This is a genomic window from Sphaerisporangium sp. B11E5 (assembly GCF_039871875.1).
Taxonomy (GTDB): Bacteria; Actinomycetota; Actinomycetes; order Streptosporangiales; family Streptosporangiaceae; genus Sphaerisporangium.
Genome location: NZ_JBDPMD010000009.1, coordinates 170,686 through 216,733 on the forward strand (window position 1 = coordinate 170,686; position 46,048 = coordinate 216,733).

Below are 46,048 nucleotides of genomic sequence, written 5' to 3' on the forward strand. Positions count from 1 at the left end.
CGCATCGTGGTGGTCTTCCCGGCGCCGTTGGGGCCGAGCACGCCGAAGATCTCTCCGGTCTCGACGCTGAGGTCGATGCCCTTGACGGCCTCGACCGTCTGCGTTCCCTTGCGGTTTCGCGTGGTGAACGTTTTCTTCAGGCCTTCCGCGGCAATGATCACATTTCTTCCTCTCGTGTCAGCGGTCGATTCTTGGCCCTCGGGTAGGTGGAGGGTCAACCGATTTAGCGCTCAGGGGAGCTCGCCCTCGGCGAGCTTCCCGATGGCCTGCTCGACCCATTCGAGCTGCGCGCGGACGTGCAGGCCGGACAGGATCACGGTCTCGCCGACGTGCCGCGGGGCCCCGTGGTCCCGCTTTCCGGCGAGCCCCCGCTCGTACATGAGGAGCTCGGCGCGGAGCCGGTCCCGGCGGGCCGTCAGCGCCGCCGCGAGGTCCTCGCCCGGCATGCGGTCCATGAAGGTGAGGGCGACCAGGAACGGGTCGACGATCGGTTTGTGGTCCCACCAGAAGTCGTTGAGCAGGCGCGCGAACTCCCGGCGGCCGGCGTCGGTGACGGCGTACACGGTCTGGCCGCCCTTGCCGCTCTCCACGACGTCCAGCAGGCCTTCCTTCGCCATCTGGGCGAGGCCGTGGTAGATCGAGCCGAACGCGACGCTGGCCCAGCGGTCGGCGCCCCACAGCTCAAGGGTCTGCCGCACCTTGTAGCCGTGCATGGGGCCGTCCAGCAGGACGCCGAGGAGAAGGGTTCGCGTGGCGGACATGACTCAAGTTTATATACAAATTTGAGTAGTGCGACGCTCCGCCGCCTCGGTCTTCCGGCCTCTAAGGTGAGAAGCATGGCCGGACGACCCATCGCTCTGATCACCGGAGGCTCGCGCGGCGTGGGGGCGGCGATCGCCCGGGCCCTCGCCCCGGAGTACGACCTGCTGCTCGGGGGGCGCGAGAGCACGGCGCTCCAGCAGATCTGCGGCGAGCTCGGCGCCCGGCCCTGGCCGGTGGAGCTGACCGACGAGCGGGCCGTCGCCGAGGCCGCGGCCGAGGTGGAGCGGCTCGACGTGCTGGTGCACAACGCGGGTGTGGCGCGGCTGGGCACGGTCGCCGAGCTGCCGGTGTCCGCCTGGCGTGACACCTTCGAGGTGAACGTCACCGCCGTGGCCGTGCTCACCCGGCGCCTGCTGCCCGCGCTGCGCGCCGCACGCGGGCACGTCGTGATGATCAACTCCGGCATGGGACGGCGCGCCGGGGCCGGCTGGGGCGCGTACGCGGCGAGCAAGTTCGCGCTGCGGGCCCTGGCCGACACGCTGCGGCTCGAGGAGGCCGGCAACGGCCTGCGCGTCACCACCGTGTACCCCGGCCGGATCGACACCGAGATGCAGCGCTCCGTGCGCGAGCAGGAGGGCGGGGAGTACGAGCCCGCCAAGTACCTCGTCCCCGAGTCGGTGGCCCGCGCCGTGGTGGCCGCACTCGGAGCCGGCGAGGACGCCCACGTCACCGAGATCGTCGTCCGCCCCGCGGCCGGCCCTCTCGCCTGATTCCCTGATCCGCCTGATTACGGGTCGCCTATTTTGTAGTGCTTTGCCAGGTTTTTTCGGCGCATACCCAGCCGATTGGCGGACCCGGCTCATCCCTGAGGAGGACACCGGAAACCGTTCTCCGGTCCTATCTCTTTAGGGAATCTTTGCCGTGAACTGTTCGTTGTTGGGGGCAAGCAGGGGGAGAGCGGGGTGCCGCGACGCGGAACCCGCTCCACCCGCTCAATACGGCGGGCGGCGAGACGAGGTGCCATCGCATGGCAAGGCCGACGGGGAATCGGGCGCAGGAGCAGCAGGTCGCGGACAAGGACCTGCTCGGCACGTATCTGGCGGAGATAGGCCGGGTGCCGCTGCTGAGCGCGGAGCAGGAGGTCGAGCTCGCCAAGCGCATCGAGGCGGGCCTGTTCGCCGAGCAGCTCCTGGACGGCGGTGACCCCGAGCCGAAGCTCGCGGACGCCACCGACGAGGAGCTCGAACGGCTCGCGGTGTCGGGGCAGCGGGCCAAGGACGAGTTCATCCAGGCCAACCTGCGGCTGGTCGTGGCGGTGGCCCGGAAGTACTCCGGGCGGGGGATGCCGCTGATCGACCTGGTGCAGGAGGGCAACCTCGGCCTCGTGCGCGCCGTGGAGAAGTTCGACTACCGCCGCGGCTACAAGTTCTCCACCTACGCCACGTGGTGGATCCGCCAGTCCGTCGGCCGCGCCATCCACGAGCAGGCCCGGCCGGTGCGGCTGCCGACCCACGCGGGCGAGCAGATGACCCGGCTCATGCGGGTGCGCCGCGACATGATGGCCGAGTTCGACGCCGAGCCGACCGACGACGATCTCGCGGCCGTGCTCGACCTGCCGATCGAGCGGGTGCGCGAGCTGCGCCGCTGGGCGTCCGACCCGGTCTCCCTCCAGCTCGGCGTGGGCGACGAGGACGAGACCGAGCTCGGCGACATGATCGCCGACGACACCTGGGCCGATCCCGAGCAGCAGGCGATGGACACCCTCGACCGCGAGAGGCTGGAGGTCTGGCTGCTCGGCCTGGAGGGACAGATCCGGGAAATGTTGCGGTGGCGTTACGGTCTGGTCGACGGTCGTGAGCACACCCTCACCGAGGTCGGCGAGCGGTACGGCATCGGCCGTGACCGGGCGCGGCGCATGGAGCGCGACGCGCTGGCCCGCTTGCGTAAGCTGGCGCAGGCCGCCGCGTAGGCAGGTTTCCCCGGCGCGAATTTCGCGGCCTGTCCTCCCTTTTGTGATGGTCCGGTGGCGTGCCGGACCGTGTCACCGCGCAGGTCGGCGGCCCCTCGGGCCGCGTCCCGCGCCGGCCGCCCCACACAGGCGCCCGGATAGGGGTGCGCCGATAGAGGGGTGGCGGCCTATCCGAAACGTGACCGAAACACTGTGCCCGCGAGTTTCACCTACGTGAAACACACCAGGTAAGGACCTGAAACGGCGGAAGAACACGCTTTCGGCCAACGTCAGTGCGCAGCCGGTCAATGAAGCCCTGGAGCGCCCACTGCGGGAGAAATCGGCCACACGCCATTTTGTAAGGAGGGTCGCATCGGATGAAGATCGATAGCGGCACCACAGCCTGGATGCTCGCGGCCACCGCACTGGTGCTGCTCATGACTCCGGGCCTTGCGTTCTTCTATGGAGGCATGACCAGGGCGAAGAGCGTCCTGAACATGATGATGATGTCGTTCGTCAGCATCATCACGGTCACCATCGCCTGGATGCTCTACGGTCACTCCCTCGCCTTCACCACCAACGGCAGCGAGTTCCTGAACAAGTTCGTCGGCGGGCTCGACGCCCTCGGCCTGCAGAGCCTGGTCGACACGGCCACCAAGGACGACGGCACCGGCATGCCGTCCCTGGTGTTCTCCGCGTTCCAGCTCACGTTCGCCATCATCACCGTCGCCCTGATCAGCGGCGCCATCGCCGACCGCGCCAAGTTCGGCGCCTGGGTCGTGTTCTCGGTGGTCTGGGCGACCCTCGTCTACTTCCCCGTCGCGCACTGGGTGTGGGGCGGCGGCTGGCTCACCGAGCTCGGCATCGAGGACTTCGCCGGTGGCACGGTGGTCCACGTCAACGCCGGAGCGGCGGGTCTCGCGCTCGCCTTCGTGCTCGGCAAGCGCACCGGGTGGCGCAAGGACCCGATGCGTCCGCACAACCTGACGCTGGTCCTGCTCGGCGTCGGCCTGCTGTGGTTCGGCTGGTTCGGCTTCAACGCCGGCTCGGAGCTGGCGGTGGACGGCACCGCGGGCCTCGCGTTCATGAACACCCAGATCGCCACGGCCGTCGCCGCCGGCGCCTGGATCCTGGTCGAGAAGATCCGCGACGGCCACTCCACCACGCTCGGTGTCGCGTCCGGTGCGGTCGCCGGTCTGGTCGCCATCACCCCCGCTTGTGGTTTCGTCGACCCCTGGGCCGCCGGTGTCATCGGCGCGCTCGCCGGTGCGGTCTGCGCGTACGCGGTCGGATTGAAGTACAAGTTCGGGTATGACGACTCGCTCGACGTGGTCGGCGTCCACCTGGTGGGCGGCGCGCTCGGCGCCATCTCGCTCGGCTTCTTCGCGGCCTACCCGTTCCTCGACCCGCAGACCACGGGCCTGTTCTACGGTGGCGGCCTCACCCAGCTCGGACGTCAGGTCCTCGGGCCGGTCGTCGTCGGGCTCTACTCCTTCGTCCTCGCGTGGATCATCGGCAAGATCATCGACAAGACGATGGGCTTCCGTATCCCCGAAGAGGAAGAGGTCACCGGCATCGACATCACCACCCACGCCGAGACCGGCTACGACCTCGGCTCCGTTCACGCCTCGGGCGTCTCGTCGTCCGTGAACGGTCCTGTCCCATCAGTGGCGAAGAAGGTAGAAGCATGAGGCTCATCACAGCGGTGATCAAGCCCTTCAAGCTCGACGAAGTGAAGGCGGCGCTGGAGCAGTTCGGCGTCAAGGGCATGACGGTCAGCGAGACCAGCGGCTACGGCCGCCAGCGCGGCCACACCGAGGTCTACCGCGGCGCCGAGTACCAGGTCGACCTGGTGCCCAAGGTGCGCGTGGAGGTCCTCACCGAGGAGGAGGACGCCGAGGACGTCATCGACGTCATCGTCAAGGCCGCCCAGACCGGCAAGATCGGTGACGGGAAGGTCTGGTCGGTGCCGGTCGAGACGGTCGTCCGGGTCCGCACGGGAGAACGCGGACCGGAAGCCCTTTGACCGGATGATGAGAGGCGACGCTCGCTCATACGCCGGAGCCCGCAAGGAGCGGGCCTCGGACATCGATCGCTGGCTGGCCGACCTCTTCCGCACGGCGCATCCGCAGCCGTACGGGCGGGACGGCCGGGCCTGGCCCGGGGGGACGAAGAGCGGGTACGCGGCCGGAGACGAACGAGGTGCCGGCGCCCATTCACCGGGCGCCGGCGCCGCTCCCGTAGGGGCCGGCACGCCCTACGCGGGCAGCGGGGTCGCTCTGGTCGCGGTCGGCAGCCTGGGGCGGGGGGAGCTCGCCCCAGGCAGTGATCTCGACCTGGTCCTCATCCACAACGGCCAGGAGGACGTGGCCCGCATCGCGGACCGCATCTGGTACCCCATCTGGGACTCCGGGCTCGGGCTCGACCACTCGGTGCGCACGGTCGACGAGGTCACCAAGGTGGCCAGGGAGGACCTCAAGGCGGTCCTCGGCCTGATTCAGGCCCGGCACGTGACGGGGGACCCCGAACTGACGAGGGCGGCCCGCGAGGCCGTGCTCGCCGAATGGCGCGCGGACTCGCGCCGCAGGCTCGCCGAGCTGCGGGAGGCGGCGGAAAAACGCGCCGAGTCCGCGGGTGAGCTCGCCTTCCTTCTCGAACCCGACCTGCAGGACTCCCGGGGCGGGCTGCGCGACGTGCAGGCCATGCAGGCGGTCGCCGCGGCCTGGGTCGCCTCGGCGCCCGGGCCCCGCGTCCGTGAGGCGTACGAGTTCCTGCTGGACGTCAGGCACGGCCTCCACCTGGTCACCGCGCGCGGCGCCGACCGCCTGGTGCTGCAGGAGCAGGACGCCGTGGCCGGGGCGCTCGGACTGCTGGACGCCGAAGCGCTGATGCGGCGCCTCGCCGAGGCCGGCCGCACGGTCTCGCACGCCTTCGACGCCACCTGGCGCACCGTGGACCGCCTGCTGTCCGGCCCCGCGCCGCGCGGGCGGCGGCCGCTCGCCGACGGCGTCGTCGAGCACGGCGGCGAGGTGGTGCTCGCGCGCGGGGTGAACCCCAAGGACGACCCCGTGCTGATCCTGCGGGCCGCCGCCGCGGCGGCCGAGGCGGGGCTGCCGCTGGCGCCCGCCACGGTGTCGCTGCTCGCCGCGCAGTCCCCGCCGATGCCGGTCCCGTGGCCCGACGACGCCCGCGACGCGCTCGTGGCGCTGCTCGGCGCCGGGCGGGCCGCCGTCCCGGTGTGGGAGGAGCTGGACCAGGCCGGGGTCATCGTGCGGCTCATCCCCGACTGGGAGCGTGTGCGGCACCGGCCGCAGCGCAACCCCGTGCACCGCTTCACCGTGGACCGCCACCTCATCGAGGCCGCGGCCGGGGCCGCGTCGTTCACCCGCGAGGTGGCCCGCCCCGACCTGCTGCTGATCTCGGCCCTGCTGCACGACGTCGGCAAGGGCTGGCCGGGCGACCACTCCACCACCGGCGAGGTCGTCGCCCGCGACATCGGCGCCCGCATGGGCCTGCCGCCCGCGGACGTCGAGATCCTCGCCACCGTGGTCCGCCACCACCTGCTGCTGCCCGAGACCGCGACGCGCCGCGACCTGGACGACCCCGTCACCATCTCCCGCGTCGCCGACGCCGTGGGCAGCCGCCTGGTCCTGGAACTGCTGGCCGCCCTGGCCGTCGCCGACGGCCACGCCACCGGCCCCGCGGCGTGGAACACCTGGAAGGCGTCCCTGGTCTCGGAGCTGGTCCGCCGGGTCCGCTCGGTCCTGTCCGGCAGCCCTCCCGCCCCCGCCCCGGCCCTGTCCCCCCAGCAGGCGTCGCTGGCCCGCCACGGCGGTGGCGCCGTCCGCATCAACGGCGGCGCCGTGACGGTGGTCGCCCCCGACCGTCCCGGCCTCCTGTGGCGCGCCGCCGGTGTCCTGGCCGCCCACCGCATGGTCGTCCGCTCCGCCTCGGCCGCCTCCGCCTCCTCCACCGCCGTGATCGAGTTCTCCGTGGTCCCCGAGTACGGCACCCCGCCCGACCCCGCGACCCTGGAGGCCGACCTCCGCCTGGTCCTGGCCGGCCGCCTGGACATAGAACAACGCCTGGCCCGCCGCACCAGATCCCTGCGTCCCGCCAGGGTCCCCGTGGCCCCACCCCGGGTGAGCCTGGTGGACGACGCCTCCCAAACCGCCACCGTGGTGGAGGTCCGCGCCCATGACCGCCCCGGCCTCCTCTGGCGAATCGGCCGGGCCTTCGGCGAATGCAACCTCGACGTCCGCGCCGCCCGGGTGGAGACCCTCGGCGCCGAAGCCGTGGACGTCTTCTACGTGGTCGACCGCTCCGGCCGCCCGTTGACCGATCCCGCCCAGCGCACCCAGGTAAGGGAACACGTCCTCTCCGCCCTCCGCTGACCCGCCCGGCGCCCCCCTTCCTCCCCCCGGGCGGGGGTCTATTGGGTTTGTGGTGAGTTGGTAGGTGAAGATCTACCTTGGGGGCTTGTGGGGGGTGGATTGCTGTTGAGGGTGGGGGACGGAGACCTGTGTTCACCTGCGGGTTTGTGGGGTGGATCATAACAATTATGTTCAACTGGGCCGTTCTGGCATCGGTATTGGTGACCTTGTGGTCGAATTGTGCCCGCTTATGTACTTATCGGCCATGCCGTCATCCATGCATGGAAGATCGCGGGGGGTGGCAGGGTGCGGGTGACAAGGAACGAGGGACCGGGGGGGTTCGGCGCGGCCGGCGAAGAGCCTGGTGGGGTGGCGGAGCGGCGGCCGGGGGATGAGCGGCAGCGGCAGCGGGGGCGGCAGGGGCAGCACGGCCGGGCTCGGATGTCGCGGATCTCGTTGCGGAACTGGAGGGTCTCGGCCCGGCTCACGGCGCTCATCCTGGTGCCGACCATTGTCGGGGTGTTGCTGGCGGGGCTGAGGGTCGTGTCCTCCGTCGAGAGTGTGGGGGCTTATCAGCGGCACGCGACCGAGACGGGGATCGCGGGAGATCTGAGGGCGCTCGCGCTGGCGCTGGGGATGGAACGCGACAGGTCGATCTGGTCGCAGGTGTCCCGGCAGCAGCGGACGCCGCTGGCGCGGCAGCGTGAGGTCGTGGACGCCGCGGCGGCGAAGGTCCGGGCCGATCTCGGCAAGATCGACGTGGAGTACGGGGACCGTGCCGTCGAGGACGCACGGCAGGTCGGGACGCGGCTGGACGCGCTGGCCGTGATCCGCAAGGGCGGGCAGCCCGCCGAGTACGGCAGCGTGGTCGCGGCCGTGTTGAGGTTGCACGACGAGCTTCTCCAGCACAGTGAGGACCCGCAGCTCATCGGCGGGTCCCGCGGGCTGGTCGCTCTCGCGCACGCCAAGGAGGAGGCCTCGCAGCAGCGGGGCGCACTCCTCGGCACGCTGGCGCGGGGGCAGCACTTCACGCCGGACACGCTGGAGGCGTTCATCGCCTCGCGGTCGCGGCAGCGGGCCGAGCTGGCCTCCTTCAACGCCGAGGCCGGCGCCGACAACGGCAGGTTGCTCGCGCAGACCGTGCAGGGCGGGCAGTTCATCCGCGCCGAGCTCACCAAGTCGTGGGCCATCGCCCTGGCCAGCCGCAACCTGCCCATCAGGGACGCCGCCGGGCGTGCCACCGCGATCAAGCAGTGGTTCGACGACAGCACCAGGACCATCGACCTGCTCGGCCAGGTGGAGCAGCGGGTCGCCTCCGCCGTGGCGGCCCGTGGCGCCGCCCTGGAGTCCACCGAGCGCCGCAACGCCATCACCGCCGGGGTGCTGATCCTCGCGCTGATCCTGCTGGTGCTGACCACCACCGTGCTGATCGCCCGCTCGATGGTCCGCCCGCTGCGCCGCCTGCGCTCGGAGGCCCTGGAGATCGCCGGCTACCGCCTGCCCGGCGCGGTCCGCCGCATGCGGGAGACCGGGGACGGCACGCAGGCGCCGGACGTGCAGCCCATCCTCGTCGGCACCTCCGACGAGATCGGTGAGGTCGCCACCGCCTTCGACGAGGTGCACCGGCAGGCCCTGCTCCTCGCCGCCGAGGAGTCGCAGCTCCGCGGCAACGTCAACGCGATGTTCGTCAACCTGTCGCGGCGCATCCAGACCCTGGTCGAGCGGCAGATCTCCCTGATCGATGGCCTGGAGCGCGGCGAGCAGGACGGTGGCCGCCTCGCGGACCTGTTCAAACTGGACCATCTCGCCACCCGCATGCGCCGTAACAGTGAGAACCTGCTGGTCCTCGCCGGGCACGAGGCCGCGCGCAAGCGCAGCCAGCCCGCCAAGCTCGTGGACGTGGTGCGCGCCTCCCTGTCGGAGGTCGAGGACTACCAGCGGGTCACGGTGAAGGTGCACCGCGGCTCGGCCATCGCCGGGCACGCCGCCAACGACGTGGTCCACCTCATCGCCGAGCTGGTGGAGAACGCCCTGTCGTTCTCGCCGGGCACCGCCAGGGTCGTGGTGTCCAGCAGCATGATCGAGGGCGGCGGCGCGCTGCTGGCGATCAGCGACGCCGGCATCGGCATGACCCCCGAAGAGATCACCGAGGTCAACCGGCGGCTGGCCGACCCTCCCGTGGTGGACGTGTCGGTGTCCCGCCGCATGGGCCTGTTCGTGGTCGGCCGCCTGGCGCTGCGCCACGGCATCCGCGTGCAACTGCGCCGGGGCGACACGGCCGGCCTGATCGCCATGGTGCTCTTCCCGCCGCAGCTCATCACGGTGGACGCCGGGCGCGGCCCCGCGATGGCGCAGCCGGGCCTGCGCGCCGACCAGGCCGCCGTGCCCGGCCCCGCCACCGGCGGCAACGGCGCCCCGGCGTTCGGCGGCACGGGGTCGTTCGCGCCGTTCGCCACACCCGGCACCGGCCCGAGCTCCGCGTTCGGCGACCCGGTGACCACCCCGCCCCCCGACCCCCGCCGCGCCGACGTCCCGCAGGTCCCCCGCCAGGCCGCGCCCCCGCGGACCGGTCCCGCCACGGGCCCGCCGGTCCCCGCCGCCGGCCCGCCGACCGGCCCTTACGGCCCCCGCACCGGCCCGGCCCCGGCGGACCCGCCCACCGGGCCTTTCAACGCACTGCCGGACCCGCTCGGCTCGCCGTCCGGCCCTCTGAGCTCGCCGTCCGGCCCGCTCGGCTCGCCGTCCGGCCTGGTCCCGGGCGACAGCGGGTCGTACGTGACCCGCGCGCCGGAGCCGTTCGTCACGCGCGCCGACGCGCCGGGGTCCTACGCCGACGGCGGGCCGCCCACCGGGCCGTTCCTGTCGCCGATGGGCAACGGGTTCACCCCGGAGGCCCCGACCGGCCCGTTCGGCCCGCCCGTCGACGCGTCCGTACCGGCCGACGGAGGTCCGCTCGGGCCGCGGACCGGCCCGGGCGACTCATCGCTGGAACGGGGCGACGAGTTCCTGCCGATCTTCGCCGCGGTGGAGTCGGCCTGGTTCCGGCGCCCCGACGCCCCGGCGCGGGGCGAGGCCGGGCAGACCCCGGAGCCTCCCGCGGCGCCGGACCGGCGCGAGGCCGAGGCCGCGGCGGACACCCCCGCCGGTGGCTGGGGCTCCAGCGCCGACCAGGGCTGGCAGGCCGCCGACGCGGTGAAGGACCCCTCGCTCGGCGGCATCACGGCCGCGGGCCTGCCGAAACGCACCCCGAAGGCCAACCTCGTGCCCGGCTCGGCGGCGCCCGCCGCCGCCCCCGCGCCGCCGCCGGTCCGCCCCGAGCTGTCCGCCGACCTGGTGCGCGCCCGGATGTCCCGCTTCCAGCAGGGCATCCGCCGCGGCCGCGCCGACATCTCCGAGGGTGCGTCCCGCGCGATCGACCCCGACGGCCCGCCCGGTGACTGATCCGTGGCCGTGCCGTCCCCATCGGCTCCGGCTGTCGCCGGACCAGCCGCAGCACCGAACGACCTTGATGAGGAGGGGCTCGTGATCGACCTGAGTCACGAGGCACGCAGGTTCGACTGGCTGATCACGGAGTTCGTCAGCGGGACGCCGGGCGTGGCGCACGCCGTCGTCGTCTCCGCCGACGGCCTCCGTCTCGCCAACTCCGAGGGGTTCCCCCCGGACCGGGCCGACCAGCTCGCCGCCGTCGCCGCCGGACTGCTGAGCCTCACCGTGGGGGCGTCCCGCGTCTTCGACGGCGGCGGGGTCACGCAGACGGTGGTCGAGATGCAGCGCGGCATCATGCTGGTGATGGCCGTCAGCGACGGGTCGTGCCTCGCCGTCCTCGCGTCGCCCGAGTGCGACATGGGCCTGGTGGCCTACCAGATGACACTGCTCGTCGAGCGGGTCGGGCAGGTTCTCACGCCCGCGCTGCGCGCCGAGTTGCAGACCTCCAGGATCCGGTGATGCGGGGGGGTGACGGGACCGAGGACGAGCCGCTCTTCCGTCCCTACGCCGTCACCGGGGGCCGTGCCGAGCCGAACTACCATCTCGCGATGGAGACACTTGTCTCGTCGGCCCCGATAATGAGCGATGATTTGTCCTTGCTCACCCCGGAGCAAGAGGCGATCATCATGCTTTGCCACTCCGTCCATTCGGTCGCGGAGATCTCCGCGCTTCTGCGGGTCCCGCTCGGCGTGGCCCGTGTGCTGGTCGCCGACATGGCCGACGAAGGTCTGGTACGCCTGCACCTGCCGCGGCTCGACCAAGGACAGCCAGACCTCAACCTGCTCGAAAGGGTTCTCAGTGGACTTCGCAGGCTCTAGCCGAAGCGCGGCGCTGACGTCGACGAAGATCGTCGTCGCGGGCGGCTTCGGCGTCGGGAAGACCACGTTCGTCGGCGCGGTGTCGGAGATCCTTCCTCTCACCACCGAGGCCGTGATGACCGACGCCAGCGCGGGCATCGACGACCTCGGGCTCACCCCGCACAAGACCACGACCACCGTGGCCATGGACTTCGGCCGGTTATCGCTGGACCAGGACCTGATCCTGTACCTGTTCGGCACGCCGGGCCAGCACCGCTTCTGGTTCATGTGGGACGACCTGGTGCGCGGCGCGATCGGCGCGGTCGTGCTCGTGGACACCCGGCGGCTGGCCGACTGCTTCCCGGCGATCGACTACTTCGAGGAGGCGGGGCTGCCCTTCGTGGTGGCCGTCAACGGCTGGGACGGGCACTTCCCGCACGTCGAGCAGGAGGTGCGCGAGGCGCTGACCCTCGCGCCGCACATCCCGATCGTGCGCACCGACGCCCGGGCCAGGGAGGCCGTGAAGTCCACGCTGATCACACTGGTCGAGTACGTGCTGACCGTCCGCGCCGCCTACGGCCGCATGGCCTGACGGCCGCCGGAGAGATCCGGCGGCCGTCGTCTTTTCACGAGCCGCCGGCCCACCAGTGGGCCGCGACCAGCTCCGGCACCAGGGTCTCGGTGAGCAGCGCCACGTCGGGGTCGTCGTCCCCGCGGTACCGGATCGTGTGCGCGCCCGGCACCTCGGCGCCGACCGCGAGCACGGTGGAGCCGCGCTGCCGCATCCAGTCCATCGCCTGCTCGTCGTAGCGCGATCCGGGGAACAGCACGGCCCGGTAGTCCAGCGTCTTGGTCAGGTACACGTCCACGTGCGCCCAGTCGCCGGTCTCGCAGGCGACGGCGGCACGCCGTGGGCCCTCGCGGACCATCAGCGCGGACTGCTCGGCGGACGAGATCCGCTCGGCGGGCGCGATCGTGTACACCCCGTGCGGGCCGTCCAGCAGGCCGAGCGCCTCAGGGAGCCACTCGCCGCGCCGGTCCAGCAGGTCGCCGGTGGCGTCCGCGGCCCGCCGCAGCAGGCCGGGCACGTCGGCCTTCACCCCGGTGAGCCGGGACGACAGGGCCAGCAGCAGCGCCAGGGTGTGCTGGAAGGTACGGCAGGCCACCCCGCCGCGTTCCTCGCCCGCCGCCATGTCCACCACCAGCCCGGCGTGCCGGGTGACCGGCGAGCCCGGTGTGTTGGTCAGCGCCAGCACCCGGGACGCGCCGGTGTGCCGGGCGAGCGCGTCCAGCGTCTCGCGGCTGCCCCCGGTGGCCGAGATCGCGACCACCAGCGTGTCCCGCCCGGGTGGGTACCCGGTCGCGGCCGACGCGTACTCGGCCACCGCGTCCAGGCCGGCGGCCCGCAGCCGCAGCGCCGCCACCCTGGCCGCGTACCGTGAGCTGCCCATGCCGAGGAACACCACCCGCCGCACGCCCTCCGCGATCCCGTCGAACGGGTCGTCCGCCTCCAGGGAGTCGGCGAGCGCGTCGAGCGCCGCGGGCTTGGCCTCCAGGTCGGCCAGGTACAGGTCGGGCTTCACGAGATTTCCTTAGCGGCGGGTGCCGGGTGCGTCGTCACGACGGGAAGCGGGCGCGCAGCACGCCCATGGGGGCGTAGCGCCAGCGGGGCAGGTGCCGGGAAGCGTAGATCAGTTCACGGCACTCCTGCTCGATCTCGAACGGCCCGAGCAGGGACTCCTCCAGCAGCCACGGTCTGCCGCCCTCGGCCAGCCGCTCCCGGTAGGCCGCGAGCAGCGACTCCCGGGCCGACGCCGCCCACGCGACGGCCGCGGCCGGGTCGGCGCCCCGGCGCTTGATCGCCACCTGGGCGACGTGCTCCAGGCTGGTGCGGAGCTGCGCGACGTCGCGGGCGGCGGGCTGGTACGGGTCCTGCCCGCGCACCGTGGGGTTGCCGTCGAAGTCTATGACCGCGTACCCCTCACGCCAGCGCAGGATCTGCCCGACGTGCAGATCGCCGTGCACCCGGATGCGGGGTGTCTCCGCGGCGTGGCCGAGCGGCTCGACCAGCTCGCGCAGCCGCCCGGCGAGCCCGGCCAGCCACGCGCCGTCCTCCCCGCCGGTGAGCTCCAGCGCCTCCGCGAGCGCCTCCGCCGCGCGGTCCTCCCACAGGCGGCCCGGGTCGCCGTGACGCACCGGCTCGGGGAACGTGGGGGACGGGGTGGCGAGCGCCAGGTGCAGGTCCGCGGCGAGCCGCCCGAGGTCGGCGGCGAAGCCGGTGCGCCCGGCCGCGGCCTCGGTCACGCACCAGTCGAAGCCGTCCGCGGCGTCCGGCAGGTACGCGGTCACCAGCGCGACCAGCGTCCCGTGGCCGCCGGCGCCGGGGGCGGTCAGCGCGGCGTACGGCCGCGCGGTCTCGGTGAAGCCGACGGCGGTCAGGTGGGCGAAGAACTCGGGGGCGGGCTGGGGGAGCGGCGCCGGCGGGATGAGCCACTTCACCACCAGGCGTTCCCCCACGATCACCGACCGGTTCGTCTGGTCGGCGTCGATCGCCCGCTCGGGCGCGCCGGCCTCCATCTCCGGCAGCGGATGGAACCGGAGCACGCTGTGACCGCCCGGTGGCGCGGCCCCGCCGGCCAACGCCGCGACCAGGCCACTGCTGCGTCCGTCCCCCGCGACCGGACCCGCCGGCACGGCGGACGACCCCTCGCCTGCTGTTGAACTCAGATTCAACTCGACTACCAAACTACGAGGCAACAATGTACTGAAAAGTCTTGCTCATGTTGATATGTGCTGCAACACTCCTGCCTTGGTCTGCCGTGCGAAGGTCAGGCACTGCGGTCATAAAGCGAACCACAGCAGCTTAAGAACCTAAGGAGTAGCGGTCGTGTCCCGAATCCGGTACACCCGTCGTCTTCCGGCCGCGGCCGTCGCCGCCGGTCTCACGCTCGCCCTCGCGGCGTGCGGCGGTGGCGAATCCCCGACGAGTGCGGACGGTGCGGCGCCCACCGCGGCCGCCGAACAGCTCAACCCCAACGCGGACCTGTCGAAGCAGGGTCTGACGATCACCATCTGGGACGGCTACAGCCCGAAGGACCTGCCGCAGCAGGTCAAGCAGAAACTCGGCTTCGACGTCAAGGTGGCCATCCACGACACCAACGAGACGGCCATGGCCAAGCTGACCGCCGGCGCGGACAGCGGCATCGACGTCGCGTTCGTCTCCGGCCAGTACGCCCAGGCCCTCAACGAGCAGGGACTCCTTGAGCCCCTGCACCCCGAGCTCATCCCGAACCTGGCGAACCTCTATCCCGAGGCGTCGCAGATGTCGTTCGACAAGGGCAACAAGTTCTCCGTCCCCTACACCTGGGGCACCACCGGCATCTGCTACCGCACCGACCTGGTGAAGACGAAGCCGACGAGCTGGAACGACATCCTCAACCCGCCGGCGGAGCTCAAGGGCAAGGTCACCATGATGACCACCGAGCGCTGGCTCGCGCTGCCCGCCCTGAAGTCCCTCGGGTACTCCATCAACACCACCGACGACAAGCAACTCGGCCAGGCCAGAGACCTGCTGCTGAAGGCCAAGCAGTCGCTGCTCGCCTACGACGACACGACGTTCGGCGCCCGCCTGGAGAAGGGCGAGGCCGCGATGGTGGAGGCGTGGGACGGCTGGTGCCCGACCACCAACCCGAAGATCAAGTTCGAGGTGCCCAAGGAGGGCAGCGACCTCTGGTCCGACACCATGGTGATCATGAAGTCGTCCAAGAACAAGGAGGCGGCGCACGCCTTCATCAACTTCATCCTGGACCCGGCCGTGCACAGCTGGGTGGCGGAGAACATCCTGTACAAGGTGCCGAACAAGGCCGCCATGGACATGCTCGCCGCCAACAACAAGAAGCTGCTCGACGCCAACCAGCCGCTGCAGATGACCCCGGCCGACCTGCTCAAGGGCGAGTCGATCATCGACCTCGGCGAGGCGTCGACCAAGTACACGCGGTTGTCCACCGAAGTGTCCGCCAGTCAGTGACGGATCGGCGTTGACCATCGAACAAGAAGTGGCGCGCCCCGGCGCGGCGGGCGGTCCCACCCCGGGACGCCCGCCGCGCCGGGTCCGCGTGCCAGGGCTCGCCGCCGCGCGCCTGGTCTTCCTCGGGCCCGGTCTCACCTATCTGATCGTGCTGCTGATCGTGCCGCTCGCTCTCCTGCTGAGCTACACGATCTTCCGCAGGGGCCGGTTCGGCGGCGTGGTGTACGAGGCGACCGGGGAGAACTTCACCCGCCTGGTCGATCCGCTCTACTTCGACATCGTCCTGAGCTCCATCAAGATCGCCGCACTCACCACGCTGCTGGCGCTGCTGATCGGGTACCCGACGGCGTACGTCATCGCCCGGCTGCCGCGCAGGTGGAAGACCGTGGCGCTGGTCGCGATCGTGCTGCCGTTCTGGACCAACTTCCTGATCCGGGTGTACGCCTGGGTGATCCTGCTCAGCGGGCCCGGTCTGGTGAACAAGGTGCTCACCGGCTTCGGGATCGTCGACGAGCCGCTGAAGCTGCTGTACAACGAAGGCACGATCGTCGTCGGCCTTCTGTACTCCTATCTCCCGCTCATGATCCTTCCGTTGTACGCCGCGATCGAGCGGCTGGACCCCCGGCTGGGGGAGGCGTCGGCCAACCTCGGCGCCCGCCCGGCCCGCACGTTCTGGTCGGTCACGCTGCCGCTGACCATGCCGGGCGTGCTCACCGGGTGCGTGTTCGTCTTCGTGCCGTGCCTCGGCAACTTCGTCATCCCCGAGATCCTCGGCGGTGGCCGGTCGATCATGGTCGGCAACCTGATCAGGGACCAGTTCCTGAAGGCCCGTGACTGGCCGTTCGGCTCCACCCTGATGCTGGCCGTGATCGCGGCGCTGATCGTGCTGCTGTTCCTGCAGGCGTGGGCGTCGCGGATGTACGGAGGCGACCGTCGTGCGTAGGCCGCGGCTGATCCGCGTCCCCTTCTGGGGGACGTACGTCTTCCTGTACACACCGATCGTCGTGCTCGTCGTCATGTCGTTCAACTCCGGCAAGTCGCCGTACGTCTACGAGGGTTTCAGCCTCAAGTGGTTCGGCGAGCTGGCCGGGGACGCCACCGTGCGCCAGGGCCTGGTCAACACGCTGATCGTGGCCGCGGGCACGACGGTGCTGTCCACGGTGCTCGGCACCCTGCTCGCGGTGGGCCTGGCCCGCTACACCAGGTCACGGTTGCTGGACGCCTTCGGTCTGCTGCCGGCCGTGCTGCCGGACCTGATCCTCGCGATCGGGCTGCTGGTCTTCTACTCGGCGATCCGGATGACGCTCGGGCTGCACTCGATCATCCTCGCGCACGCGGTGTTCGGCATGGCGTTCGTCGCCGCGGTGGTGCGCACCCGCCTCACCCACGCCGACACCTCGCTGGAGGAGGCGTCCCGCGACCTCGGGGCGACGCCGGTGGCGACGTTCGCGCGCGTCACGCTGCCCACCCTGGCGCCGGGCATCGCGGCGGGTGCGCTGCTGGCGTTCACGCTGTCCATCGACGAGTTCGTGATGGCGTTCTTCACCGCGGCCCCGACCGAGCCGACCCTGCCCATCGTCATCTACTCGATGGTGCGCTTCGGCGTCACCCCTGAGATCAACGCGCTGGCGACGCTGCTGCTCGCGGTGAGCTTCACCGTGGTCATCGCCGCCCAGCGCATGACCCGACTGACGGAGTCGCTTCGATGACCGCTGTTTCACCGGCCGCCCAGGCGCCCGCCGCGTCCCAGACGCTGGTGGGCATCGAGGGGGTCTCGCGGAGGTTCGGGGACGTCCTCGCCCTGGACGGCGTCACCCTCGACATCAGGCAGGGGGAGTTCTTCGCGCTGCTCGGCCCGAGCGGATGCGGGAAGACGACGCTGCTGCGCATCCTGGCCGGCTTCGAGAGCCCCGACTCGGGGACGGTCACCCTGGACGGCGCCGACCTGCTGACCCGGCCGGCGCACCGCCGCCCGGTCAACCTGATGTTCCAGTCCTACGCGCTGTTCCCCCACATGACCGTGGCCAAGAACGTCGCCTACGGCCTGGAGCGCGAACGGCTGCCGCGCGCCAAGGTGCGTGCCCGCGTCGCCGAGGTGCTGGACACCGTGGGCCTCGCCGCGCAGGCCGGGCGCCGCCCGCACCAGCTCTCCGGCGGCCAGCGCCAGCGTGTCGCGCTCGCCCGCGCCATCGTCAAGCGGCCCCGGCTGCTGCTGCTGGACGAGCCGCTGTCCGCGCTGGACAAGAAGGTGCGCGCGGAGATGCAACTGGAGCTCAAGCGGCTGCAGCACGAGGTCGGCATCACCTTCGTCGTGGTCACCCACGACCAGGAGGAGGCGATGTCGCTGGCCGACCGCATCGCGGTGATGAACTCCGGCCGGGTGGAGCAGGTGGACGCCCCGGTGCGGCTGTACGAGCGGCCCGCCACGCCGTTCGTCGCCGGCTTCATCGGGGACAACAACCTGTTCGAGGGCACCGCGGCCGGGGACGGCTTGGAGGTGCCCGGCCTCGGCACCCTGCCGGCGCAGGGCGGGTTCGCCGCGGGCGCCCCCGCGCTGCTCGGCGTGCGCCCGGAGTCGGTGCGCCTCACGAGCGGCGGCGTGCTCAAGGGTGTCGTGGCGGACGTCAGCTTCTACGGCGGCGTGTCCCACATCGCCGTGCGGGTGCCCGGCCACGACCGGCCGGTGCTGGTCGCCGCGCAGGGCCCCGCGCGGGTGGAGGCGGGCGCCGCGGTCGGCCTGGACTGGCGGCCCTCCGACGCGGTGTTGATCGCGCGGTGAGCTCAGTCGCCGTTCAGCGAGTTGCCGGTGGCGGTGCGCGCGTAGCTGAGGATGTGGCCGGCCGCCTCCTCCGGGCCGATCACCGGGTGCCTGGCCGTGATGCGGTAGCCGTAGGCGTCCTCGAGGGCGACCAGGTTGCGGGCGATGACCACCGAGTCGTCGCTGAGCCGGAACACCCCGAGCGCCGCCCCGGTGTCCAGGATCGACTGGTACAGCGCGACCTGGCGGTCGTACAGCGTGGTGAGCAGCACGGCGTACACGCGGTTGCGGGCGGCGGCCCCGCCGAGCTCGTTGAGCAGGCGCACGCCCGGGTCGTCCGGCCCGACCGGCAGCCCCGAGCGCACCGTCACCACGAGCTTGCGCGCCGGGTCGCTGACCCCCGCGACGCGCTTGACGCGCAGCTCGTAGAACCGCTCCATGCCGGCGTGGTGGGCCTCCACCAGCAGCTCGCTGAGGTCGGGGTAGTGGTAGAGCACCGCGCCGGACGTCAGCCCCGCCTCCTCGGCGACGTGGTTGAGGTGCACGCCCTGGGTGCCGTGCCGCAGGATGGCACGCCGCGCGGCCTCGATGAGGTCCACCCGCCGATCGGCCCGGCTCTTGCGCGCGCTCATGCCGTCCCTCCCCGTTCACCCCGATGTTGAAGACGGAGTCTAAAGTGCTCTGTCTGCCCCGTGCCAGCGATAGCTGCATATTCGTCTACCCCATCCGCACTATTTGAACCAACCTTCAACTAACGGAGGGCCGATGGCCACCATTCTGTTCATGCCGGAAAGCGCCTACGGGCCGACGAACAACTGCATCGGCGTCGCCGACATCCTGCGCAAGCGTGGTCACCGTGTGGTGTTCGCCGCCGAGGCGTCGTGGAAGGGCAAGCTCACCGCGCTCGGCTTCGAGGAGGACCTGGTCGACCTCGCGCCGCCGGCGGAGGAGGAGCAGGACGCCGGTCAGTTCTGGAAGGACTTCATCCGCGACACGGCCCCCGAGTACCGCAAGTCCACGCTGGAGCAGCTGGAGACCGTCACCAAGCCCATCTGGGACGCCCTGATCGACGGCGCCAAGTACTGCGAGCCGCAGCTCAAGGCCATCATGGAGCGCGTGCGGCCCGACGTCGTCGTCGAGGACAACGTGATCGCGTTCCCGGCGCTGCTCACCGCGGGCAAGCCGTACGTGCGCATCGTGTCCTGCAACCCGCTGGAGGTGAAGGGCGACGGCGTGGCGCCGGTGTTCTCCGGTCTGCCCGCCGAGGACACCTCGCAGTGGGACGCGTTCCGCGCCGAGTACGACCGCACGCACCGGGAGATCTGGGAGGCGTTCAACGCCTGGGTGATGGAGCAGGGCGCGCCCGCGCTGCCCGACCTGGAGTTCATCCACGAGGGCGACCTGAACCTCTACGTGTACCCGGAGATCCTCGACTACACCGACGCCCGGCCGCTCGGCCCGTCCTGGCACCGGCTGGACTCCTCGGTGCGGGAGACCGACGGGGAGTTCGAGCTGCCGGAAACCCTCGCGGGCGGCGAGGGCTCGCTGGTCTACTTCTCGCTCGGCTCGCTCGGCTCGGCCGACGTCGAGCTGATGCAGCGGGTCATCGACCTGCTCGGCACCACGCCGCACCGCTACATCGTCTCCAAGGGCCCGCTGCACGAGGAGATCAAGCTGGCGGACAACATGTGGGGCGCCGAGATCGTGCCGCAGACCAAGATCCTCCCCCTGGTGGACCTGGTCATCACGCACGGCGGGAACAACACCACCACCGAGTCCCTGCACTTCGGCAAACCGATGATCCTGCTCCCGCTGTTCTGGGACCAGTACGACAACGCGCAGCGTGTGCACGAGCTCGGGTACGGGGTGCGCCTGTCGACGTACACCTTCGCCGACGAGGAGCTCACCGGCGCGGTGGAGCGGCTGCTGGCCGACAAGGACCTGCGGGCGCGGCTCGCCGAGGCCGGCGAGGAGATCCGCCGCCGGGACGGCCTGCGCAAGGCCGCCGACCTGATCGAGGGCGCCGTGGCCCCCGCCTGAGGGGTTGTGACACGCCCCAAGTGCCATTTGGGTCATGTTCCGCCACTCCCGTGAATCCCCCGGCGCCGGACCGGAACCGGTGCCGGAACGGGAGTGGTTGGGCCATGATGGGCGATGTCAGTTGATCCGTCGCCGGGTCAGGAACATGTGCGTCCCGGCCCCCTGCAGCTCTCCGCTCCGCATAGTTACGGAAGAGAGAAGGGGGATTTATCCGCTTAGATGGGTGTTTGGTGACATTTGTCAATCAATGTGCTGTTGGCCGATCTGGTACAGGTGTGTTGCAATTACCCTCGCCTGATGGATGTTTCGGACGTCTCATGCGCCCCGCGCGTGACGTACCCCCCTACACGCCAGGCCCGGTGAGAGGTTGCGTAATCCAGTGAGCACACAGGACCCTCGGGGCAATCCGGGTCGTAGTGGCCGCGTGGAGCGGTCCGCGCCCGTCATGCCACGTACGCAGAAGGGCGGAAGCTGGCTCCGGCTGCGCAACTGGCGTGTGCGATCACGACTGATCGCCCTGATCATCATCCCGACCATCGTCGGTGTGATCCTCGGCGCTGTGCAGCTCACCAACGCGGTCGGCACCTCCGCCGAGTACAGCCGCCTCACCGAGGTCGCCGCCCTGGTGGAGAGGATCGACGTCCTCATCCACGAGATGGACAAGGAGCGCGACCTCACCGCGTGGTACATCGCGGAGGGACGCCGCCAGGCCCGCTTCAAGAAGGTGCGCGAGCAGCAGGACGCCGTGGACCAGGCCAGGGAGCCTGTGTTGTCCCTGGTGTCCGACATGGACGCCTCCCACACCGCGCGTGTCCGCGCCGAGGCCGACGAGATCCGCCGCTGGCTTGAGGGCCTTCCCGGTCTGCGCGAACGAATCGCCGAGCCCTCCGTGCCCCCCCGAGCGGCGCTCCGCATGTACTCCGCCGTCATCAGCGTGCTGCAGCGCATGCAGGGCGAGCTCGGCACCTCCGGCTTCGACCAGCGCCTCCTCGGCGACAGCATCGCCCTCAACGCCCTGAGCCAGGCCAAGGAGGAGGCGGCCCGCCAGCGCGGCCTCATGACGGTCGCCCTGACCTCCCGCGCCGCCGGCGGCGCCGGTTTCGACTACGACGACTTCGTCGACTTCCCCGGCTCCTGGAGCCGGCAGGAGAGCCAGACCGCGAGGTTCATCGCGGAAGCCTCGCCGGCCGACGCGAAGTTCTACGACGACACGGTCAGCGGGCAGCAGGTCGACAAGGCGGACTCGATGCGCGCCCTGGCCCTGTCCCAGCTCCGGCAGTACAAGGAGATCCAGGACCTGGACCCGCTGCGCCGCGACGACACCTCGGTGTGGTACGCCGCGTCGTCCGCGGTGGTCGACCGCATGCGCCAGGTCGAGGAGCGGCTGGTCGGCTCGGTCGTCCAGCAGAGCCAGGCGCTGCGCGACGAGGCCCAGCGGCAGGCCCTCATCTCCGGTGGCCTCATCCTCGTGCTGCTGCTCCTGGTCCTCATCATCACCGCGGTGGTGGCGAGCTCGCTGACCCGCCCCCTGCGCCGCCTGCGCGCCGAGGCGCTGGAGATCGCGGGCGTCCGCCTCCCCGAGACCGTCCAGCGCCTGCGCGAGACCAGCGACAGCAATCCCTCGGCCGAGGTCGTGCCCATCGGCGTCAACTCGCGGGACGAGATGGGAGAAGTCGCACGGGCCTTCGACGAGGTCCACCGCGAGGCGATCCGCCTGGCGGGCGACGAGGCCCGCCTGCGGAGCAACGTCAACGCGATGTTCGTCAACCTGTCCCGGCGCAGCCAGACGCTGGTGGAACGCCAGCTCAGCCTCATCGACGGCCTGGAGCAGGGCGAACAGGACGAGAACCGTCTCGCCAACCTGTTCAAGCTCGACCACCTGGCCACCCGCATGCGCCGCAACAGCGAGAACCTGCTGGTCCTCGCCGGGCAGGAGCCCGCGCGCCGCTGGAGCCAGCCGGTCCCGCTGGTCGACATCGTGCGCGCGTCGCTGTCCGAGGTCGAGAGCTACGAGCGGGTGGACGTGCGCGTCCAGTCCGGCACCTCCGTCATCGGCCAGGCCGTGAACGACGTCGTGCACCTGGTCGCCGAGCTGGTGGAGAACGCCATCTCCTTCTCGCCCCGCGAGACCAAGGTCGTGGTGTCGAGCAACCGCATCGACGGCGGCGGCGTCATGATCTCGGTGAGCGACAGCGGCATCGGCATGACGGCCGACGAACTGGCCGAGGCGAACTGGCGGCTCGCCAACCCTCCCGTGGTGGACGTGTCGGTGTCCCGCCGCATGGGCCTGTTCGTGGTCGGCCGCCTCGCGCTGCGCCACAGCATCCGCGTGCAGCTTCGCCAGCAGGACGTCGGCGGGCTGAACGCCATGGTCCTGCTGCCGGACGCCCTGCTGTCGGCGAGCGGCGCGCCCCAGTTCGCGGGCATGCCCGCGGAGGCCATGGGCCCGGCGACCGGCGGGCAGTACGGCGCACCGCAGCAGGCGCCGTCGTTCGGCGGCGCCCCGTTCGGCGGGTCCGGCGGCTTCGAGCCGGCCGGGACGCGCGGCGGCGGGCGTCCCCCGGTGTTCGGCGCGGACGACCCCGCCGCGGCCACCCCGCCCGGCGGCCAGGGGGCGTTCCAGCGCGACCCGTTCGAGCGCGACCCCTTCGAGCGGTTCGAGCGCGACCCGTTCGAGCGCCCCGCCGCGGGCCGGCCGCCCTTCGAGCGCCCCGGCGGCCCCCGCAACATGTTCGAGAGCCCCGCCCCCACGCAGACGCCCGGCGGCAACCCGTTCGAGCGGGGCGACGAGGACCCGTTCGACAAGTACTTCAACCCCAACCCACCGCTGGACACCCCGTGGCCCGCGGACGTGCCGCCCCCCGGGGGTGGACCCGGCCACACCGGCCCCGGCAACGCCTGGCCCGGCCTCGCCGACCAGGACACCGCGTCGTGGCCGGCCGTGCCCGGCGGCGCGCAGGCCCCGTCGTCCCCCGGCGGCCCGCCGACCGGCGGATCCATGTTCGGCCCGCCGACGGGCGGCTCGTCCTACGGCGGCCCGCCGACAGGTGGCTCGTCCTACGGCGGCCCTCCCACCGGCGGCTCGCCGGGCGGCCCGTCCACCGGGCCCATGGTGACCGGCCCGCTCGACCGGCCGAGCCGCTTCGGCGCCACACCCGACCTGGACCACACCGGCCCCCTGCCCGCCGTGCACAGCTCAGCGCTGGACGGCGGCGAGGAGGAGTACCTGCCGATCTTCGCCGCGGTCGAGTCGGACTGGTTCCGCCGCAGCGAGCCCTCCGCGCAGCCGCAGAGCGAGGCGGAGGTCGTGGTCCGCGAGGAGCAGCCCGTACCGCCCGCCGCCGACCGGCTGGGCGAGGAGCGGGTGGGGGCCGAGTCGAGGGCCTGGTCGTCCCCAGGGGACGCCGGCTGGCAGGCGGCGCGGGCGGCCAGCGACCCGTCCCTGGGGGGCATCACCTCCTCGGGCCTGCCGAAGCGCGTCCCCAAGGCCAACTTGGTGCCCGGGTCCGCGGACCCGACGCCCTCGGTGTTCAGCCCGCCGCCGTCGCTGTCGCCCGACCGGGTGCGCAGCCGGCTGTCGAGCTTCCAGCAGGGTGTGCGCAAGGGCCGGGCCGTCGCCCGGGGCGAACATCTCGACGAGGACTCTTCTTCATCCATGAGAAACAGTGAACGGAACAAGGAGGACTCGTGAGGGAGCTGAGCCAGGCTGCTCGCGGAGTCAACTGGTTGATCACCGACTTCGTGAACAACGTGCCGGGGGTGGCCCACACGGTGGTCGTCTCCTCCGACGGGTTGCCGCTGGCGTTCTCCGAGGGCTTTCCGAAGGATCGAGCCGATCAGCTCGCGGCGGTGGCCGCGGGGTTGATCAGTTTGACGCAGGGTGCCTCCCGGGTGTTCGAGGGGGGTGCGGTGACGCAGACCGTGGTGGAGATGCAGCGTGGGTTGTTGCTGATCATGTCGATCAGCGACGGCTCGTGTCTCGCGGTGCTGGCGGCCCCCGACTGCGACATGGGTCTGGTGGCCTACCAGATGACATTGCTCGTGGAGCGTGCCGGTCAGGTCTTGACTCCGGCGGTGCGTGCCGAGCTCCAGGCGTCTCAACCTCGATGAGACGCCGATGAGAGGAGAAGGCTGTGGCACCCCGCGGCTGGACGGATGACGGTGACCCGCTGAGCGGGCCGCCGTCCTATCCGTCGATCAACGACGCGCGCCGGTATCCCGGCGACGCGCCGGTCCCACCGGGGCCGGGCCCCGGGCCGGTGGAGCAGAGCTCCCTGGTGCGTCCCTACGCCATGACGGGGGGCCGCACGGCCCCCCGGACCGCGCTCGCCCTGGAAGCGCTGGTCTCCTCCTTGTTGTCGACCCACCAAGACCTCTCGACCCTTACCCCGGAGAAGCAGGCGATCAGCCAGCTCTGCCGCCAGGTGCGGTCGGTCGCCGAGATCGCCGCCCTGCTCCGCGTGCCCCTCGGGGTGGCCCGTGTCGTGATCGCCGACATGGCCGCAGAGGGCCTGGTCCAGCTCCACCAGCCGCAACTGGACACGGGTAAGCCTGATCTCAACCTGCTCGAAAGGGTTCTCAGTGGACTTCGCAGGCTCTAGCCGCGCCCCGGCGCTGACGTCGACCAAGATCGTCGTCGCCGGTGGCTTCGGCGTGGGCAAGACGACCTTCGTCGGCGCCGTGTCGGAGATCGTCCCCCTCACCACCGAGGCCGTGATGACCGACGCCAGCGCGGGCATCGACGACCTGGGCCTCACCCCGAACAAGACCACGACCACCGTGGCCATGGACTTCGGCCGGGTGTCGCTGGACCGCGACCTGATCCTGTACCTGTTCGGCACGCCGGGCCAGCACCGCTTCTGGTTCATGTGGGACGACCTGGTGCGCGGCGCGATCGGCGCGGTCGTGCTCGTGGACACCCGGCGGCTCGCCGACTGCTTCCCGGCGATCGACTACTTCGAGGAGGCGCAGCTCCCGTTCGTGGTCGGCATCAACGGCTGGGACGGGCACTACGCGCACGCCGACGAGGAGGTCCGCGAGGCGCTGACCCTCGCGCCGCACATCCCGCTGGTCCGCACCGACGCCCGGTCGCGCGACTCGGTGAAGTCCACGCTGATCGCCCTGGTGGAACACGCGCTCACCATGCGGGTGGCGGTTCCCGGCTGGGGAGGCCGCTGAGCCTCCGGCCGGGAACCGCCACCGGCGGTTCCCCGCTCCCGGCACGCCCCGCGGACGGCTAGACGGGCCTGGCCTCGATGAGGCTCGCGTTGAACGGGAGCGCGGTCACGCCGGTCATCGCCAGCCCGGCCTTCTCCAGCAGCATGGTGTACTCCGACCTGCTGCGCTCGCGTCCCTGGCCGAAGATGCTCATCATGCGGATGTCGAGATCCTTGCCGAAGTGCGGCTCGTCGTCGTCGGGCAGCACCATCTCCACCAGCAGCACCCGCCCGTGCCCCGGCACGGCCGCCCGCACCGTCCCGAGGATGCGCAGCGCGTCGGCGTCGTCCCAGTTGTGCACGACGCTGCCGAGCAGGTAGGCGTCGGCGCCCGCGGGGACGGCCGAGAAGAAGTCGCCGGACACGAGCTCGCACCGGTCCGCGAGCCCCCAGGACTCGAACGCCGTCCGTGCCGCCGGCAGCACCTGTTCCAGCTCGAACAGCGTGGCCCTCATCCGCGGGTTGGCACGCAGGATCGCCGCCGTGATGTGGCCGCGCCCCCCGCCGACGTCCACCAGCGTGCGGACCTCGGAGAAGTCGTACCGTTCCGCCACGCCCGCCGCCATCGGCACGGCGCGGTTGGTCATGTAGTCGTTGAAGAGCGCGAGGAGCTCGGGGTCTCCGGACATGTAGTCGTACAGGACGCCCTTGTTCTCCACCCACCAGGAGCGGCCGCTGCGCACGGTGCTCGTCAGCCCCTCCAGCGCGGGCGCCACGGTGGGGTCGGTGTTGAACAGCACACCGCTGCGCAGCGAGAACGGCGCGTCGGAGCGCAGCAGCGCGCCTGATTCGGTCAGCCCGTAGCGGTCCTCGCCGACCGTCTCCACCAGGCCCACCGACGCCATCGTGCGCATCAGCCGGCCGAGCGAGGGCGCGTGCGCCTCGCAGCGGGCGGCCAGCTCGGCCAGGGCCAGCGGCCCGTCCGCCAGGTGGTCGGCGACACGCAGTTCGGCCATCGTCCGCATCGCCGAGGCGCGCCAGCTACTGCGCAGCACGTCCCAGATGGGGCTCGCCGGATCGGTCATGTCTTCCTCCAGTCGTAGAGGTCGTACTGGTCGTACAAGGCCGCACGGTCGTGCGGCCGGGCGGGGGAGCGCGGCCCCGCGAGGCGCGGCCGCGCTCCTCAGCCCCGCCGGTCCTTGGCGCGCACCAGCCGCCCCACCTCGGCGCGCAGGTGCACGAACGCCGGCAGCTCACGGGTGGCGATCTGGTCGCGCGGGGACGGCAGCCGTACCGGCAGCTCACCGGCCACCCGGGCCGGGGCGCTCGTCAGCACCACCACGCGGTCGCCGAGGTAGACGCTCTCGTCGATGTCGTGCGTGATGAGCAGGACGGTCATCCGGTGGTGCTCACGCACCTTGAGCAGCAGGTCCTCCAGGTCCTCCCGGGTCTGGGCGTCCACCGAGCCGAACGGCTCGTCCATCAGCAGCAGCGCGGGACGGTACGCGAGCGCGCGGGCGATGGCGACACGCTGCTGCATGCCCCCGGACAGCTCCCAGGGGTACTTGGCCGCGGCCCCGTCCAGCCCGACCTCCTGCAGCGCCTCGGCGGCCGCGCGGTGCCTGGCCTGCCGGTCCATGCCGCGGCGGCGCAGCGGCAGGGCGATGTTGTCGCCGACCGTCAGCCAGGGGAACAGCGACCGGCTGTAGTCCTGGAAGACCACGGCGAGGTCGCCAGGGATGCCGGTCACCGCCGTGTCCCTGATGCGGATGTGGCCCTCGGTCGGCTGGATGAGACCCGCGATGGACCGCAGCAGGGTGGACTTGCCGCAGCCGGACGGGCCGACCACGCAGACCAGCTCCCCCTCGGAGACCTTCAGGTCGATCCCGCCGAGAGCGTGGTGGGCCGTCGGGCCCTGTCCGTAGGTGTGGGTGAGGTTGACGACATCGAGCACGGTGTTTCCTCAGGTGACTTGAGCTGGCTCGGGGTGCCGCGGCGCGGTGGCGCTTCAGGTGGTCTGCCGGGCTCGCCGGTGCCAGGAGAGGATGTGCCTCTCGGCGAGCAGGAACGAACTGTTCAGCAGATACCCCAAGATGCCGAGCACAACGATCGCGCCCCACATCGCGGACATGTCGAAGGTCTGCTGGGTGTAGATGAGCTGGTAGCCGACACCGTCGCTGCTGCCGACGAGTTCGGAGACGACCATCAGCACGACGGCCAGGGAAAGGCTGAGGCGCAGGCCCGCGAAGATCTTCGGTGCGGCCGACGGCAGCACGACCCGCAGCAGCCGCTGCGCGCCGCGCACTCCGAAGACCTGCGCGGTGTCGGTGTGGAGGCGGTCCACGTACCGCGCGCCGTCGATGGTGTTGATGAGGATGGGCCAGATCACGCCGTACACGATGGTGGCCACCTGCATCTGGGTGCCGGTCTTGAACAGCACGATGAACAGGGGGATCAGCGCGGAGGGCGGGATGGCCCGGCAGAACTCGATGATCGGGTCGATGTAGTCGGCCAGGGTCCGGGAGCGGCCGGCCGCGATGCCGAGCGTGATGCCGAGGACGCAGGCCAGCAGCCATCCGCCGAACAGCCGTCCGAGGCTCGGGCCGAAGGTGCCGAGCGCCTCGTCGGTGAGGAAGAGGCGGGACACCGGGCCGGACAGCCATACCTCGTGCATCCGGGCCGCGATCTGGGAGGGCGGGGGGAAGTACACCGTGTCGGCGCGCCGGGTGGCGATCTCCCACGCGACGAGGGCGATGGGGACGAGCCACACCCGCGCGGCGAGCGCCCACAGCGTGCCGCGCGCGCGACGCAGGCGCCGGGGGGCCGGCGCGGCGGGGCCGGGGCGGGCGGGTGCTTCGGTGAGGCTCACGGCTCGCCCACCGCCTTCACGGCGTGCCAGCGGAAGGCCTGCCGTTGCAGGCGGACGAGCAGGACATTGGCCACCAGGCCGAGCGCGCCGGTCCACAGGACGCACGCGATGATGAGGTCGGTGCGCAGGCCGGAGCCGGCGCGGATCATGTAGACGCCGATCCCGCTGACGCCGCCCGCGAGCAGTTCGGTGCTGACCGTGACGACGAACGCGATGGACGACGCCAGCCGGACCCCGGTCATCACGAACGGCGCGGCGCTCGGCAGCGAGACCCGGCGCAGCACGGCGAGCCTGCCGAAGCCGAAGCTGCGCAGCGTCTCCCTGGCCACGGGGTCGACGTCCTTGAGCCCGTACATCGTGTTGATCAGCACGGGCCAGGACGCCGCGTAGACCACCGCGATGATCTTCACGGCCTCGGTGGAGGGCACCAGCAGGGTGACCAGGGGGATGAGGGCGATGGAGGGGATGGGCCGCAGGAACTCCACCAGCGGGCGGGCGGCCGTCTCCGCCCGCCGCAGGTTGCCGAGCACCAGGCCGAGGGGGACGGCCCCGAGCACGGCGATCAGCAGGCCCATGGCCCAGACGCGCAACGTCGCGACCAGGTCGGCGGTGAACTCGGGGTCGGCGGGCAGCCGCACCGCCTCCAGCAGGATCGTGGACATCCGCGGCAGGACCGCGGGGTCGAGCAGCCCGGACGCGCCGGCGATCTCGGCCGCGACCACCAGGCCCGCGACGCCGGTCGCGCCGCGGGCCACTCGCCGTCCGATCATTGAGGCAGCGGTATGAGGAGCGGGGTGACGTCCATCTTCTCGGTCAGGTAGCCGTACTCCATCATCAGGTCGGCGACGCGCTGGATGCGGTTGGCGCTCAGCGTGGTCGGGAACGCCCCGAGGGTGATGACCGCGGCGTCCTGCGGCGTGATCTTGCTGTACGTCGGCAGGATCTGCTCGACCGCCTTGCGGTCGGAGGCGGCGAGCTGCTGCCCCTTGAGGTAGGCGCGCTGGAAGGCGGCGACGGTGTTGGGGTTGGCGTCGGCCCACTTCTTGGTGATCGTCCACCCGGCGATCGGGAAGTCGGCCATCGCGCCCGTCATCGTGTCGGCGATCTTCCGGGCACCGCTGTTCTTCTGCACCGCGGTGAGGACCGGCTCGGTCATCCACGCCGCGTCGACCTTGCCGGTCGCCAGCGCGGCCGGCATGTCGGGGAAGGCGTACTGCTGGAACTTCACGTCCTTCTGCCGGTCCAGTCCCACCGTGCGCAGGGCCGAGCCGGTCGCCAGCTCGCCGATGCTGTTGACGGCGGGCACGGCGATGGTGGCGCCCTTGAGGTCCTTGGCGGTCTGGATCCGCGAGTCCTTGGGGACGACCAGGACGAAGCACTCGGGCTTGGCCTGGTAGGCGTCGGCGACGAAACGGAAGTCGCCGCCCTTCTTCGCCTGGATATTGAGGATCGCGAAGTAGTTTCCGAGGATCATGTCCAGGCTGCCGCCGAGCAGGTTCGGGACGGCGATCGCGCTGCTCTGGAGCTGCGTGATGTTGACGTTCAGGCCCTCCGCGGCGAAGAAGCCTTTAGCCTTGGCGAGGTGGATGGACGCGGCGTCGGGAATCGGCAGCGCGCCGATGGTGATCGTGGTCTTCTCCAGTGTCTTCCCGCCACTTGAGGGGGCAGGCGACGCGCCGGATCCGCCGCCGCATGCCGTGAGCGCGAGGCTCACCGCCGCGCCGACGCCGATGATGAAGGTACGACCCCTAAATCGTCTCATTGAGGTGTCCTTATTTGGGTTGCGTGGGGGGTGTGTGACTGCAGGTGCCTACGGTGAAGCTGAGTTGGGCGAGCGTGAAGCCTAGCGTGCAGCAAACCCGCCTTACACCGCTAAGCCGCCTATGTCACGAAACTCGTAAAAAAGTCCACTTTGCGGAGTATGCGAACTCTGCGACTTCTGGGGGGTTGGAGCGCGGCAAAAGTGGATTTGGTGTCATTTCGCGCCGGGCGCACCCTTGCGATGACGGTGAACTCGGACACCTGGCCGATCGTGGGGCGTAGTGGGACGGAATAATGATTTGGAGCGTTCTAAATGGCCATTCTGCTTGGTCGAACTCCCAGCTATATGCTCCAATTGCCCCCTGACTTGCCATGTGTCACACCAAGCGCATGGTTCCCCCACCGCAGACCAGCCGCGAGAGGTTGCGACCAGTGAGGACAGCAACAATCGAGAGCGGTCGCCGCGATACGCCGGACGCAGACCGGCCTTTCTCCGACCCGGGCGGGCAGGCCGCTCCTCCGGTGCAGTCGTCCAGAAGGTCGCTGGCCCTGCGCAACTGGCGGGTGCGCACCCGTCTCATCGCGCTCATCCTGGTGCCCACGATGGTCGCCGTCCTGCTGGGCGGTCTCCGCGTGTACGGGTCCATCCAGAGCGCGTCGGAGTACGAACGCATCCAGACGGTCGCCGAGTTCGCCATCAACCTGGCCGACCTGGTCCACGAGCTGGACCTGGAACGCGACCTCTCGGTGCGGTTCGTCGCCAACGGCCGCCGCGGCAACCAGGCCCGCCTGCTGATCCGCCAGCAGCAGAACGCCGTGGACACCGCCGCGCAGATCGTCATCGACCGGCGCAAGACAGTGGAGCCCAGCCTCGGCAACGTCGGCCGCCAGGCGTACAACCGTGTGCTCGGCCGGCTCGCCGAGCTGCGCACGCTGCGCGAGACCGTCGGCGAGACCCAGCTCCCGCCGCTGCCCTCGATGCTCAAGTACAACCTGGTCATCGACGACATCCTGGTGCTGTTCGACGAGACGGGCCGGGGCAGCGGCGACGAGGCGCTGAGCTCCCGGGCCGCGGCGATCGCCTCCCTCGCCCGCGTGGCCGAGCAGGCGTCCCGCCAGCGCGGCCTGATGTCCATCGCGCTCACGTTCCACACGTTCGACCAGGCGCTGCTCGAGGCGTTCAACGCGGCCCGCGCGCAGCAGGCCAGCGAGCTCGCCACCTTCCTGTTCCGCGCCGCCGCCGCCGAACGCCAGCGCTACTCCGACACCGTCACCAGCCCGCTGATCGACCGCGCCGCCGGCGTGGTCGACCGCGTGTTGTCCCTCAGCCGGGACGGCGCGGAACTGCGGGGCCTCAGCGGCGGCGTGGGCAGCGACGTGGACTACTGGTTCGAGGCCGCCAGCGACGGCCTGGACCGAATGCAGGTGGTGCAGCGGGCGCTCGGCCGCACGGTCGTCGACCAGGCCGCCGAGTTCGCGAGGCAGGACCAGAGCCAGGCCGCCATCGACATCGGCGTCCTCGCGGCGCTGCTCATCATGGTCCTCGTCATCACCACCGTCGTGGCGCGCTCCCTGGTCAGCCCGCTCCGGCGTCTGCGCCGCGAGGCGCTGGAGATCGCCGGGCGGCGCCTGCCCGAGCTGGTGCAGAAGCTGCGCGAGTCCGAGGCCGCCGAGGGGCCGCCCGACGTGCGGCCGATCAGCGTGATGTCCAACGACGAGGTCGGCGAGGTCGCCCGGGCGTTCGACGAGGTGCACCGCGAGGCGATCCGCCTCGCGAGCGACGAGGCGCAGCTGCGCAGCAACGTCAGCGCCATGTTCGTCAACCTGTCCCGGCGCACCCAGACGCTGGTGGAACGGCAGATCAGCCTCATCGACGGCCTGGAGCAGGGCGAGCAGGACGACAGCAGGCTCGGCGACCTGTTCCGCCTGGACCACCTGGCCACCCGCATGCGCCGCAACAGTGAGAACCTGCTGGTCCTCGCCGGTCAGGAGCCCGCGCGCCGGTGGAGCCAGCCGGTGGCGCTGCTGGACGTCGCCCGCGCCTCGCTGTCGGAGGTCGAGAACTACGAGCGGGTCGCGATGCACGTCCCGACCGGGGTGTCCATCGCCGGCCAGGCGGTCAACGACGTCATCCACCTGCTGGCCGAGCTGGTCGAGAACGCCATCTCGTTCTCGCCGCGCGAGACCCGGGTCACCATGTCGGCCAACCGCATCGACGGCGGCGGCGTGATGATCTCCATCACCGACGCCGGCATCGGGATGACCGACGAGGAGCTCGCCCAGACCAACTGGCGCCTGGCCCACCCGCCGGTCGTGGACGTGTCGGTGTCCCGCCGCATGGGCCTGTTCGTGGTCGGCCGCCTCGCGCTGCGCAACGGGATCCGGGTGCAGTTACGGCGGCACGACGGCGGCGGGCTCACCGCGATGGTGCTGCTGCCGGAGTCGCTGATGGGCGCGCCCACGCACGCGCCCGGCGGGCCCGCCGCCGCGGGGGCGCCGGCCTGGACCTCGAACGCGCAGCCCGCCGGCCTGTTCACCCCCGCCGCCGCCGCGGCAGGGCCCGCGTCGTTCGGCCCGGTGACCGGCCCCTACGGCGCGGCGACCGGCGCGGCCAACGGCATGGGAGGCATGGGGCCGATGGGCCCCACCACAGGAGGCGGCTTCGGCGGGTACGGCGGCCCGCCCTCGGGCACCGGCGGGTTCGGGAGCACCGGGGGTTTCGGCGGGTACGGCGGCCCGCCGTCCGGGCCCGGCACGTTCGGCGGCCCTTCCACGGGCCCCGAGCGGTTCAACTCCGATCGGTTCGGTCCGTCCACGCACGGCACGTTCTCCGGCCCGTCCACCGGGCCCGGGCGGTACGGAGGGCCGCCCACCGGGCCGGAGCGGTACGGGCCGCCCACCGGCCCGCCGACCGGGCCGGGCGAGCTGCCGGTGCGCATGCGCCCGCGCCGCTACGAGACCTCCGACCATGACGCCGCCACCGGCCCGCTTCCCGCTGTGCGGAACGCGCCCATGGATCAGGAGGAGTACTTGCCGATCTTCGCCGCCGTCGAGTCGGCCTGGTTCCGCCGGGCCGAGCCACAGGAGCCGGACACGCCCGTGACCGGCGGCTGGCAGGCCGCCGCGGACGCCGGCTGGCAGGCCGCCGCGGCCGTCCAAGAGCCGGCGCGGGACGGCACCACCTCCGCCGGCCTGCCCAAGCGGGTGCCGAAGGCCAATCTTGTGCCCGGCTCGGCGGGCGCCGCCGAGCAGGGGCCGTCGTCGCCCGCGCCGGCCATGCCGCCGCTGTCCCCCGAGCGGGCGCGCAACCGCCTCTCCAGCTTCCAGCAGGGCATCCGGCAGGGCCGCGCGGTCGCCCGGGGCGAGCTGAGCGAGGACGAGGTGCCGTACAACACTGAGCTGCGTCGCATGGAGGAAGAGCAGTGAGGGAGCTTAGCCAGGCCGCCCGCGGGATCAACTGGTTGATCACCGATTTCGTCCGGGGGGTGCCAGGAGTGGCACACACGGTGGTCGTCTCCTCCGACGGGTTGCCGCTGGCGTACTCAGAGGGCTTTCCGAAGGACCGGGCCGATCAGCTCGCGGCGGTGGCCGCGGGGTTGATCAGTTTGACGCAGGGTGCCTCCCGGGTGTTCGAGGGGGGTGCGGTGACGCAGACCGTGGTGGAGATGCAGCGTGGGTTGTTGCTGATCATGTCGATCAGCGACGGCTCGTGTCTCGCGGTGCTGGCGGCCCCCGACTGCGACATGGGTCTGGTGGCCTACCAGATGACGCTGATGGTCGAGCGCGCCGGTCAAGTCCTGACCCCGGCTGTGCGCGCCGAGCTTCAGGCGTCGTCGCCGCGGTGACCTCCATGGGCGGCGGTCCTGGCTGGGAGGACGGTCTACGGCCCTACCAGCCGGAGCCGTCATCGCCGGTGCGCCCCTTCACCGTGACCGGCGGCCGGTCGGCGCCGCGGACGCATCTGGCCATGGAGACGCTGGTTCACTCCACAATTCCGGCTTACCACGACATTTCCGGGCTCATCCCCGAGTACCAGGCGATCTGTTCGCTATGCCGCCAGGTGCGCTCGGTCGCCGAGATCTCCGCGCTGCTGCGCGTGCCGCTCGGCGTGGCTCGTGTCCTCATCTCGGACATGGCCGCCGAGAACCTCGTCCAGTTGCACCAGCCGCAACTGGACGCCGGAAAGCCGGACCTCAACTTGCTCGAAAGGGTTCTCAGTGGACTTCGCAGGCTCTAACCGTGGCGGGTTGACCTCGACGAAGATCGTCGTCGCCGGTGGCTTCGGCGTGGGCAAGACGACCTTCGTCGGCGCCGTGTCGGAGATCGTCCCCCTCACCACCGAGGCCGTGATGACCGACGCCAGCGCGGGCATCGACGACCTGGGGCTCACCCCCACCAAGACCACGACCACCGTGGCCATGGACTTCGGCCGGGTGTCGCTGGAAAGTGATCTGATCCTGTACCTGTTCGGCACGCCGGGCCAGCACCGCTTCTGGTTCATGTGGGACGACCTGGTGCGCGGGGCCATCGGCGCCGTCGTGCTGGTCGACACCCGGCGGCTGGCCGACAGCTTCCCCGCCATCGACTACTTCGAGGAGGCGAAGCTGCCGTTCGTCATCGGGCTCAACGGATGGGACGGCCAGCACCCCTACCAGGAGGAGGAGGTGCGCGACGCGCTCACCCTGGCGCCGCAGGTCCCCATCGTGCGCACCGACGCGCGGCAGCGTGAACTGGTGAAGAGCACACTGATCTCCCTGGTCGAGCACGCGCTGACCATGCGCGTGTCCGTGCCCGGCTGGCGTGGCTGACGGCGCCGCCGCTCGCGGGCACGCGTGACGGGCCCCGGAAGCGGCTAGGCTGGGAGGTCGAGTCGCACACCGCACGACCCCGGACGACCCGTAGCGCAGAGGCTGGCCAATCACGTGTTCGAGACGCTTTCCGACCGGCTGACATCGGTCTTCTCCTCCCTGAGGTCCAAGGGGAGGCTGTCCGACGCCGACATCGACGCGACCTGTCGAGAGATCCGCATCGCCCTGCTGGAAGCCGACGTCGCGCTGCCCGTGGTCCGCGACTTCGTCTCCCACGTCAAGGAGCGGGCCCGCGGCACCGAGGTCTCCCAGGCACTCAACCCCGCCCAGCAGGTCGTCAAGATCGTCAACGACGAGCTGGTCACCATCCTCGGCGGCGAGACGCGCCGGCTGCGGTTCGCCAAGAACCCGCCGACCGTCATCATGCTCGCCGGCCTCCAGGGCGCCGGCAAGACCACCCTCGCGGGCAAGCTCGCCCGCTGGCTGCGCGAGCAGGGCCACGCGCCCATGCTGGTCGCCGCCGACCTCCAGCGGCCGAACGCCGTGCAGCAGCTCCAGGTGGTCGGTGAGCGCGCGGGGGTCGCCGTCCACGCGCCCGAGCCCGGCAACGGCGTCGGCGACCCGGTCGCGGTGGCCCGCGGCTCCGTCGACCACGCCCGCCGCCTGCAGCACGACATCGTCATCATCGACACCGCCGGCCGCCTCGGCATCGACCAGGAGTTGATGAAGCAGGCCGCCGACATCCGCGACGCGGTCCAGCCCGACGAGGTCCTGTTCGTCGTCGACGCCATGATCGGCCAGGACGCCGTCACCACCGCCCAGGCCTTCATGGAGGGCGTCGGCTTCGACGGCGTGGTGCTCACCAAGCTGGACGGCGACGCCCGCGGCGGCGCGGCCCTGTCGGTGCGTCACATCACCGGCCGTCCCATCATGTTCGCCTCGACCGGTGAGAAGCTCGAGGACTTCGACGCCTTCCACCCCGACCGCATGGCGTCCCGCATCCTCGACATGGGTGACATCCTCACCCTGATCGAGCAGGCGCAGCGCACCTTCGACGAGCAAGAGGCCGCCAAGATGGCCGGCAAGCTCGTCTCCGGCGACGGCTTCACGCTCGACGACTTCCTCGAGCAGATGATGATGGTCCGCAAGATGGGGCCCATCAAGAACCTCCTCGGCATGATGCCGGGCATGGGCCAGATGCGCGACCAGCTCAACCAGGTCGACGAACGCGACCTCGACCGCGTCGCCGCCATCATCCGTTCGATGACCCCCGGCGAGCGCGCGGAACCCAAGATCATCAACGGCTCCCGGCGGGCGCGCATCGCCCGTGGCTCCGGCGTCACCGTCACCGAGGTCGCCAACCTCGTGGTCCGCTTCTTCGAGGCGCAGAAGATGATGCGCCAGATGGCCGGCGGCATGGGCATCCCCGGCATGCCGGGCGGGCGCAAGGGCAAGGCGGCGCAGAAGAAGGCCAAGAAGGGGCGCCGGGTCAGCGGCGACCCGCGCAAGGCCGCGCTCGGCAAGGCCGCGTCGCCCGGCGGGTCCGGCGACACGCCCCGGCTGCCTCCGGGCCTCGGCGGGCTCGGCGCGGGCCAGTTGCCCCCCGGCCTGGAGCTTCCTCCAGGTTTCGACCCCTCCAAGCTCAAGCTACCCGGGCAGAAGTAGGCACCTGCGGGCGAAGCGGGGCGTCGATTCGGCGCCACGCCGGTTGTCTGGCACAATGGCACGTTGGAACACCGTGACCGTGGATGCCCTCTCACCTCCGCGCGTCACGGACTGTCCCTCGGGCGGTCTTCCCGCCGTGCCCCACTCGGCGAGACGCCCGCTCACCCACGCTTTTATCGCCCAGGAGAGACCACACCCGTGGCAGTCAAGATCAAGCTCAAGCGGCTCGGCATGATCCGCAACCCGCAGTACCGCATCGTGGTGGCGGACAGCCGCACCAAGCGTGACGGCCGTGCGATCGAAGAGATCGGCCTTTACCACCCGAAGGAGAACCCTTCGCTCATCCAGGTGAACTCCGAGCGGGCGCAGTACTGGCTGGGTGTCGGCGCGCAGCCGACCGACCCGGTGCTGAAGCTGTTCAAGCTCACCGGCGACTGGCAGAAGTTCAAGGGCGAGCCCGCCCCGGCGCCGCTGCTGGTGGCCGAGGCCAAGCCCGACCGCCACGCCGCATACGAGGCCGCGGCCAAGGAGTCGCTCGCCGCCGACGCCGGCGGCAACACCGCCACGACGCAGCGCAAGAGCAGGAAGGCCGCCGCGCCGAAGGCCGACGACACCGCCGCGACCCCGGCCGAGCCGGCCGCCGCGGAGGAGAAGCCGGAAGGCGAGGCCTGAGGTGCTTGAGGAGGCCCTTGAGCACCTGGTCAAGGGCATCGTCGAACATCCCGACGACGTCCTCGTGCGCGGGCGCCGCATCCGCAGCGGCCGCGTCCTTGAGGTCCGGGTCCATCCGGAGGACCTCGGCAAGGTCATCGGGCGCGGCGGCCGCACGGCCAAGGCGCTTCGCACCGTCGTCAACGCTCTCGCCGACGGCAAGTACGTCCGGGTCGACCTGCTCGACCTGAACGAAGCCCGGTAACGCGGCGACGCGCGCGAGACCCTCGCGACAGGGGACCCCCGGCTGCCGGGCGGTCCCCTGTCGTGCTTTCCACGGCCACATCCATTGGAGGAACAGCGACGTGCAGCTGGTCGTCGGCCGCATCGGCCGCCCGCACGGCGTCCACGGTGAGGTCACCGTCGAGGTGCGCACCGACGACCCCGAGGCGCGGTTCAGCCCGGGGACGTCCATCGCCACCGACCCGCCGCAGGCCGGGCCGCTGGTCATCGAGGGCGCCCGCTGGCACAAGAACATCCTGCTGCTGCGCTTCGCCGGCGTGGCCGGGCGCGAGGGCGCCGAGGAACTGCGCGGCACCATGCTCGTCATCGACTCCGGCGACGTGCCGGCGCCGACCGACCCCGACGAGTTCCACGACCACCAGCTCATCGGCCTCGCGGTGGTGACCGTCGGCGGGGAGCCCGTGGGCGAGGTCACCGAGGTCCGCCACCACGGGCAGGACCTTCTGGTGATCCGCCGCGGCGGCGACGAGGTGCTGGTGCCGTTCGTCAAGGCCCTGGTGCCCGAGGTGGACCTCTCCGGCGGGCGTCTCGTGGTGGACGCGCCGCCCGGTCTCCTCGACCCCGACCAGGCGTTGTGACGGGGGCCGCCATGCGCATGGACATCATCACGATCTTCCCCGAGTACTTCGCGCCGCTGGACGTCTCCCTGATCGGCAAGGCCCGCGCCAAGGGGCTGCTCGACATCCGGGTGCACCAGTTGCGCGACTGGACCCACGACGTCCACCGCACCGTGGACGACACGCCGTACGGCGGCGGGCCCGGCATGGTGATGAAACCCGAACCCTGGGGTGAGGCCCTGGACGCCGTCATCGGCGACGCCGCCGGCCTGCCCCGGCTGGTCGTGCCGACGCCGAGCGGACGGCCGTTCACCCAGGAGACGGCCCTGGAGTACGCCAAGGAGCCGTGGCTGCTGTTCGCGCCCGCCCGCTACGAGGGCATCGACGCACGTGTCATGGCCGAGTACGGCACCCGGCTGCGCGTCGACGAGGTCGGCATCGGCGACTACGTGCTCGCCGGGGGAGAGGCCGCCGTGCTCGTGATCGTGGAAGCCGTGGGGCGCCTGCTGCCCGGCGTGCTCGGGAACGTGCACTCCGCGGCGGACGACTCCTTCGCGCCCGGCGCCATGTCCGGCCTGCTGGAGGGCCCCGTCTACACCAAGCCGCCGGTGTGGCGCGGCCACGACGTGCCGCCCGTCCTGCTGTCGGGCAACCACGGCGCGATCGCCCGCTGGCGCCGGGACCAGGCGCTGCGCCGCACCGTCGCGAACCGGCCCGAGCTGGCCGCCCGGCTCGACCCGCGCGCGCTGGACAAGCGGGACCACGAGGTGCTTCGCGAGGCTTCGTTTCGCTTCACGCCCGAAGATATGGCAGACTGAATCGCTGTTGCCGACTGCCCTGCGGTCGGCGGGGCCGGGACCGAGCGACCCGGCAGCCGAGACGAATTCAGTCCAGCGCCCGCGTCTTCCTCGCCGCCATGCCCAGGGCATGGCCGGGCGGACCTCCGGGTGCTCGCTTCACACAAGTTGAGGAACGCCGTCATGCACACGCAGATCCAGGAGCTTGAGAAAGCCTCCCTTCGCAGTGACATCCCGCAGTTCCGCCCGGGTGACACGCTCGAGGTTCACGTGCGCGTCGTCGAAGGCAACCGCTCCCGCGTGCAGGTCTTCAAGGGCTTCGTGCTGCGCCGCCAGGGCGGGGGGCTGCGTGAAACCTTCACTGTCCGCAAGGTGAGCTACGGCGTCGGTGTGGAGCGCACCTTCCCGGTGCACAGCCCGGTCATCGAGAAGATCGTGGTCGTGACCCGCGGCGACGTCCGCCGGGCCAAGCTGTACTACATGCGTGAGCTGCGCGGGAAGGCCGCCCGCATCCGCGAGAAGCGCGACGCGCTGCCCGCGGGCAAGTAGGGTCCGGCGTGTGGCCCGCACCCACCTGGGATGCGGGCCATTGTGCTGCCCGGGCGACGCGGTTTCTCGGCCGCTATACCGAGTCGGCGACCCGCCGGGCGGGAGACATCATTTAGGCTCGACAGCGATGACTTGCTACATCCGGGGGACGGCGGGCCGTGCCGCCCTGTCGAAGACGAGGTAGAGCGTGGTCGCGGAAGACACCAAGCCGTCAGCCAAGGGCGGCAAGGAGAAAAAGGGCTCTTTCTGGCGTGAACTGCCCGTCCTCGTGGTGGTGGCGCTGGTCCTGGCGCTGATCATCAAGAGTTTCGTGGTGCAGGCGTTCTACATCCCGTCGGAGTCGATGGAGCCGACTCTGCTGGTCAACGACCGGGTTCTCGTCAACAAACTCGTCTACCACACCCGGGACATCGAGCGGGGCGACATCGTCGTGTTCTCCGGCGTCGACTCCTGGGCCGCCGAGGTGGTGGTGCCCGAGCCGGCCAACCCCGTCGCGGGCTTCTTCCGCTGGGTCGGCACGGCCTTCGGGGTGGTGCCCGGCGAGAAGGACTACATCAAGAGGGTCATCGGCCTGCCCGGCGACGTCGTGAAGTGCTGCGACGCGAAGGGGCGCATCACCGTCAACGGGGTGCCGCTGGAGGAGAAGGCCTACCTCTTCCCCGACGACGAGCCGTCCCAGAAGTTCTTCGAGATCAAGGTGCCGAAGGACCGGCTGTGGGTGATGGGCGACCACCGGTCGGTGTCGCTGGACTCCCGGTCCCACCAGGGCGACCCCGGCGGCGGGGCCATCCCGATGGACAAGGTGGTCGGGCGGGCCTTCGTCATCGTCTGGCCCTTCTCCCGCGCCGCGATCCTCCCCATCCCGGACACCTTCACCCAGCCGGCCCTGCACCACGCCGCCGCCTTCACCACCGCCGCCACCCCCCTGCTGCTCGGCTTCGCCGGCGCCGTACCCCTGATGGCCCTGCGCCGCCGCCGCCCCCTTCGCTCCCAGAAGCCCAGCATCTTCAAGCCCCCCAGCACCACCGACACCAAGAAATGACCGTAACCACCCCTCCCCCCGACGAAGCCGTCCCTGACGGCCCACCCGTACCCCCCTCCGGCCACGCCCCGTCCGCGGCCGAGCCGTCCACGACCGCGGCCACACGGACCCCTGCTGCCGCTGGGCTGCCCGCAGTCGTGACTGAGTCGTCCACGGCTGCTACTGGCCCGTCTGTAGTCGTGACTGGGCCGTCCGCGGCTGCCGCCGGCGCGTCTGCGGGTACCGCCAGGCCGTCCGCAGACACCGGCGAGGTGCCCGCAGGCACTGCCGGGACACCCAGAGGCACCGCCGGCACGTCCGCAGGTGCCGCCGGGTCGTCCGAGGGCACTGCCGGTGCGTCCGCAGGCACTGCCGGGACACCCGGGGGCACTGCCGGGATACCCGAGGGGATCGCCGGGACACCCGGGGCCATTGCCGCGACGTCCGCAGGCACTGCCGGGACACCCGGGGGCACTCCCGGTGCGTCCGCAGGCAGTACCGGGACATCCGAGGGCACTGCCGGGACGCCCGAGGGGATCGCCGGGACACCCGGGGCCTCTGCCGCGGCGTCCGCAGGTGCCGCCGGGATACCCGGGGGCACCGCCACAGACGGGCCGCCATCCGGGGACCCCGACGCCTCTTCCACCTCGCCCGAGGGCGCCTCCCCTCCCGCACCACCTGAGGACGCCTCCCCTCCCGTTGGGGGGAAGCGGCGCCGGTCCGGGTGGCTGGAGTCGGTGCTGCTGGTGGCAGGCGGCGTCGTCGCCGCGCTGCTGGTCCATGTGTTCGTCCTGGACTCGTTCTACATCCCGTCGGAGTCCATGGAGCCGACGCTCGAGATCAACGACCGCCTGATCGTCAACAAGCTCTCCGGTGACATCGGCCGCGGCGAGATCGTGGTCTTCAAGGGCTGGGACGGCACTCCCACCGTGAAGCGTGTCATCGGCGTCGGCGGCGACCGGGTGAAGTGCTGCGACGCCGACGGCCGCATCACGGTCAACGGCACCCCTCTGCACGAGGACGCCTACCTCCACCCCCAGGACTTCCCCTCCCAGGAGAAGTTCGACGTCACCGTGCCCAAGGACCACCTGTGGCTGATGGGCGACCACCGCGCCGCCTCCGAGGACGCCCGCGCCCACCTGAACGAGCCCGGCAAGGGCGTCATCCCCGTCGACGCCGTGATCGGCCGCGCCGTGGCCCGCTACTGGCCGCTGGACCGCCTGACCACCCTCCCCGTCCCCGGCGCCTTCTCACGCGTCCCCTGAACCGGCCACGCGCTCGGTGGTGCCGATAGCCGTACCCGTCGGGGCCATACGGGCGTAGGCTTGGCCGCATGGTCGTGCTCGAATTGTCGTTCGACGGCACCGGTGCCCGGCCCGCTCGCAGGCCGGTCGACTTGCGGTGGGGCGGCGAGCCGGCAGCCTTATGAGCGTCCTCTATCGCCCGCGCCCGAGCATCGTCCGGCGCGACTCGGGCCTCTACGGCTACGAACGCGCGCTGGCCAGGCGCGGCTTCTCACCCGTCGCCGGCGTCGACGAAGCGGGCCGAGGCGCCTGCGCCGGCCCGCTGGTCATCTCCGCCGTCGTGCTCGGCGCCCCCATCGAGGGCCTGGCCGACTCCAAGCTGCTCACCCCCGCCCGCCGCGAGACGCTGCACGACGAGATCGTCGCCCGCGCCCGCGCCGTCAGCGTCGTGGTGATCCCCTCCGACGAGATCGACCGCCGTGGCCTGCACAAATGCAACATCGCCGGCATGCGGCGGGCCGTCGCGGGTCTCGGCTGCGATCTCGGGTACGTTCTGATCGACGGGTTCCCGGTGCCGGGCCTGCCCGCTCCGTCCCTGGCCGTCTGGAAGGGCGACCAGGTCTCCGCGTGCGTGGCCGCGGCGTCCATCGTCGCCAAAGTGAGCAGGGATCGCATCATGACCTCACTGGACGAGCGGTACCCCCTGTACGGCTTCGCCGACCACAAGGGCTACGTCACCGCCGCCCACCGCCAAGCACTGGCGTCCCATGGCCCCACCCCGCATCATCGGTTCTCCTTTGTGACCGTGAACTCGGTGATGCGGTCCGGGCCAGCCATCGAGATAGGCGACAATGGTGTGGGGGCCGGTGTCGCCTGAAGGCCGCACCGGTGCAAGCAGGAAGGGGAAGGGCCGGGATGAGCGCGGAGGATCTCGAAAAGTACGAGACCGAGATGGAGCTGCAGCTCTACCGTGAGTACCGCGACGTGGTGGGCCTGTTCACCTACGTCGTGGAAACCGAACGCCGCTTCTACTTGACCAACTCGGTAGACCTGGACGTCCGCACCGCCGAGAACGGCGACGTCTTCTTCGACGTCAAGATGCAAGACGCCTGGGTCTGGGACATGTACCGCCCAGCCAGATTCGTCAAAAACGTCCGAGTAGTAACCTTCAAGGACGTAAACGTAGAAGAACTAGCCAAACCCGACCTAGAAATGCCCAAGGAGGGCTTCTCCTCCTAACCCTCTCCGAGGTACACACCCTCCACCCTCCTGCCGTCCAACGCTCCCACTCCCCAGGAACGCCCCCCTCCACCTCCAGGGGCCCTATCTCCACGCCACCAGAACGGCGCGACATCCACAGCGCCCCCGGCCCCGCCACCCGGCGACTTCCTCCGTGCCCCCTCGCCTCCCGATCACCGCGCCTCCCTGTGCCGACACGGTGCCAGTAAGAGCCGGTCCGGCGTTCTCGGCGTCCTACGGCGGCCCACCTCCGTGTTCCCTTGTCTCCTGGCCACGGCGCTTCCCTGTTGCGGCGCGATGCCAGTAAGAGGCGGTACGGCGTTCTCGGCGTCGTGCGATGGCTCACCTCCGTGTTCTCTCGCCTCCTGGGCATGGCGCTTCTCTGTTGCGGCGCGGTGACGGTGAGAGGTGGTACGGCGTTCTCGGTGTCGTGCGGTGGCCTACCTCTGTGTTCTCTTGTCTCCTGGCCGCGGCGCTTCTCTGTTGCGGCGCGGTGACGGTGAGAGGTGGTACGGCGTTCTCGGCGTCCTACGGTGGCCCACCTCTGTGTCTTTTGCTTCCCGGCCACCGCCCTTCCTGTTCCGGCGCCGCTGCGGCGAGAGGCGGTACGGCGTACTCGGTGCCGCCGGGCGGTGGCCCGCCTCGGTATTCCCTCGCCTCCGCGAGCACGGCGCCTCTCTGTTCCGGCGCCGCGACGGTGAGGAGCGGTACGGCGATTCCGGCGCCGCTGTACGGCGGCCCGCTTTCGGGTTTCCTTGGTCTTCCGGTCCCGGCCCCCTCTTCCGGCGCCGCGACGGTGGGGCCGCCGTACAGCGTCCGAAGTTCCCGCGCCGGATAGTCAGCAGCGGGCCGTTCGAACAAGACCCAGCCCCTCAACCAGTGGCAAAGGCTACGGCGCTGAGAGCTCCAAGGGCCGCCCAAGAGGCGGTAAGTCCTTCGGCTGAGCGCCGAGGAGGCGTGGCAAGGTCTGGGCGACAAGGGGATGCGGGACATCCTTGGCCGCCTCCGGACACGTTATCCACAGAACCGAATTCGAGGCCGGCGGCGGTTGTGTGCATCAGGCAAGGTCAGGGCCGGAGGTGGTCCTATGGCCGAGATACATGACCTGGGAAGACACGGCGAGCGGCTCGCCGTCGACTTCCTTCGAGCGGCAGGATTGAAGATCCTGGAACAGAACTGGCGGTGCGACAGCGGCGAGATCGACATCCTCGCCAGCGAAGGCTCGGTGCTCGTCGTCGTCGAGGTGAAGACACGCTCAGGCCGCAGCCACGGCACCGCGTTCGAGGCGGTGACCCGCGCGAAATTCGCCCGCCTGCGCACCCTGGCCGGCAAATGGCTGAGCACCCAGAAGAAATGGTTCTCCGCCATCCGCGTCGACGTCATCGCCATCGAGCGCTTCGCGGGTGAGTTCGTGCTGCGCCACGACCGGGGGGTGTCCTGAGATGGCCGTCGCCCGCACCCGCTCGGTGGCCCTCATCGGCGTCAGCGGCCACGTCGTCGAGGTGGAAGCCGACGTCGGCCACGGCCTCGCCGGCGTCAGCCTCATCGGCATGCTCGACACCGCCCTGAGCGAGGCCCGCGACCGCGTCCGCTCCGCCGTCATCAACAGCAGATACCCCTGGCCGGACGCCCGCGTCACCATCAGCCTCTTCCCTGCCAGCCTGCCCAAACGCGGCAGCCTGTTCGACCTCGCCATAGCGGTCGCCTTGATCGGCGCCGCAGGCATCGTCCCCCGCCGTCACCTCTCCCAGCCCTTCTTCATCGGCGAGCTGGGCCTGGACGGCACACTCCGCCCCGTGCGTGGCGTCCTCCCCGCCGTCATCGCCGCCGCCGAGGCGGGCGCCCGCACGGTGGTCGTCCCCATGGCCAACGCACCCGAGGCCGCTCTCGTCCCCGGCGTCCGCGTGATCCCCGCCCTCACCCTGGCCGAGTTGATCGAGTCCATGCGCACCTCCGACCCCACCCACCTGGCCCCGCTGGACGGCATCCCCGACCCCTTGCCCGCACCGCCCTACGCCTCCCAACCCGCGCTCACACCCCCCGCCCCGGCGACCGACCAGATGACCTGCCCACCCGACCTGGCCGACGTCGCCGGCCAGGCGATAGCCCGCCGCGCCTTGGAAGTCTGCGCGGCAGGCGGCCACAACCTCTGGATGCTCGGCCAGCCCGGCACAGGAAAGACCATGCTCGCCGAGCGCCTCCCCGCCCTCCTCCCGCCACTCGACCGCGACCAGGCCCTGGAGGTCACCGCCATCCACTCGGTCGCCGGCACCCTCCCACCGGGCCGCCCCCTGCTGGAGCACGCCCCCTTCATCGCCCCCCACCACACCGCCACCGTCGCGGCCATCGTCGGCGGCGGCAGCACGATGATCCGCCCCGGAGCCGTCTCCCTCGCCCACCGAGGCGTCCTCTTCCTGGACGAAGCCCCCGAGTACCCCGCCCGCGTCCTCGACTCCCTGCGGCAACCCCTGGAATCAGGCCAGGTCACAGTGGCGCGTGCCGCGATGACGGTCACGTTCCCCGCCCGCTTCATGCTGGTGCTGGCGGCCAATCCCTGCCCCTGCGCCGAGCCGGCCACCCCCGAGAACCCCTGCCGCTGCACCCCGAGCGAGCGCCGCCGCTACCTGGCCCGCCTGTCCGGCCCGCTCCTCGATCGCGTCGACGTCAAGGTGCGCCTCGCCAGATCGACCAGGCGCGAGCTCCTGGCCGACCGCCAGTTCCTGGAAACCAGCGCGACCGTCGCCGAACGTGTCCTTGCCGCAAGAGAACGCACCGCCAAACGCCTGGCAGGCACCCCCTGGCGCTGCAACGCCGAAGTCCCCTCCCAAGCCTTGCACGGCCGCTTCCGCCTCCCCTTACCGACGATGTCCCCCCTCTACCGCTGCCTGGACACCGGCGAACTCAGCGCCCGCGGCCTCGACCGCGTCCTCCGTATCTCCTGGACCCTCGCCGACCTGACCGGCAAACCCGAACCCGAACTCCCCGAGACCACCACCGCCCTGGCCATGTGGACCGGCCTCGAATGACCCCACCCACCCCACACAAACCTCACCAACGAAACGGCACCCACCCATGCTCACCCACCCAACCGCCACCACCCCACCAACATCGCCCGACACCCCAACACCCCCCGCGCCCCAAGCCCTGAACGAGGTACCACCAAACGCCCCACCGGCACACACCCTCGACACACCACCACAAAACGCAACCCCTAAGCCCCCACCACCCACCCCAAGC

The 46,048-nt window shown here is 71.1% G+C and carries 44 protein-coding genes (1 of these 44 cut by a window edge); 34 read left to right on the plus strand and 10 right to left on the minus strand.

The annotated features are described in order from the left end of the window. Together ABGB17_RS12265 and ABGB17_RS12270 are read right to left on the minus strand one after the other, a co-directional pair. Positions 1-161, minus strand: the 5' end (the start) of a protein-coding gene (locus ABGB17_RS12265) for an ATP-binding cassette domain-containing protein (protein ID WP_347628613.1). The gene continues 835 nt to the left of window position 1, outside the view; 161 of the gene's 996 nt are visible here — the first part of the coding sequence; its start codon is at positions 159-161; its stop codon lies beyond the left edge, outside the window. Between the two features lie 69 nt (positions 162-230). Continuing rightward, on the minus strand, positions 231-761 hold the full coding sequence (locus ABGB17_RS12270) for a PadR family transcriptional regulator (protein ID WP_347628615.1): 531 nt from the start codon (positions 759-761) through the stop codon (positions 231-233). A 75-nt stretch (positions 762-836) separates the two neighbouring features. Between ABGB17_RS12270 and ABGB17_RS12275 the strand changes: the two genes are divergently transcribed. From ABGB17_RS12275 to ABGB17_RS12315, 9 genes are all read left to right on the plus strand, one after another. Further along, positions 837-1,532 carry an SDR family oxidoreductase gene (locus ABGB17_RS12275; RefSeq protein WP_347628617.1) on the plus strand — a complete coding sequence of 232 codons (696 nt, stop codon included), beginning with the start codon at positions 837-839 and terminating at the stop codon, positions 1,530-1,532. A 257-nt stretch (positions 1,533-1,789) separates the two neighbouring features. Beyond that, positions 1,790-2,731, plus strand: coding sequence for a sigma-70 family RNA polymerase sigma factor (locus ABGB17_RS12280; RefSeq protein ID WP_347628619.1), 942 nt, complete (start codon positions 1,790-1,792; stop codon positions 2,729-2,731). A gap of 356 nt (positions 2,732-3,087) precedes the next feature. Next, positions 3,088-4,401: an ammonium transporter gene (locus ABGB17_RS12285; RefSeq protein WP_347628621.1), complete on the plus strand. Its 1,314-nt coding sequence runs from the start codon at positions 3,088-3,090 to the stop codon at positions 4,399-4,401. Continuing rightward, positions 4,398-4,736 carry a P-II family nitrogen regulator gene (locus tag ABGB17_RS12290; protein WP_347628623.1) on the plus strand — a complete coding sequence of 113 codons (339 nt, stop codon included), beginning with the start codon at positions 4,398-4,400 and terminating at the stop codon, positions 4,734-4,736. Before ABGB17_RS12285 ends, ABGB17_RS12290 begins: the two co-directional genes overlap by 4 nt. Before the next feature lie 7 nt (positions 4,737-4,743). Then, positions 4,744-7,104 (plus strand): [protein-PII] uridylyltransferase, encoded by a 2,361-nt coding sequence (locus tag ABGB17_RS12295; RefSeq protein WP_347628625.1) that lies wholly within the window; start codon positions 4,744-4,746, stop codon positions 7,102-7,104. A gap of 291 nt (positions 7,105-7,395) precedes the next feature. Beyond that, positions 7,396-10,524 carry a nitrate- and nitrite sensing domain-containing protein gene (locus tag ABGB17_RS12300; protein ID WP_347628627.1) on the plus strand — a complete coding sequence of 1,043 codons (3,129 nt, stop codon included), beginning with the start codon at positions 7,396-7,398 and terminating at the stop codon, positions 10,522-10,524. 90 nt (positions 10,525-10,614) lie between these two features. Then, on the plus strand, positions 10,615-11,028 hold the full coding sequence (locus ABGB17_RS12305) for a roadblock/LC7 domain-containing protein (RefSeq protein ID WP_347628703.1): 414 nt from the start codon (positions 10,615-10,617) through the stop codon (positions 11,026-11,028). Then, a complete protein-coding gene (locus ABGB17_RS12310; RefSeq protein ID WP_347628629.1) occupies positions 11,028-11,387 on the plus strand; it encodes a DUF742 domain-containing protein in 360 nt (119 codons plus the stop codon). The genes ABGB17_RS12305 and ABGB17_RS12310 overlap by 1 nt, the downstream gene beginning before the upstream one ends. A gap of 13 nt (positions 11,388-11,400) precedes the next feature. Continuing rightward, positions 11,401-11,958 carry an ATP/GTP-binding protein gene (locus ABGB17_RS12315; protein WP_347628705.1) on the plus strand — a complete coding sequence of 186 codons (558 nt, stop codon included), beginning with the start codon at positions 11,401-11,403 and terminating at the stop codon, positions 11,956-11,958. A gap of 34 nt (positions 11,959-11,992) precedes the next feature. Here ABGB17_RS12315 and ABGB17_RS12320 read toward each other — a convergent pair whose 3' ends face one another. Further along, complete coding sequence (locus ABGB17_RS12320) at positions 11,993-12,949, minus strand: SIS domain-containing protein (RefSeq protein ID WP_347628631.1); 957 nt, start codon at positions 12,947-12,949, stop codon at positions 11,993-11,995. 34 nt (positions 12,950-12,983) lie between these two features. Then, positions 12,984-14,060 (minus strand): hypothetical protein, encoded by a 1,077-nt coding sequence (locus ABGB17_RS12325; RefSeq protein ID WP_347628633.1) that lies wholly within the window; start codon positions 14,058-14,060, stop codon positions 12,984-12,986. 193 nt (positions 14,061-14,253) lie between these two features. On the opposite strand from ABGB17_RS12325, the gene ABGB17_RS12330 reads away from it, so the two are divergent. Genes ABGB17_RS12330 through ABGB17_RS12345 form a run of 4 tightly spaced genes read left to right on the plus strand, consistent with a single transcriptional unit; the run spans position 14,254 to position 18,172 of the window. Then, a complete protein-coding gene (locus tag ABGB17_RS12330; RefSeq protein WP_347628635.1) occupies positions 14,254-15,393 on the plus strand; it encodes a spermidine/putrescine ABC transporter substrate-binding protein in 1,140 nt (379 codons plus the stop codon). Between the two features lie 10 nt (positions 15,394-15,403). After that, positions 15,404-16,336, plus strand: coding sequence for an ABC transporter permease (locus tag ABGB17_RS12335; protein ID WP_347628637.1), 933 nt, complete (start codon positions 15,404-15,406; stop codon positions 16,334-16,336). Next, positions 16,329-17,102: an ABC transporter permease gene (locus tag ABGB17_RS12340; protein ID WP_347628639.1), complete on the plus strand. Its 774-nt coding sequence runs from the start codon at positions 16,329-16,331 to the stop codon at positions 17,100-17,102. Before ABGB17_RS12335 ends, ABGB17_RS12340 begins: the two co-directional genes overlap by 8 nt. Next, a complete protein-coding gene (locus ABGB17_RS12345; RefSeq protein ID WP_347628641.1) occupies positions 17,099-18,172 on the plus strand; it encodes an ABC transporter ATP-binding protein in 1,074 nt (357 codons plus the stop codon). Before ABGB17_RS12340 ends, ABGB17_RS12345 begins: the two co-directional genes overlap by 4 nt. A 2-nt stretch (positions 18,173-18,174) precedes the next feature. On the opposite strand, the gene ABGB17_RS12350 is transcribed toward ABGB17_RS12345, so the two are convergent. Beyond that, positions 18,175-18,783, minus strand: coding sequence for a TetR family transcriptional regulator (locus ABGB17_RS12350; protein WP_347628643.1), 609 nt, complete (start codon positions 18,781-18,783; stop codon positions 18,175-18,177). A gap of 133 nt (positions 18,784-18,916) precedes the next feature. Here ABGB17_RS12350 and ABGB17_RS12355 point away from each other — a divergent pair, with 133 nt between their 5' ends. The 5 genes from ABGB17_RS12355 to ABGB17_RS12375 all read left to right on the plus strand — a co-directional run bounded on the left by ABGB17_RS12355 (position 18,917) and on the right by ABGB17_RS12375 (position 25,369). Beyond that, positions 18,917-20,191, plus strand: coding sequence for a glycosyltransferase (locus ABGB17_RS12355; RefSeq protein WP_347628645.1), 1,275 nt, complete (start codon positions 18,917-18,919; stop codon positions 20,189-20,191). A gap of 445 nt (positions 20,192-20,636) precedes the next feature. Then, positions 20,637-23,882 carry a nitrate- and nitrite sensing domain-containing protein gene (locus ABGB17_RS12360; protein ID WP_347628647.1) on the plus strand — a complete coding sequence of 1,082 codons (3,246 nt, stop codon included), beginning with the start codon at positions 20,637-20,639 and terminating at the stop codon, positions 23,880-23,882. Positions 23,883-23,887: 5 nt separating this feature from the next. Then, positions 23,888-24,301 (plus strand): roadblock/LC7 domain-containing protein, encoded by a 414-nt coding sequence (locus ABGB17_RS12365; protein ID WP_221475307.1) that lies wholly within the window; start codon positions 23,888-23,890, stop codon positions 24,299-24,301. A gap of 23 nt (positions 24,302-24,324) precedes the next feature. Continuing rightward, entirely contained in the window at positions 24,325-24,792 is a 468-nt protein-coding gene (locus ABGB17_RS12370; RefSeq protein WP_347628649.1) for a DUF742 domain-containing protein, read from the plus strand. Beyond that, the gene (locus ABGB17_RS12375) at positions 24,773-25,369 is read left to right on the plus strand and encodes an ATP/GTP-binding protein (RefSeq protein WP_347628651.1); all 597 of its coding nucleotides are present in this window, start codon (positions 24,773-24,775) and stop codon (positions 25,367-25,369) included. The genes ABGB17_RS12370 and ABGB17_RS12375 overlap by 20 nt, the downstream gene beginning before the upstream one ends. A gap of 58 nt (positions 25,370-25,427) precedes the next feature. Here the strand turns inward: ABGB17_RS12375 and ABGB17_RS12380 are convergent, their stop codons facing one another. The 5 genes from ABGB17_RS12380 to ABGB17_RS12400 form a co-directional block, all read right to left on the minus strand. Continuing rightward, positions 25,428-26,432, minus strand: coding sequence for a methyltransferase (locus ABGB17_RS12380; protein WP_347628653.1), 1,005 nt, complete (start codon positions 26,430-26,432; stop codon positions 25,428-25,430). Between the two features lie 98 nt (positions 26,433-26,530). Then, on the minus strand, positions 26,531-27,301 hold the full coding sequence (locus tag ABGB17_RS12385; protein WP_347628655.1) for an ABC transporter ATP-binding protein: 771 nt from the start codon (positions 27,299-27,301) through the stop codon (positions 26,531-26,533). Positions 27,302-27,355: 54 nt separating this feature from the next. Then, positions 27,356-28,216 (minus strand): ABC transporter permease, encoded by an 861-nt coding sequence (locus tag ABGB17_RS12390; protein ID WP_347628657.1) that lies wholly within the window; start codon positions 28,214-28,216, stop codon positions 27,356-27,358. Continuing rightward, positions 28,213-28,986, minus strand: a complete 774-nt coding sequence (locus tag ABGB17_RS12395) for an ABC transporter permease (protein ID WP_347628659.1) — start codon at positions 28,984-28,986, stop codon at positions 28,213-28,215. The genes ABGB17_RS12390 and ABGB17_RS12395 overlap by 4 nt, the downstream gene beginning before the upstream one ends. After that, positions 28,983-29,978, minus strand: a complete 996-nt coding sequence (locus ABGB17_RS12400) for an ABC transporter substrate-binding protein (RefSeq protein WP_347628661.1) — start codon at positions 29,976-29,978, stop codon at positions 28,983-28,985. Before ABGB17_RS12400 ends, ABGB17_RS12395 begins: the two co-directional genes overlap by 4 nt. Positions 29,979-30,499: 521 nt before the next feature. On the opposite strand from ABGB17_RS12400, the gene ABGB17_RS12405 reads away from it, so the two are divergent. From ABGB17_RS12405 to ABGB17_RS12480, 16 genes are all read left to right on the plus strand, one after another. After that, complete coding sequence (locus ABGB17_RS12405; RefSeq protein WP_347628663.1) at positions 30,500-33,403, plus strand: nitrate- and nitrite sensing domain-containing protein; 2,904 nt, start codon at positions 30,500-30,502, stop codon at positions 33,401-33,403. Next, on the plus strand, positions 33,400-33,822 hold the full coding sequence (locus ABGB17_RS12410; RefSeq protein WP_184979453.1) for a roadblock/LC7 domain-containing protein: 423 nt from the start codon (positions 33,400-33,402) through the stop codon (positions 33,820-33,822). The genes ABGB17_RS12405 and ABGB17_RS12410 overlap by 4 nt, the downstream gene beginning before the upstream one ends. Before the next feature lie 5 nt (positions 33,823-33,827). Continuing rightward, on the plus strand, positions 33,828-34,214 hold the full coding sequence (locus tag ABGB17_RS12415; RefSeq protein WP_347628665.1) for a DUF742 domain-containing protein: 387 nt from the start codon (positions 33,828-33,830) through the stop codon (positions 34,212-34,214). Between the two features lie 10 nt (positions 34,215-34,224). Continuing rightward, the gene (locus ABGB17_RS12420; RefSeq protein ID WP_347628667.1) at positions 34,225-34,785 is read left to right on the plus strand and encodes an ATP/GTP-binding protein; all 561 of its coding nucleotides are present in this window, start codon (positions 34,225-34,227) and stop codon (positions 34,783-34,785) included. A 114-nt stretch (positions 34,786-34,899) separates the two neighbouring features. Beyond that, a complete protein-coding gene (ffh, locus tag ABGB17_RS12425) occupies positions 34,900-36,450 on the plus strand; it encodes a signal recognition particle protein (RefSeq protein ID WP_347628669.1) in 1,551 nt (516 codons plus the stop codon). A 198-nt stretch (positions 36,451-36,648) separates the two neighbouring features. Next, positions 36,649-37,122 carry a 30S ribosomal protein S16 gene (rpsP, locus tag ABGB17_RS12430; protein ID WP_347628671.1) on the plus strand — a complete coding sequence of 158 codons (474 nt, stop codon included), beginning with the start codon at positions 36,649-36,651 and terminating at the stop codon, positions 37,120-37,122. Between the two features lies 1 nt (position 37,123). After that, entirely contained in the window at positions 37,124-37,366 is a 243-nt protein-coding gene (locus ABGB17_RS12435) for an RNA-binding protein (protein WP_184979457.1), read from the plus strand. A gap of 100 nt (positions 37,367-37,466) precedes the next feature. Next, positions 37,467-37,982: a ribosome maturation factor RimM gene (rimM, locus tag ABGB17_RS12440; protein WP_347628673.1), complete on the plus strand. Its 516-nt coding sequence runs from the start codon at positions 37,467-37,469 to the stop codon at positions 37,980-37,982. Between the two features lie 11 nt (positions 37,983-37,993). Beyond that, complete coding sequence (gene trmD, locus ABGB17_RS12445) at positions 37,994-38,779, plus strand: tRNA (guanosine(37)-N1)-methyltransferase TrmD (RefSeq protein ID WP_347628675.1); 786 nt, start codon at positions 37,994-37,996, stop codon at positions 38,777-38,779. A 162-nt stretch (positions 38,780-38,941) separates the two neighbouring features. Further along, the gene (gene rplS, locus ABGB17_RS12450; RefSeq protein WP_184979460.1) at positions 38,942-39,307 is read left to right on the plus strand and encodes a 50S ribosomal protein L19; all 366 of its coding nucleotides are present in this window, start codon (positions 38,942-38,944) and stop codon (positions 39,305-39,307) included. Positions 39,308-39,494: 187 nt separating this feature from the next. Beyond that, positions 39,495-40,349, plus strand: a complete 855-nt coding sequence (lepB, locus tag ABGB17_RS12455) for a signal peptidase I (RefSeq protein WP_347628677.1) — start codon at positions 39,495-39,497, stop codon at positions 40,347-40,349. A 716-nt stretch (positions 40,350-41,065) separates the two neighbouring features. Beyond that, the gene (gene lepB / locus ABGB17_RS12460; RefSeq protein WP_347628679.1) at positions 41,066-41,593 is read left to right on the plus strand and encodes a signal peptidase I; all 528 of its coding nucleotides are present in this window, start codon (positions 41,066-41,068) and stop codon (positions 41,591-41,593) included. A 160-nt stretch (positions 41,594-41,753) separates the two neighbouring features. Then, a complete protein-coding gene (locus tag ABGB17_RS12465) occupies positions 41,754-42,449 on the plus strand; it encodes a ribonuclease HII (protein WP_347628681.1) in 696 nt (231 codons plus the stop codon). Between the two features lie 38 nt (positions 42,450-42,487). Next, positions 42,488-42,811 (plus strand): DUF2469 domain-containing protein, encoded by a 324-nt coding sequence (locus tag ABGB17_RS12470; RefSeq protein WP_030511723.1) that lies wholly within the window; start codon positions 42,488-42,490, stop codon positions 42,809-42,811. 1,087 nt (positions 42,812-43,898) lie between these two features. Then, on the plus strand, positions 43,899-44,252 hold the full coding sequence (locus ABGB17_RS12475; protein ID WP_347628683.1) for a YraN family protein: 354 nt from the start codon (positions 43,899-43,901) through the stop codon (positions 44,250-44,252). 1 nt (position 44,253) lies between these two features. Beyond that, positions 44,254-45,837, plus strand: coding sequence for a YifB family Mg chelatase-like AAA ATPase (locus tag ABGB17_RS12480; RefSeq protein WP_347628685.1), 1,584 nt, complete (start codon positions 44,254-44,256; stop codon positions 45,835-45,837). The last annotated feature ends 211 nt before the right edge of the window (positions 45,838-46,048 follow it).

Excerpts from the sequence above, each read along its gene's own strand:
- ABGB17_RS12480 (WP_347628685.1), top strand. The coding sequence starts at position 44,254 with ATGGCCGTCGCCCGCACCCGCTCGGTGGCCCTCATCGGCGTCAGCGGC.
- ABGB17_RS12295 (WP_347628625.1), top strand. The coding sequence starts at position 4,744 with ATGAGAGGCGACGCTCGCTCATACGCCGGAGCCCGCAAGGAGCGGGCC.
- ABGB17_RS12470 (WP_030511723.1), top strand. The coding sequence starts at position 42,488 with ATGAGCGCGGAGGATCTCGAAAAGTACGAGACCGAGATGGAGCTGCAG.
- ABGB17_RS12380 (WP_347628653.1), bottom strand. The coding sequence starts at position 26,432 with ATGACCGATCCGGCGAGCCCCATCTGGGACGTGCTGCGCAGTAGCTGG.
- ABGB17_RS12355 (WP_347628645.1), top strand. The coding sequence starts at position 18,917 with ATGGCCACCATTCTGTTCATGCCGGAAAGCGCCTACGGGCCGACGAAC.
- ABGB17_RS12475 (WP_347628683.1), top strand. The coding sequence starts at position 43,899 with ATGGCCGAGATACATGACCTGGGAAGACACGGCGAGCGGCTCGCCGTC.
- ABGB17_RS12350 (WP_347628643.1), bottom strand. The coding sequence starts at position 18,783 with ATGAGCGCGCGCAAGAGCCGGGCCGATCGGCGGGTGGACCTCATCGAG.
- ABGB17_RS12415 (WP_347628665.1), top strand. The coding sequence starts at position 33,828 with ATGGGCGGCGGTCCTGGCTGGGAGGACGGTCTACGGCCCTACCAGCCG.
- ABGB17_RS12395 (WP_347628659.1), bottom strand. The coding sequence starts at position 28,986 with ATGATCGGACGGCGAGTGGCCCGCGGCGCGACCGGCGTCGCGGGCCTG.
- ABGB17_RS12280 (WP_347628619.1), top strand. The coding sequence starts at position 1,790 with ATGGCAAGGCCGACGGGGAATCGGGCGCAGGAGCAGCAGGTCGCGGAC.
- ABGB17_RS12275 (WP_347628617.1), top strand. The coding sequence starts at position 837 with ATGGCCGGACGACCCATCGCTCTGATCACCGGAGGCTCGCGCGGCGTG.
- ABGB17_RS12465 (WP_347628681.1), top strand. The coding sequence starts at position 41,754 with ATGAGCGTCCTCTATCGCCCGCGCCCGAGCATCGTCCGGCGCGACTCG.
- ABGB17_RS12290 (WP_347628623.1), top strand. The coding sequence starts at position 4,398 with ATGAGGCTCATCACAGCGGTGATCAAGCCCTTCAAGCTCGACGAAGTG.
- rplS (WP_184979460.1), top strand. The coding sequence starts at position 38,942 with ATGCACACGCAGATCCAGGAGCTTGAGAAAGCCTCCCTTCGCAGTGAC.
- ABGB17_RS12360 (WP_347628647.1), top strand. The coding sequence starts at position 20,637 with ATGCCACGTACGCAGAAGGGCGGAAGCTGGCTCCGGCTGCGCAACTGG.
- ABGB17_RS12285 (WP_347628621.1), top strand. The coding sequence starts at position 3,088 with ATGAAGATCGATAGCGGCACCACAGCCTGGATGCTCGCGGCCACCGCA.
- ABGB17_RS12345 (WP_347628641.1), top strand. The coding sequence starts at position 17,099 with ATGACCGCTGTTTCACCGGCCGCCCAGGCGCCCGCCGCGTCCCAGACG.
- ABGB17_RS12310 (WP_347628629.1), top strand. The coding sequence starts at position 11,028 with ATGCGGGGGGGTGACGGGACCGAGGACGAGCCGCTCTTCCGTCCCTAC.
- ABGB17_RS12400 (WP_347628661.1), bottom strand. The coding sequence starts at position 29,978 with ATGAGACGATTTAGGGGTCGTACCTTCATCATCGGCGTCGGCGCGGCG.
- trmD (WP_347628675.1), top strand. The coding sequence starts at position 37,994 with ATGCGCATGGACATCATCACGATCTTCCCCGAGTACTTCGCGCCGCTG.
- ABGB17_RS12270 (WP_347628615.1), bottom strand. The coding sequence starts at position 761 with ATGTCCGCCACGCGAACCCTTCTCCTCGGCGTCCTGCTGGACGGCCCC.